At 61.8% G+C, this 57,671-nt stretch carries 49 protein-coding genes and 2 rRNA genes (2 of these 51 only partly in view); 39 read left to right on the forward strand and 12 right to left on the reverse strand.

Annotation, left to right across the window (positions count from 1 at the left end; translation table 11 throughout):
* A 23S ribosomal RNA gene (locus KP001_RS20000) occupies positions 1-2,368 on the forward strand; it begins 589 nt to the left of the window's first position.
* A gap of 134 nt (positions 2,369-2,502) precedes the next feature.
* Positions 2,503-2,619: ribosomal RNA gene (gene rrf / locus KP001_RS20005) — 5S ribosomal RNA — on the forward strand.
* A gap of 133 nt (positions 2,620-2,752) precedes the next feature.
* Here rrf and KP001_RS20010 read toward each other — a convergent pair.
* Positions 2,753-4,282, reverse strand: coding sequence for a radical SAM protein (locus tag KP001_RS20010; RefSeq protein WP_217287275.1), 1,530 nt, complete (start codon positions 4,280-4,282; stop codon positions 2,753-2,755).
* Positions 4,283-4,533: 251 nt separating this feature from the next.
* Between KP001_RS20010 and ung the strand changes: the two genes are divergently transcribed.
* Positions 4,534-5,226 carry a uracil-DNA glycosylase gene (gene ung, locus KP001_RS20015; protein ID WP_217287276.1) on the forward strand — a complete coding sequence of 231 codons (693 nt, stop codon included), beginning with the start codon at positions 4,534-4,536 and terminating at the stop codon, positions 5,224-5,226.
* A gap of 64 nt (positions 5,227-5,290) precedes the next feature.
* On the opposite strand, the gene KP001_RS20020 is transcribed toward ung, so the two are convergent.
* Entirely contained in the window at positions 5,291-6,889 is a 1,599-nt protein-coding gene (locus KP001_RS20020) for a methyl-accepting chemotaxis protein (protein ID WP_217287277.1), read from the reverse strand.
* A gap of 302 nt (positions 6,890-7,191) precedes the next feature.
* On the opposite strand from KP001_RS20020, the gene KP001_RS20025 reads away from it, so the two are divergent.
* A complete protein-coding gene (locus tag KP001_RS20025) occupies positions 7,192-7,497 on the forward strand; it encodes a hypothetical protein (protein ID WP_217287278.1) in 306 nt (101 codons plus the stop codon).
* A gap of 69 nt (positions 7,498-7,566) precedes the next feature.
* On the opposite strand, the gene KP001_RS20030 is transcribed toward KP001_RS20025, so the two are convergent.
* Genes KP001_RS20030 through KP001_RS20040 form a run of 3 tightly spaced genes read right to left on the reverse strand, consistent with a single transcriptional unit; the run spans position 7,567 to position 10,922 of the window.
* Entirely contained in the window at positions 7,567-9,735 is a 2,169-nt protein-coding gene (locus tag KP001_RS20030; protein WP_217287279.1) for an ATP-binding protein, read from the reverse strand.
* Entirely contained in the window at positions 9,722-10,597 is an 876-nt protein-coding gene (locus KP001_RS20035; RefSeq protein WP_217287280.1) for an HDOD domain-containing protein, read from the reverse strand. The genes KP001_RS20030 and KP001_RS20035 overlap by 14 nt, the downstream gene beginning before the upstream one ends.
* Positions 10,587-10,922: a hypothetical protein gene (locus tag KP001_RS20040; RefSeq protein ID WP_224963303.1), complete on the reverse strand. Its 336-nt coding sequence runs from the start codon at positions 10,920-10,922 to the stop codon at positions 10,587-10,589. Before KP001_RS20040 ends, KP001_RS20035 begins: the two co-directional genes overlap by 11 nt.
* 220 nt (positions 10,923-11,142) lie before the next feature.
* Between KP001_RS20040 and KP001_RS20045 the strand changes: the two genes are divergently transcribed.
* The 3 genes from KP001_RS20045 to KP001_RS20055 all read left to right on the forward strand — a co-directional run bounded on the left by KP001_RS20045 (position 11,143) and on the right by KP001_RS20055 (position 13,668).
* A complete protein-coding gene (locus KP001_RS20045) occupies positions 11,143-12,069 on the forward strand; it encodes a DMT family transporter (RefSeq protein ID WP_217287282.1) in 927 nt (308 codons plus the stop codon).
* A 78-nt stretch (positions 12,070-12,147) separates the two neighbouring features.
* A complete protein-coding gene (locus KP001_RS20050; protein WP_217287283.1) occupies positions 12,148-12,933 on the forward strand; it encodes an Fpg/Nei family DNA glycosylase in 786 nt (261 codons plus the stop codon).
* A gap of 207 nt (positions 12,934-13,140) precedes the next feature.
* Positions 13,141-13,668: a DUF4142 domain-containing protein gene (locus tag KP001_RS20055; RefSeq protein ID WP_217287284.1), complete on the forward strand. Its 528-nt coding sequence runs from the start codon at positions 13,141-13,143 to the stop codon at positions 13,666-13,668.
* A gap of 431 nt (positions 13,669-14,099) precedes the next feature.
* Here the strand turns inward: KP001_RS20055 and KP001_RS20060 are convergent, their stop codons facing one another.
* Complete coding sequence (locus KP001_RS20060) at positions 14,100-15,638, reverse strand: cytochrome B6 (protein ID WP_217287285.1); 1,539 nt, start codon at positions 15,636-15,638, stop codon at positions 14,100-14,102.
* Positions 15,639-15,883: 245 nt separating this feature from the next.
* Between KP001_RS20060 and KP001_RS20065 the strand changes: the two genes are divergently transcribed.
* The 5 genes from KP001_RS20065 (at position 15,884) to aroC (ending at position 21,987) form a co-directional block, all read left to right on the forward strand.
* A complete protein-coding gene (locus KP001_RS20065) occupies positions 15,884-16,429 on the forward strand; it encodes a hypothetical protein (RefSeq protein WP_217287286.1) in 546 nt (181 codons plus the stop codon).
* Between the two features lie 3 nt (positions 16,430-16,432).
* The gene (locus KP001_RS20070) at positions 16,433-16,960 is read left to right on the forward strand and encodes a YMGG-like glycine zipper-containing protein (RefSeq protein ID WP_217287287.1); all 528 of its coding nucleotides are present in this window, start codon (positions 16,433-16,435) and stop codon (positions 16,958-16,960) included.
* Between the two features lie 140 nt (positions 16,961-17,100).
* Positions 17,101-18,651 (forward strand): apolipoprotein N-acyltransferase, encoded by a 1,551-nt coding sequence (gene lnt / locus KP001_RS20075; protein WP_217287288.1) that lies wholly within the window; start codon positions 17,101-17,103, stop codon positions 18,649-18,651.
* Positions 18,652-18,761: 110 nt separating this feature from the next.
* Positions 18,762-20,888 carry a glycogen debranching protein GlgX gene (gene glgX, locus KP001_RS20080; protein ID WP_239027839.1) on the forward strand — a complete coding sequence of 709 codons (2,127 nt, stop codon included), beginning with the start codon at positions 18,762-18,764 and terminating at the stop codon, positions 20,886-20,888.
* A 16-nt stretch (positions 20,889-20,904) separates the two neighbouring features.
* Positions 20,905-21,987 carry a chorismate synthase gene (gene aroC / locus KP001_RS20085; protein WP_217287290.1) on the forward strand — a complete coding sequence of 361 codons (1,083 nt, stop codon included), beginning with the start codon at positions 20,905-20,907 and terminating at the stop codon, positions 21,985-21,987.
* 1 nt (position 21,988) lies between these two features.
* Here aroC and KP001_RS20090 read toward each other — a convergent pair whose 3' ends face one another.
* Positions 21,989-22,423, reverse strand: coding sequence for a surface-adhesin E family protein (locus tag KP001_RS20090; RefSeq protein ID WP_217287291.1), 435 nt, complete (start codon positions 22,421-22,423; stop codon positions 21,989-21,991).
* A gap of 2 nt (positions 22,424-22,425) precedes the next feature.
* Entirely contained in the window at positions 22,426-22,875 is a 450-nt protein-coding gene (locus KP001_RS20095; protein WP_217287292.1) for a DUF1857 family protein, read from the reverse strand.
* Positions 22,876-23,022: 147 nt separating this feature from the next.
* Between KP001_RS20095 and KP001_RS20100 the strand changes: the two genes are divergently transcribed.
* Together KP001_RS20100 and KP001_RS20105 are read left to right on the forward strand one after the other, a co-directional pair.
* A complete protein-coding gene (locus tag KP001_RS20100; protein ID WP_239027840.1) occupies positions 23,023-23,259 on the forward strand; it encodes a DUF1440 domain-containing protein in 237 nt (78 codons plus the stop codon).
* Positions 23,260-23,314: 55 nt separating this feature from the next.
* A complete protein-coding gene (locus KP001_RS20105; protein ID WP_217287293.1) occupies positions 23,315-24,184 on the forward strand; it encodes a sterol desaturase family protein in 870 nt (289 codons plus the stop codon).
* 77 nt (positions 24,185-24,261) lie between these two features.
* Here KP001_RS20105 and KP001_RS20110 read toward each other — a convergent pair whose 3' ends face one another.
* From KP001_RS20110 to KP001_RS20120, 3 genes are all read right to left on the reverse strand, one after another.
* Entirely contained in the window at positions 24,262-24,447 is a 186-nt protein-coding gene (locus KP001_RS20110) for a hypothetical protein (RefSeq protein WP_217287294.1), read from the reverse strand.
* A gap of 246 nt (positions 24,448-24,693) precedes the next feature.
* Positions 24,694-25,206, reverse strand: a complete 513-nt coding sequence (locus KP001_RS20115) for a M48 metallopeptidase family protein (protein WP_217287295.1) — start codon at positions 25,204-25,206, stop codon at positions 24,694-24,696.
* Positions 25,207-25,295: 89 nt separating this feature from the next.
* A complete protein-coding gene (locus KP001_RS20120; RefSeq protein WP_217287296.1) occupies positions 25,296-26,603 on the reverse strand; it encodes a 4Fe-4S dicluster domain-containing protein in 1,308 nt (435 codons plus the stop codon).
* Positions 26,604-26,874: 271 nt separating this feature from the next.
* On the opposite strand from KP001_RS20120, the gene bioF reads away from it, so the two are divergent.
* The 3 genes from bioF to bioC all read left to right on the forward strand — a co-directional run bounded on the left by bioF (position 26,875) and on the right by bioC (position 29,845).
* The gene (bioF, locus tag KP001_RS20125; protein ID WP_217287297.1) at positions 26,875-28,044 is read left to right on the forward strand and encodes an 8-amino-7-oxononanoate synthase; all 1,170 of its coding nucleotides are present in this window, start codon (positions 26,875-26,877) and stop codon (positions 28,042-28,044) included.
* 134 nt (positions 28,045-28,178) lie between these two features.
* Entirely contained in the window at positions 28,179-28,958 is a 780-nt protein-coding gene (locus KP001_RS20130; protein ID WP_217287298.1) for an alpha/beta fold hydrolase, read from the forward strand.
* Positions 28,959-29,035: 77 nt separating this feature from the next.
* Positions 29,036-29,845 (forward strand): malonyl-ACP O-methyltransferase BioC, encoded by an 810-nt coding sequence (gene bioC / locus KP001_RS20135; protein ID WP_217287299.1) that lies wholly within the window; start codon positions 29,036-29,038, stop codon positions 29,843-29,845.
* Positions 29,846-29,927: 82 nt separating this feature from the next.
* Here the strand turns inward: bioC and ettA are convergent, their stop codons facing one another.
* On the reverse strand, positions 29,928-31,613 hold the full coding sequence (ettA, locus tag KP001_RS20140; RefSeq protein ID WP_217287300.1) for an energy-dependent translational throttle protein EttA: 1,686 nt from the start codon (positions 31,611-31,613) through the stop codon (positions 29,928-29,930).
* A 172-nt stretch (positions 31,614-31,785) separates the two neighbouring features.
* Between ettA and KP001_RS20145 the strand changes: the two genes are divergently transcribed.
* The 22 genes from KP001_RS20145 to pseF form a co-directional block, all read left to right on the forward strand.
* A complete protein-coding gene (locus KP001_RS20145; RefSeq protein ID WP_217287301.1) occupies positions 31,786-33,111 on the forward strand; it encodes an RCC1 domain-containing protein in 1,326 nt (441 codons plus the stop codon).
* A gap of 144 nt (positions 33,112-33,255) precedes the next feature.
* Positions 33,256-34,734, forward strand: a complete 1,479-nt coding sequence (gene lysS / locus KP001_RS20150; RefSeq protein WP_217287302.1) for a lysine--tRNA ligase — start codon at positions 33,256-33,258, stop codon at positions 34,732-34,734.
* Entirely contained in the window at positions 34,734-35,984 is a 1,251-nt protein-coding gene (locus KP001_RS20155; RefSeq protein WP_217287303.1) for a lipoprotein-releasing ABC transporter permease subunit, read from the forward strand. The genes lysS and KP001_RS20155 overlap by 1 nt, the downstream gene beginning before the upstream one ends.
* The gene (locus tag KP001_RS20160; protein WP_217287304.1) at positions 35,977-36,657 is read left to right on the forward strand and encodes an ABC transporter ATP-binding protein; all 681 of its coding nucleotides are present in this window, start codon (positions 35,977-35,979) and stop codon (positions 36,655-36,657) included. Before KP001_RS20155 ends, KP001_RS20160 begins: the two co-directional genes overlap by 8 nt.
* Before the next feature lie 58 nt (positions 36,658-36,715).
* Positions 36,716-39,112 carry an outer membrane protein assembly factor BamA gene (bamA, locus tag KP001_RS20165; RefSeq protein WP_217287305.1) on the forward strand — a complete coding sequence of 799 codons (2,397 nt, stop codon included), beginning with the start codon at positions 36,716-36,718 and terminating at the stop codon, positions 39,110-39,112.
* 26 nt (positions 39,113-39,138) lie between these two features.
* The gene (locus tag KP001_RS20170) at positions 39,139-39,651 is read left to right on the forward strand and encodes an OmpH/Skp family outer membrane protein (RefSeq protein WP_217287306.1); all 513 of its coding nucleotides are present in this window, start codon (positions 39,139-39,141) and stop codon (positions 39,649-39,651) included.
* Between the two features lie 182 nt (positions 39,652-39,833).
* Positions 39,834-40,874: a UDP-3-O-(3-hydroxymyristoyl)glucosamine N-acyltransferase gene (gene lpxD, locus KP001_RS20175; protein ID WP_217287307.1), complete on the forward strand. Its 1,041-nt coding sequence runs from the start codon at positions 39,834-39,836 to the stop codon at positions 40,872-40,874.
* A 206-nt stretch (positions 40,875-41,080) separates the two neighbouring features.
* Positions 41,081-41,515 carry a 3-hydroxyacyl-ACP dehydratase FabZ gene (fabZ, locus tag KP001_RS20180; RefSeq protein ID WP_217287308.1) on the forward strand — a complete coding sequence of 145 codons (435 nt, stop codon included), beginning with the start codon at positions 41,081-41,083 and terminating at the stop codon, positions 41,513-41,515.
* A 127-nt stretch (positions 41,516-41,642) separates the two neighbouring features.
* A complete protein-coding gene (gene lpxA, locus KP001_RS20185) occupies positions 41,643-42,419 on the forward strand; it encodes an acyl-ACP--UDP-N-acetylglucosamine O-acyltransferase (RefSeq protein ID WP_217289666.1) in 777 nt (258 codons plus the stop codon).
* A gap of 107 nt (positions 42,420-42,526) precedes the next feature.
* A complete protein-coding gene (gene lpxB, locus KP001_RS20190; protein ID WP_217289667.1) occupies positions 42,527-43,645 on the forward strand; it encodes a lipid-A-disaccharide synthase in 1,119 nt (372 codons plus the stop codon).
* Positions 43,642-45,387, forward strand: coding sequence for a lipid A export permease/ATP-binding protein MsbA (msbA, locus tag KP001_RS20195; RefSeq protein WP_217287309.1), 1,746 nt, complete (start codon positions 43,642-43,644; stop codon positions 45,385-45,387). Before lpxB ends, msbA begins: the two co-directional genes overlap by 4 nt.
* Before the next feature lie 221 nt (positions 45,388-45,608).
* Complete coding sequence (locus KP001_RS20200) at positions 45,609-46,520, forward strand: lysophospholipid acyltransferase family protein (RefSeq protein WP_217287310.1); 912 nt, start codon at positions 45,609-45,611, stop codon at positions 46,518-46,520.
* 412 nt (positions 46,521-46,932) lie between these two features.
* The gene (locus tag KP001_RS20205) at positions 46,933-48,243 is read left to right on the forward strand and encodes a 3-deoxy-D-manno-octulosonic acid transferase (protein WP_217287311.1); all 1,311 of its coding nucleotides are present in this window, start codon (positions 46,933-46,935) and stop codon (positions 48,241-48,243) included.
* A gap of 25 nt (positions 48,244-48,268) precedes the next feature.
* Entirely contained in the window at positions 48,269-49,309 is a 1,041-nt protein-coding gene (gene lpxK / locus KP001_RS20210; RefSeq protein ID WP_437178176.1) for a tetraacyldisaccharide 4'-kinase, read from the forward strand.
* A 279-nt stretch (positions 49,310-49,588) separates the two neighbouring features.
* Positions 49,589-50,746: a glycosyltransferase family 9 protein gene (locus KP001_RS20215; protein ID WP_367620594.1), complete on the forward strand. Its 1,158-nt coding sequence runs from the start codon at positions 49,589-49,591 to the stop codon at positions 50,744-50,746.
* Complete coding sequence (locus KP001_RS20220; protein WP_217287313.1) at positions 50,743-52,365, forward strand: AMP-binding protein; 1,623 nt, start codon at positions 50,743-50,745, stop codon at positions 52,363-52,365. Before KP001_RS20215 ends, KP001_RS20220 begins: the two co-directional genes overlap by 4 nt.
* 1 nt (position 52,366) lies before the next feature.
* The gene (locus KP001_RS20225; protein ID WP_217287314.1) at positions 52,367-52,600 is read left to right on the forward strand and encodes an acyl carrier protein; all 234 of its coding nucleotides are present in this window, start codon (positions 52,367-52,369) and stop codon (positions 52,598-52,600) included.
* 7 nt (positions 52,601-52,607) lie between these two features.
* Complete coding sequence (locus KP001_RS20230) at positions 52,608-54,059, forward strand: MBOAT family O-acyltransferase (RefSeq protein ID WP_217287315.1); 1,452 nt, start codon at positions 52,608-52,610, stop codon at positions 54,057-54,059.
* A gap of 9 nt (positions 54,060-54,068) precedes the next feature.
* A complete protein-coding gene (locus KP001_RS20235) occupies positions 54,069-55,253 on the forward strand; it encodes a hypothetical protein (RefSeq protein WP_217287316.1) in 1,185 nt (394 codons plus the stop codon).
* A gap of 84 nt (positions 55,254-55,337) precedes the next feature.
* Positions 55,338-56,348 (forward strand): UDP-N-acetylglucosamine 4,6-dehydratase (inverting), encoded by a 1,011-nt coding sequence (gene pseB, locus KP001_RS20240; RefSeq protein WP_217287317.1) that lies wholly within the window; start codon positions 55,338-55,340, stop codon positions 56,346-56,348.
* Between the two features lie 10 nt (positions 56,349-56,358).
* Positions 56,359-57,528 carry a UDP-4-amino-4,6-dideoxy-N-acetyl-beta-L-altrosamine transaminase gene (gene pseC / locus KP001_RS20245; RefSeq protein WP_217287318.1) on the forward strand — a complete coding sequence of 390 codons (1,170 nt, stop codon included), beginning with the start codon at positions 56,359-56,361 and terminating at the stop codon, positions 57,526-57,528.
* A protein-coding gene (gene pseF, locus KP001_RS20250; RefSeq protein ID WP_217287319.1) for a pseudaminic acid cytidylyltransferase crosses the window boundary here: on the forward strand, positions 57,525-57,671 show its start. The gene runs 549 nt beyond the window's last position; 147 of the gene's 696 nt are visible here — the first part of the coding sequence; its start codon is at positions 57,525-57,527; its stop codon lies beyond the right edge, outside the window. The genes pseC and pseF overlap by 4 nt, the downstream gene beginning before the upstream one ends.

A 57,671-nucleotide genomic window follows, 5' to 3' on the forward strand; every position in this document is an offset into this window, starting at 1 on the left:
GAGCAATCCAGTGTGACCGCGTGCCTTTTGCATAATGAGTCAGCGAGTTACCCTTTGCAGCGAGGTTAAGTTCATGGAACGGAGCCGCAGCGAAAGCGAGTCTTAATAGGGCGAATTAGTTGCAGGGGGTAGACCCGAAACCGGGTGATCTATCCATGTCCAGGGTGAAAGGAAGGTAACACTTCGTGGAGGCCCGAACCCACTGGCGTTGAAAAGCCAGGGGATGAGGTGTGGATAGGAGTGAAAGGCTAATCAAACTCGGAGATAGCTGGTTCTCCCCGAAATATATTTAGGTATAGCCTCACAAAGTAAGTAGCGGGGGTAGAGCACTGGATGGGCTAGGGGCCTCACCAGGTTACCAAACCTAACCAAACTCCGAATACCGCTAACTGTTATTGTGGGAGTCAGACTGCGGGTGATAAGATCCGTAGTCAAAAGGGAAAGAGCCCAGACCGCCAGCTAAGGTCCCAAAATCTATGCTAAGTGGAAAACGATGTGGAAATGCCCAGACAACCAGGAGGTTGGCTTAGAAGCAGCCACCCTTTAAAGAAAGCGTAATAGCTCACTGGTCGAGTGGGTCTGCGCGGAAAATGTAACGGGGCTAAGCATAGTACCGAAGCTGCGGATTTGATCCTTAAGGATCAAGTGGTAGGGGAGCATTGTGTAAGCCTGCGAAGGTCGACCGTGAGGACGGCTGGAGGTATCACAAGAGATTATGCTGACATGAGTAGCGAAAAACAAGGTGAGAAACCTTGTCACCGAAAACCCAAGGTTTCCTACGTAAAGGTAATCTGCGTAGGGTTAGTCGGTCCCTAAGGCGAGGCCGAAAGGCGTAGTTGATGGGAAACGGGTTAATATTCCCGTACCACCTGTTGTTGCGATGGGGGGACGGAGTAGGGTAGACGATCCTGGCGCTGGTTGTCCAGGTTTAAGGTCGTAGGCGGGAAGAGGAGGCAAATCCCTTCTTCCATTCAACGCTGAGAACTGATGACGAGGGGTATCCCCGTAAAGTCGTTGATCCCATGCTTCCAAGAAAAGCCTCTAAGCTTCAGACAGCAGGTGACCGTACCGTAAACCGACTCAGGTGGGTGAGGATAAATGTCCTAAGGTGCTTGAGAGAACACTGGTTAAGGAACTCGGCAAAATGATACCGTAACTTCGGGAGAAGGTATGCCCTTTTTGGTGAAGGCGATTCGCTCGCACAGCTGAAGAGGGTCGCAGAGAAATGGCGGTAGCGACTGTTTACTAAAAACATAGGACTCTGCAAAGTCGCAAGACGACGTATAGGGTCTGACGCCTGCCCGGTGCCGGAAGGTTAAGGGGATTTGTTAGCCGCAAGGTGAAGCTTTGAACCGAAGCCCCGGTAAACGGCGGCCGTAACTATAACGGTCCTAAGGTAGCGAAATTCCTTGTCGGGTAAGTTCCGACCTGCACGAATGGCGTAACGATTTCCGCGCTGTCTCAACCAGTGGCTCAGCGAAATTGAATTCTCGGTGAAGATGCCGAGTACCCGCAGAAAGACGGAAAGACCCCGTGCACCTTTACTACAGTTTGACAGTGACATTCGAATAAGCTTGTGTAGGATAGGTGGGAGACTTTGAAGCTGGGACGCTAGTCTCGGTGGAGTCAACCTTGAAATACCACCCTGGTTTGTTTGGATGTCTAACCCAGGTCCGTCATCCGGATCGGGGACACTGTCTGATGGGTAGTTTGACTGGGGCGGTCGCCTCCCAAAGAGTAACGGAGGCGCGCGAAGGTTCCCTCAGGCTGATTGGAAACCAGCCGTAGAGTGTAAAGGCATAAGGGAGCTTGACTGCGAGACCAACAAGTCGAGCAGGTACGAAAGTAGGTCTTAGTGATCCGGCGGTTCTGTATGGAAGGGCCGTCGCTCAACGGATAAAAGGTACGCCGGGGATAACAGGCTGATCTCCCCAAGAGTTCACATCGACGGGGAGGTTTGGCACCTCGATGTCGGCTCATCGCATCCTGGGGCTGAAGTAGGTCCCAAGGGTTTGGCTGTTCGCCAATTAAAGCGGTACGCGAGCTGGGTTTAAAACGTCGTGAGACAGTTTGGTCCCTATCTTCTGTGGGCGTAGGATACTTGAGAAGAGTTGACCTTAGTACGAGAGGACCGGGTTGAACGTACCTCTGGTGTTCCAGTTGTTCCGCCAGGAGCAGTCGCTGGGTAGCTATGTACGGAAAGGATAACCGCTGAAAGCATCTAAGCGGGAAGCCTCCTTCAAGATTAGGTATCCCTGGGAGCAATCCCCTAAAGGCCCGTTGTAGACCACAACGTTGATAGGCCGGGTGTGTAAGCGCAGTAATGCGTTCAGCTTACCGGTACTAATCGGCCGTGAGGCTTGACCATAAAAAATTCTTAGAGAGGGGGTGGTCCTCCACCCCGATCATAAACTGCCGATGCTGCAACCTACATTCATGATGATGCAATTGAAGAGAAATAGACTGTAGGGGTGAATAATCATTCGCCCTTACCACGAGTTTCTCTGTGGCTATGCCGAGAGGGTCACACCCGTTCCCATCCCGAACACGGAAGTTAAGCCTCTCAGGGCCGATGGTACTGCACTGGTAACGGTGTGGGAGAGTAGGTCGCCGCAGGGAATTTAATAGAAAAAGCCCCGCCAGGTTCGTCCAGGCGGGGCTTTTTCGCGTTCTGACCCTTCAACTTCTGCTTCCTGGACCGGCTGTAAGCCCAGCACCCTTCTTCGATACCTCGCACGGTGTTGGCGTCCAGTCAGACCGTGCTTTCGCCCTGTAGCATGGGGCATTGGGCCGGCGGGACCAATACGGTCCCGGAGTTGAAGTAAGCATCCCGGAAACAATATCCAGCCTTACTCTGACACTTTGCCAAGTTCTGACAGTCGTAACACGCTGCCCCTTTGAACTGTTCGGTCTTCGGGAACGGATAATTCAAGAGAGGTTCGCTGTTCCATACATCCTGAATAGAGTTGTCGGTTACATCCCCGACGAACAGGGCTTCGTCCTCGGGTACGGTGTCATAGAGCATGACCTTTCCATCCGGTGTGATCGTCATGCTGCTTCGTGCGCCAAAGGAATGGTCCTCAGTCTTCCACCGCCTGATCTTATCGTGAATTTCAGCTTCCTCATCCGGGAGCGCTTCCAATGGTTCTGCGGTCGTCCGTCTCTGTACGCCAATCCTGTCTTCGCCAGGTTCGCATCCTATAGTCCGCAGGTCGATCTCGGGAAAATCGGCCCTGGCGCGGCGGCACTGGTCGATGATTGATTTTCTGTCTTCCTTGCCCAGGCTCAGCCTGTCGTTGCTGCCGTAGAGGCCTCTGTTGTACGCCGCCACCGAGATCTGGCGCACGCCCATGTCCTGCAGTTCATCGACCCAATCGTAGATGTGGGGAGCGGTGAGAGCCGTTGCCACAGCCTTTACCCTCACGTTAAAGCCTCTTTTAAGAAGGTTCCTGATGCTGTGTACGGCCCTGTGATAGTAACCCGGGCTGCCAGCCAGATTGTCCGCTGTCGGTTCGTCGGGATCAAGGTTCAGTTGGATCTCGCGCACGAACTGGTTAACGGGTTGCGTCATACCAATTGAGACCAGCTTGTCTGCTATGTCCTCGGTTATATAGCATTTAGTGGACAGTGCGAAGAGTATGTCGAGGTCGATCAATTCCTCGATCAGTTTCAGAGCATCCTTCCTGAAAAGCGGATCCCCGCCCGAGAGCGAGACTTGGTCAATTCCCAATGCTTTCGCCTCCCGCAGCAGCTCTTTCCAGCGCTCCGTTGACAACAGTTTGCTTTCCGGAACGCAATGCCCTTTGGCAAAGCAGTACGAGCATTTTGTGTGGCAGTCGTTGGAGAACATGAGGTTCAGCGAGATCGGGACCGCCGGTCTTTCTTGAGTCTTCCATTTCGAGGCCTTCACGGCGAAGTCGAAAGGGTCGATACGCTTGACATAAGGTTCCAGTTCAGAGGTCATGTTGACAACGGCGTCTTCCTCCCTGTTGGCTGCCATGATCACCCGCGTGACGAACTCCTCGGCCTTTTCCTGTGACTCCAGATCGAATGCGTAGTGTGTGATCATGGATAGGTGTCTGAAGGTCAACCTGCCGTCCATCAGTGCGAGTGTCGCGCCCATCTTGGGGGACAGCATGGCGTAGCGCACCTGCTCGTGCTCGTAGCGGCAAAGCAGGGCCCAGTGACCATTTCTTTTCAACCGCCAGTAAGGAGAAATTACGGGGACAGTGGTTTCTGTGATAGGTATGTCCTTGCCTAAAACAGCACATTCTAATGGCATGGTCTCCTCCCTCGAGTTACACCTCGGTTTTTCAACCACACCAGTCTACTTCAGCATTAAAAACTGTCAATGTGCGTTGCGGCGCTTGCCTTTCCTGCAACAAATGTTGCACGACGGACAGTTGATGATGACCTGGACTGGGAGGCAGTGATTGTGTGGCGGGGTTCGGAGGCATAGATTCGGCTTGGCTCACAGGTGGAGGATATGCTAACTTCTTCCGTATTCCATGGATAGTATGCGGAGCTGGTACGATGTCGACAGAAGCACAGATACGATTGGAGCCGGGGTGGAAATCCCGCTTGGAAGGCGAGTTCGAGAAACCTTACATGCGGGACCTCAAAGAGTTCCTGCGCCAGGAGATGTCGCTGCGGAAAGTCATCTATCCGAAGGGGAGTGAATACTTCAGCGCATTCAACACAACGGCTTTCGACCAGGTGAGGGTCGTCATCCTCGGTCAGGACCCGTATCACGGCCCCGACCAGGCTCATGGGCTCTGCTTCTCCGTACAGCACGGAATAGAGATTCCTCCATCCCTGGTCAATATCTTCAAGGAGATTCAGAGCGACCTGGGACTGGCACCGGCTGACTTCAAGCACGGCCACCTCCGGGCGTGGGCCGATCAGGGAGTGTTGCTGCTCAACAGCGTGCTGACCGTGGAAGCGGGCAGGGCGGCGTCACACCAGGGGAGAGGATGGGAGACCTTCACTGATCGGGTGATCGCGGTTTTGAACGAGACGAAGGAGCACGTAGTCTTCATGCTGTGGGGTGCTTACGCTCAGAAGAAAGGCGCAGTCATCGACGAAGCGCGCCATCTGGTGCTGCGCGCTCCGCATCCCTCACCGCTTTCGGCGCACCGGGGCTTCCTCGGGTGCCGGCATTTCTCCAAGGCCAACGCCTACCTGGTTCAGCACGGCCTGGACCCGGTTGACTGGCGTCTCCCCTGACCCAAAAATACGAACGGCCCGCGCATGATGCCGGGCCGTTCGTGTATCCGCCTGTGGAAATATTCTAGTAGCTGAAGCGGCTGATCTGGCCTTTCAGGTTTGCCGAGAGTGAGTTCAGCTTGTCTGCTGTGGCCATGGACTCGCGGTTGGCCCTCGCCGTCCCCTGGATGATCCCCGTTATCTGGTGCACGTTGTTGCTGATCTCACGGCTGGTCGCGCTTTGCTCTTCGGCTGCGGTCGCTATCTGTCCTATCTGCTGGGTGACCTCGCTGATCTGCTTCAGGATCCCTTCAAGGCTCTGCCCCGACTTCACAGAATCCTCGGCCCCCTTGGCAGCTTCCCTGGCGCTTTCCTGCATCACTTGAACGGCCCGCGTGGTCTCGTCCTGAATGGAGCGGATGTTCCCCTCTATTTCCTTGGTGGCGTGGGTGGTCCGCTCGGCCAGGCTGCGTACCTCATCGGCCACGACGGCAAAGCCGCGCCCCTGCTCACCGGCCCGGGCTGCCTCGATGGCTGCGTTGAGGGCCAGCAGGTTGGTCTGGTCCGCGATGTCCTGGATGGTGTTGATTATCTCCCCGATCTGCTGGGACATGGCACCCAGGCTGCTGACGCTTTCAGACGTGAGGCGCACCTTTTCGTTGATGAGTTGCATCCCGCGGATGCTCCGCTCCACGTCGGCCGAACCGATGGTGGCCATGTCGCAGGCGCGCTCCGCGCTTTCGACCGCCTGAAGGCAGTTTCTGGAAATATCGGCAGAGGTCACGGCCATTTCTTCCCCGGCGGTAGAGACGGTTTCGGTTTGTCCCGCGACTTCTTCTGTGGTGCGCGCCAACTGTTCGGTGCTGCGGTGCAGTTCGGAACTCGCCTCGGTGACGGAGTTGGCGTTGTCGGCAACGGTCTGGACGATGGCGTGCACCCGCTCAATGAAGAGGTTGAAGTACCGGCTCGCCGTCCCGATCTCGTCGTCGGACTCAGCCAGACGCCGGGTGAGATCGCCGTCCCCCTCGGCGACGTGTTTCAGGGTTGCGATCAGTGCCCGCATGGGCTCGAGCGCCCTGCGCATGACTAGGAATGCGACCAGCGCCAGAAGCCCCGCCAGCAACACGGAAATGCCGAGGCTCAGGTACTTCAGATCGTCAAAGACAGCGAGGAATTGCGATTTTTTCTCACCGACGAACAGTGCGCCGATGACTTTCCCCTGGTTGTCCAATAGCGGCAGGTACGAGGCGAAGTGGGGCGTGCCCAGTATCTTGGCCTCACCGACGTAGGCGGACGCCCGCTCGATAACCGCCTCCCTCGCGCCCCCCTGCAGGGAGGTCCCTACGGCCCGGCTGCCGTCATCCTTCTTGATCGTGGTGGCTACCCTGAGGTCGCCCCGGAAGATGGTGGCCTCACCTCCGAATATCTCCTTCATTTTATCGGTCAAATCATTGCGGCCGTCGAGGACCGCGCCGTTTGCCTGCAGCTTGCCGTCCACGACTGCGAACCCGGAGCCGTTCGGCGCGACCAGCTCGCGAAACGCCTTCGTGCGCGAGGTGAGTCCGACGGTGACCTGGCGGGTGATCTCTTTCCTGATCACATAAAGCGTGACCGCTGACGTCGTGATGGTGGCGATCAGGACGATAGCCACGTTGGCGATGAAAATCTTTTTGCTGATGTTCATTAATGCACACCTCTTGGCGCTGATGGTGGACGTAATAGTTCCGTCGGTTTGTATTACATTTCGGCTTAGCCGCTAGAATGTTTAGGTAATTTGACGCTATTTTTGTATACAGTATGCCGGATGTCATTGAAGGGGCGGGTTGTAGCTCGCAACTGGCATAGGTTCCATCGGAATCTGTATCAGGGGGGCTCCGCAGGTCCTATTCAATAGGCTGTGGATGATATGGAAAATCACTTGCAAAGTCAGAGGCGGTGCACTTATACTCATAATATGCTGAAATATAGTGTAAAAGGAGGTTCGTCGTGAAAGGCATTATCAGTAAGTTAAGTGTCCTTGCCGCGGTCACTCTCATATCCGCCCTTCCTGTAGTGGCCTCAGATACAGGCATGGGGATGAACGCGGGTGAAAGTTTTCAGAAAGACCAGTGCCTGCTGGTGGCACAGAGCTGCCGGGACAGCGTTGATTCTCTGCAGCAAAGAATCGACAGGCTTCACCGCGAGATAGCCAAAGGGACCGGCGTGTACACCCGGGACGAGCTGAGACAACTGGAGTTCCAGCTGAAAGACGCCATTCAAACCATGGAGGTCCTGACCAGGGGAGGCGGGTAAACGCGCGTTCGCTTAAAAAGAGGGATTATACGAAGATGGAGGCTGCAGTCAGGCCTCCATTTTTGTTGCTCATGATTCTTTGTGGACGGCGGTTACCGCCACAAACGCCGCGAAAGCTTCCTGCAATTGTTGTAACTGTGCGGGCAAAAGGTCGACCTCTTTGTTCTTGGCGGCCTGTTCCATCTGTGCAGCTATCTTGCGCACGCGTGCTGCGCCCATGTTGGCCGCTGTGCCGGCGATGGTGTGGGCCTTGAAGTAGCACTCTTCATGGTCCCCCCGCTGGAGCGCTTCTTGTAACTGGTGCAGGTGGCCGGTCGCTGCTTCAATGAACTTCGTGACGAACAGGCCGACCAGCTCCTCGTCGCCATCCAGCCGCTCCAGGAGATCCCCCAGGTCGAAGTCGGGTTCGTCGGGAGGCGCCTGAGCAACCTGTACCGGGGCGGCGGGTGCATCCGGAGAGGACGAGGGACGCTCCACCTCGTTGCAGATCTTTCTGATCACCGCGTTCAGTTCCTTCTCCCTTACCGGCTTCGAGATGTGGCTGTCCATACCGGCCTGGCGGCAAACCTCCACATCCTCCTTCATGGCGTTGGCGGTCATGGCGCAGATATGCACCCTTTGCCCGGTTCCTTTTTCACGGCAGCGGATGATCCTGGTCGCCTCAAGCCCGTCCATGACCGGCATCTGCACGTCCATGAAGATCAGATCGTAAGGGGACTGTCCCCACTTCTCCAGCGCTTCCTCACCGTTCGCGGCGCAGTCGACCTGGTGGTTGCCGGTCTTGGCGATGAGCTTCAAGGAGATGAGCTGGTTGATGGGCACGTCGTCAACCAGCAGAATGCTCAATGGCGTGATGGCTTCGCCTGCGGTTTCCTCCGCGTCTTCGGTCGGTATCTCTCCCGGAAGCGGTAGCCGCGCCTGCAAGGTGAAGCTGAAGACGCTCCCCTCACCAAGCCGGCTCTCGACGCCGAGTGTGCCTCCCATGAGTTCGACGAGGCTTCTGCTGATGGAGAGCCCGAGCCCGGTGCCTCCGTAGAGTCGCGTGGTGGAACTGTCCGCCTGGGAGAATTTCTCGAAGATCACGTCCAGTGCCTGCGGGGCGATACCGATCCCGGTGTCGGCGACGGCGAATTTCAGCAGCACCCCTCCCGCTGTGTGTTCCAGCAGACGGCAGCTCACCGTGATGGTTCCCTTGTGGGTGAACTTGAGCGCGTTTCCGACGAGGTTTCCCAGCACCTGGCCGATGCGCACCGAGTCCCCGACGATCAGTTGAGGCAGCCCCTGGCCCGCCTCCAGGCGGACCTGCACCCCTTTTTCCTGGCCGCGCAGTATGAAGGGCTGCAGGGAGCGCAGCAGGAACCGTTGCAGGTCGAAGACGATCTTCTCCAGCGTGATCATGCCTGCTTCCACCTTCGATATATCGAGTATCTCGTTGATGATGGTCAGCAGGCTTTCGGCGCAATCGGACAGCGACCCGAGGTAGTCCCGCTGCACCTCGTCCAGGGGAGTTTCCATGAGCAGCCTGGCAAGGCCGATCACGCCGTTCATGGGGGTGCGGATCTCGTGGCTCATGTTGGCGAGGAAGATGCTCTTTGCGGCGGTGGCGGCCTCAGCCTGCACCAGTGCGTGCTCCAGTTCCGTGGTCCGCTGTTGCACCTTGAGCTCCAGGTTCTGCATGTGCTCCTGGAGCATGTCGTAGAGCTCGGAGTTCTCCACGGCGTAGGCCGTGTTGATCAGGATGCTGCTCAGCGCGTTCAGCGTCGAGACCTCGGTGTTCACGTGGTTGCCGGGCATGATGCCGGCGAACATCCCCCTGATGCGGCTGTTGGTAGCGAGAACGTGCAAAACCAGCGTCTCCGCCCCGGAGATGGTGGGCACCACGACCGGGTGGTTCTGGTTGAGTGCCCAGGCGAAAGTGCCGTCCTGCACCTTTGCCTCGACCTCTTTCCTGACGCTCGCCTTGGCTCGCTCGGGCTCGCAGACAGTGAGGTCGAAGGAGGAGTCCTCGTCGATGCCGAACATGGAGAGGGTGATGAAAGGGATCAGCCTCCTCAACTGCCCGAAGACGGCCTTGATGACGAAGGAGGATTCCTTCAGTCTGTAGATGTCCGACTGGAAGTCGCTGCAGGCGGTGAGGACGTCGAGGGTCTTCAGGTAGTTGAGATTGGTCTCCTCGAGGAAGTTGACCCTCTCCTGGAGCCTTCGTATCTGGATGTCCCTTGGGTCACCGGGTGGCATCTTCACCCCCGAAGAGAGCGGACACGGTCTGCTCGTATGTGGCGTCCACCTGCTTCACCAGAGTCGGGAGGTAGAAGCTGGATATCTGCAGCCGTTCCCATACGCCGTGGTCCAGTTCCGGCACGAAGATTTCGCCGCTGTTTCCTATCTGCAGCGCGTGGGCGATCAGGTCGGCGAAGTGCAGGATCGCCCCCTCCCTGGGGTACTGGTCCCCCTTGCCGCAGTCGTGGTGGGTGCCTACCGGCTCGGCCACCCTGGGGGGAATCTTCCACCGCTTGAGGAGGGCGCTGCCGACCTCGGCATGGTCGAAGCCCAGTCTCTCGCGTTCGGCACGGTGCAACAGGGTCCCGGTGGCGCGACAATGCTCAAGCAGTTCCAGGCAGATCTCCGGCACCTTTACATACATCACCAGTCGCCCCACGTCGTGCAGTATGCCGGCCACGAAGAACCGTTCGAGGTTTGACTCCCGCTGGCTGGTCGCCAGCAGCCTCGCGGCGAGTCCGGTGGCGATGCTGTGCTTCCAGAACTGCTCCATGTTCACCAGGTCCTCGGGGATCCCCTTGAAGACGTCCATGACCGAGAGGGCCAGGGCCAGGTCGCGCACCTGGAGGACGCCGATGATGGTCACTGCCTGGGTGATGGTATCGATCTTGGAGAAGTAGCCGAAAAGCGGGCTGTTGGCGAGCTTGAGGATCCTGGCCGTGAGCCCCTGGTCTTCCGCGATGATCTTGGCGATGTCGCCGATGGAACTGCGGGGATGATCGATCGCCTCCGACAGCTGGGAATAGAAAAGGGGAAGAGAATGGATGGTGGAGACGTCGTCCACCATGTGCTCCACCGAAAGTTGGGGCTTACGCAGCACGGGTGGCCCTCCTCTCGGTGCAGATGCGCATCAGTTCCTTGATGGCGGGATGCTCCGGGTCGTTGTAGATGAACAGACGCTCCATCTCCGCCCGCGCTTGGGCGAGGAGCGCCGGGTCGATCTCCTGGCTCAGGGGGGGCGGCGTCTCGGTCTCCTCGACGATGGCGTCCCCGGCCACCTCGACCTCCAGGACGCCCCACATGCGGAAGATGGAGAAATGCTTCTCGGTGAGCTCGGCTCCCGCGGGAAGGAGCATACGGCCGCTGCGGTCGCAGACGTTGCGGCTTAGGACCATGCCGGGGGTGAGGTTGTCGATGTGGACCACTGCCAAGGCGAAGCCTCCTCTTCTTGGGCGCTGGCTGCAACAGAGCCAGTCTTGATAGTATCGGCCGGTGCCAGGTTCAACTTTAGTGAAGATGAAGGCCCCTCTGAACTCTGAGAAGATTGAGCCCAGCTCTCAGACGACGTTTAGAAAACTCTAAGCCATCTCCGCCCCCGCGTCACAACTGTTGACATCCGCGGTCACCCCTGTCTTTAATATGCGGATGCAAAAATCACATCACGACGATTACCGCTCATCCAAAGCGACCTTCTGGCTGATACTGACCACCGTCTTCTGGGGCGGCAGTTTCATCTTCAACAAGATCGGCTTTCGCGAAATCCCACCGGTCACCTTCCTGTTCTACCGCTTCGCCCTGGCGACGCTGCTCATGGGGATACTGTGCCTGCCGCGGCTTAAGCGCTTTAACAAGCGCACCTTGAGGACCGGGCTCATAGTCGGTCTCGCCCTCGCCGCCACGAACCTTTCCTTCGTCCTCGGGGTGAGCGGGACCAGCGTTTCCCGGGCCGGGTTCCTGAACAACCTCTTCGTGCTCCTGATCCCGCTGCTGTGCTTCGCCTTCTGGCGCGAGCGGCTGGACCGTTTGAGCGCGGCCGGGCTGATGCTGGCCCTGGCAGGCCTGTGGCTTTTGGCCCGCGGCGGCGTGGACGGCTTCAACAAGGGGGATCTTCTGTCGACCCTCTGCGCGCTGTTCATCGCGCTGCACATCATCTCCGTGTCGAAGCTTTTGCGTGACGAGGACATCTACCTGCTGAGTTTCGTCCAGTTCGCCACGGTGACCGTGGTGGGGGGGGGCCTGGACCTGCTCTTTCCCTCGCCCCCCCTCTCCGTCACCTGGGTTTCGCTTGGTTCGCTCGTCTACTGCGCCATCTTCCCGACGGTGATCTGTTTCACCCTGCAGAACACCTACCAGCGCTACACCACCCCGACCAAGGCGGGGCTCATCTACACGATGGACCCGGTCTGGAGCATGCTGGGGGGGACGCTGCTTTTGGGCGAGCGGCTTACCGCCGAGGAGTGGACCGGCTGCGCCCTTATCTTCGCGGCCGTCGTGCTCCCCTTGTCGGTGAAGCGCCTGCGCGAGCGGCAGCTTGGTATCGACTACCGCGCCGAGGGTGCCGCCGCCGACTGACCCCGCTGCCCCGGCGTTGACATCGCGCCGCTACGGGCTACGCTCACCCAGTGATCTCGTGCCGTCAAGGAGGAACGTATGCCGGAGCTCCCGGACCTCACCGTGTACGCTGAAAATCTCGCCAAGGCCCTGACCGGAAAGAGGGTCCACAAGGCGGCGTACCACCAGAGGGGAAAACTGAACGTCGCCGAGACGGAACTCTGTGACGCCGTGGCGGGAGCCGAGTTGACCGGCGTGGAGAGAGCGGGCAAGCAGGTCGCTTTCCGTTTCGGCAACGGCAACATCGTGCGGGTGCACCTGATGCTGACCGGAGGCTTCGTCCTGACCGATGCCGGCCGCCTGGACCGCCTGCGCTACCCGGTGCTCACCGTGACCTTCGACGACGGTTCCGTCCTTGGCGTCGCAGACGAAAAGGGGTGGGCCAGCGTGGCGCTCAATCCGGGCGAGGAAAAGGACGCACCCGACGCCCTCGCCGTTACCGCGGAACAGTTGGAGCAGCTGTGCCGGAAGAAACCGAAGACTCTCATCAAGGCGCTGCTGCTCGACCAGGCCCAGATCGGAGGTATCGGCAATGCCTACGCCGACGAGATACTCTGGACCGCGCGCATCTCCCCCAAGTCCCCCGCCGGAAAGCTTCCCCCCGAGGCGGTCCGGGCCCTGGCGGATGCCATCCCGCAGGTGCTCGAAGATGCCATAGCCGAACTGAGGAAGCGGCACCCGGACATGGTGTCCGGCGAGTACCGGGAGTTTTTGAAGGTGCACCGTCCCGAGCTGAAGAGCTCGCCCACCGGCGCAAGGATCATCAAGGAGAACGTGCAGTCCAAGCGTACCTACTACACGGAGGAGCAACAGCTGTTCCAGTAACGGCCCGCCTTCGCACAGTCCCCCTCCCCGTTTTCGTTTGGCCCGCCTCAAGCGCCCGCAAGGGCGCTTTTTCGTTTCCTGCACCTGTCGCCTTCCGGCTGCCGGCTCCCCGCCGGTTGACAAGAGACCGATCGCCGCTACTTTTAGATGGTTAGATTTTGCTAATCTGACACATCGTCGGCTTCGGCCACAAGAAAAGGAGGCAACATGAAGAGAAAACTGGTGTGGATGGCGGTGGTTTCCCTGTTTGCGGTCTGCAGCCTGGTGCTCCCGGCGCTGGCGGTCGAGAAGCTGACCATGGGCGAGAAATCGTTCGTGAAGGGAGCGGCCAGCGGTGGGATGATGGAGGTCGAACTGGGGCAGATGGCCAAGGAGAAGGGCAAATCTCAGGAGGTGAAGGATTTCGCCCAGCGCATGGTCACCGACCATGGCAAGGCCAACGAAGAGCTCAAAAGCGTGGTGGGCAACAGGATGAAGATGCCGACCAAGCTGGAACTGAAGCACAAGGCTACCGTCGACAAGCTTAACAAGGCTTCCGTCGACGAGTTCGACAAGAAGTACGCCGAGGCCATGCTGAAGGACCACAAGAAGGACGTGGAGAAATTCACCAAGGAAAGCAAGAAGGCGAAGGACCCGGAGCTGAAGGGATGGATCGACAAGACCCTCCCGGTGCTGGAGCAGCACCTGCAACATGCCAGGGACATGGCCCACAAACTGGGCGTGACCGAGAAATAGGAAATAAGGCGGCGGCGAGCCGCACGGGGTGCCAACAGGGAGGGGCTTCGTCCCGGGACGAAGCCCCTCTTTTTTTTCAGCGCGCCCTGCCGTACCTGACTGTCATGTCGGCCAGGCGAGCCGCAACACCCGCGAGGTCGCACGAGTGGGGCAACCGCCATTGCCAGTTCCCCTCGGTCATCCCGGGGGGGGCATCCTCGACTCCTCCCCCCCTTCCAGCAGGTCCTGCATCTGGGTGACCGCCGTCCGCGCCACCGACATCAGGGCGAGCGTGATCACCTCCCAGTTGGCGCCCTCCGGCGCCCGTCCCAGGTAGCGGGTCAGCCGCTCCCGCTCCTCGAAAGCCGCAGCATCATGTCTCCTCCGTGAAAAAGCCCCACCTCGTGGGAGTGGGGCTTTGGCTGCAAAATGATGTTGTCGCCGTGATGATGCTAGAGCACCCGCAGGAACGCGACCAGGTTGTTCTGCTCCTCCTGGCTGAGGCGCAACCCAAGAACCAGGTCGAAGAACTTCACCGTGTCCTCGAGCGTCAGGCAGCGGCCGTCGTGCAGGTACGGGGGGCTTTCCTTGATGCCGCGCAGCGTGAAGGTCTTGATGGGTCCGTCCCCCGGTTCCCTGGTGAAGCGGTCAAGCTGCAGATCGTGCATCTGCTGGTCCAGGTAGAACGGGGCCGGGTGGCACACACCGCATCTCCCTTTGCCGAAAAACACCTTCTGTCCGGCAAGCTCCGCCTGGGTCGCCCGCTCGGGCGCAAGATAACCGGCCGGGTCGAGCTTGGGAGCAGGCGGCACGTCGAACATGTTCTGCATCTGGGCCATGTGGGCCATCTGGACGCGGCTGATCACATTCATCCCCTTCTTGGCGGCGTGGATCTCGTCGCCGTTGAAGTAGGCGGTGCGCTGCTCGAACTCGGAGAAGTCCTCCACCGAGCGGAGGCTCCGCTTGGAGGCGTGGATCTGCTGGTTGAAAAGCCCCCTGAGGCTCACCGTGTCGAGCCGGAAGCGCCGCTCCTGGGGACGGATGTCGGGGCTTAGGTGAAACTGCGCTGTGGTGTGGCCGTTGACATGGCAATCAAGGCAGGCGACGCCAAGGCTCGGGTTTTCGCTTTTCCTGTCGTCGGTGGGGTTGAACTCCTCCTGCGGGAACGGGGTCACCAGCATGCGCAGACCGTCGAGCTGGACCGGGGTGAGCAGGTCCTTGAACAGGCGGTAGTAATTGCTGATGGAAACCACCTCGCCGCGCGAGACGTCGCCCAGTTCCGGCCTGTTCTGCAGGAAGATGGCCGGGGGGAATTCGGGGAGGAAGGCGTCGGGAAGGTCGAAATCGACGTCGAAGCGCTGCAGCCTCGGGAACATGTCGATCTGCATCTGGGGGAAGACCTGGCCGCCGTTCACCTGTTTCGGGTGGGGAAGCGGCGGGTAGGGGAACAGGTTCTTCGACCTGATCTCGCCGGGGGGCGTCGCCGCCAGTCTCTCCCACGAGGTTCCCTGGGAAAGCCGCGCCGTCGGGCCGACCGCGATGGGCTTGCCGCGTGACATCTTCACGTCCGGTGACAGCCTGGGGCGCAGATCGTAGCGCGATTCCAGGAGGCGCCGCTGGGTCTCCATCACCTTGGGCTTTTCCGCCACGTCCTTCTGGTATACCTCCTGGAAGGTCGTCATCGGCTTCTTGGCGTCCAGCGGGTCGCGGTAGAAGTCGAAGCCGAGGGTCTTCCCTTCGTCGGGCTGGTTCTTGAAAGCGGTCGACGACGGTTCGGCTTTGGTCGCGCTGAAGAGGTCGGAGTTGTCATGGTTTCCCTTTTGCTGCTCGGGCCGGTTTTGCGGTACCTCCCTCGGCGTCTGGGCTTCCATGACGGCGTCCGGTGGCGCCTTTCGGGGAGCGTGCCCCTCGGCGGTCCAGGAGTTGACGGCGGGGAGAATCAGGGCTGCTGCAAGAAAGAGTGACGATACCAGCGTTGCATCTTTTCTCATACGTGAGCTCCCTTTGTGTCTGGAATGTTGGAACCCGCTAATTTTTACATAGCCGCCAGTGAAGTCAAACGATCTGTGGGGAGGGGGCGGTGGCCGGTCTGTATCTATGTCGTTGTCGCGCTGCCAGCTTCGCATTGACAGGGTTCACGCCTGCGGGTATGTTCTCTCAGGTTAGTTTTTGCAGATATTTGAGGCCAGTAGTATACTGAAATCGTTGAAAACGCCCCTTAAAGGAGGGCTCGGCAATGAAGAAGATCCGGACTGGTATCCTTTTGATTCCCTTGTTCCTGATCGCTGTGTCAGTGACGGGTGTCCCCACCATGAGCCGCGCCGATTCGGGCGCGCGCGGTGAAGCTTTGACCCGCGTCACTAGTCGAGGCGGCGGTGAAGTTCAAGCCCGGGCTGGCGGGCGCGGCGGGACCAGCTATTCCCGGGGCTACAGTCGCGGCGGCTATGGCTACGGCGGCCACAGTCACAGCGGCGGGTACTTCTCCGGGAGCGTCTATATCGGCCCGGGGTGGGGCTACTGGGATCCTTTCTTCTATCCCTACTACTACACCTACCCCGCGTACCCCTACTACTATACGCCCCCTGCGGTCGTGGCGCCGCAGGAGCCGCAGGAGTACATCTCCCCCGACACGACGACTGGCGACGAGCAAACCGGGTACTGGTACTACTGCCGCAAGCCTGAGGGTTACTACCCGTACGTGGATCGTTGCCCCAGTGGCTGGATGAAGGTGGTGCCCAATACGACGCCCCCCGCTCAGTCAGAGGAAGATAAGGAGGATTGACAGATGATGAAGACCAGGACGACAGTTTGGTCGTTGCTCGCCTTGCTGGTGCTTGGTGGCTGCGCCACCATGCCCACGGGGCCTAGCGTCAGGGTGTTGCCGACCCCGGGGAAATCCTTCGAGCAGTTCATGGCTGAGGACGCCCTCTGCCGCAGGTATGCCGAACAGCAGCTCGGCATGAGCCCGCAGGACACGGCGAATCAGAACACCGCCACCAGCGCCGTGGTCGGCGGGGCGATCGGCGCCGGCGTGGGCGCCATGCTGGGCGCGGCCAGCGGCAACGCGGGCGCGGGGGCCGCGATCGGCGGCGGCACCGGCCTTCTCTTCGGCGCGGCGAGCGGCTCCGAATCCGGCCGGGTCTACGGCTACGAGGCCCAGCGGCGCTACGACAACACCTACGTGCAGTGCATGTACGCCAAGGGGAACCAGATCCCGGGATCGGTGCGCAAGGTGCGCCGGGCACGGCCGTACACCCCGCCTCCTCCCCCAGATATGTACTCGGTTCCGCCGGATTACTATCCGGAACGTTGAAAGAAGTGGGGGCGCCTTCCCGGGCGCCCTTTCATTTGGGCGACGGTTACGCCCGTCCCGTGCGTTCCAGTCAGTTTGTGATTATTAACCGGTTGTGCTATCGTGCCACCCTGCAGTTATCCAGAACCAGAGGTTCATCCTTGACCGATTCCAAAGACTTCAAGTTCCTGTTGCCGTGGGGGGGCGCCATTGCGAGCGGAATCCTCATGTTCGTGGGCTATGCCGGCTTCGACCAGTTCTACCTGGAGTGGTTCTTCCTGCTCCCCCTGCTTTGGGCGCTGCGGGGGCAGCGTCCAAAGCGCGCCTTTATCCTTGGATGGCTGGCCGGAATCGTCGGACACGGTGGCGGCTTCTACTGGATCATCCAGATGTTCCAGCAGTTCGCCGGCGCCCCCTGGATCGCCGGCGTCTTCGGCCTGTTGCTGCTTGCCGCCGCCAACGGCATCGTGCTGGCGGTCTGGGCCTGGGGGACCACGCTTGTGACGCGCGACCGGCAGTGGCAGGTGCTCTGGGCCGCGCCGGTGATCTGGACCGCCATGGAGAAGCTCTGGCCCGAGGTCTTCCCCAACTACCTGGGGGCGAGCCAGTACCGCATCTCGCACCTCACCCAGATCGCCGACTTCGCCGGCATCCTCGGAGTGTCGTTCCTGGTGATCTACATCAACGCCACCCTCTACTGGGCGACGGTTTGCTGGCGCGAGCAAAGGACCATGGCATGGCGCGCAATCGCCGCGCTCGCTGTGACGCTTCTGCTGGTAACAGGGTACGGGGAACTGCGCATCAGGGAGGTGGAACGCAAGGTCGCTTCGGCGCAAAGGCTCACGGTCGGCCTGGTTCAGACCAACAGGGGCGCGGCGGACAACCACCTGGCCGTGGATCTCATGCAGAAGGAACACCGCGACCTGTCCCGGGAGCTGGTGGCGGTGCAAAAGCCGGACCTGGTGGTCTGGCCCGAGGGGGTGTTGAGCGTGAGCCTCGCCTCCCGCGAGGGGAGCCTCCCCACCTGGGCGCTGGGTGATCTGCAAACTCCGCTGCTCTTTGGAGCCTGCCTGCAGATCAAGGAGGAGGGGGAAACCCGCTTTTGCAACAGCGCCCTTTTGGCCGACGGCTCGGGACGCATCCTGGGGAACTACGACAAGACGGTGCTGGTTCCCTTCGGGGAGTACATCCCCTTCGGGGACATCTTCCCGCAGCTCTACGCGTGGTCACCGTACAGCGCCAAGTTCTTTTCCGGCAGAAGCACGCAGCCCCTCAAACTGGGGAGCCACCTGTTGTCGGTGAGCATCTGTTACGAGGACATTTTCCCCACCCACATCAGGAAGCTGATGCGCGGCGGGGGCGAAGGGCGCAAAGCCGATGTCATGTTCAACCTGACCAACGACTCCTGGTACGGCAATTCGGTCGAGCCGGTGGAGCACCTGGCTCTGGCCAGCTTTCGTTCCATCGAGAACCGTCGCTCCCTGGTGCGGGTCACCAACACCGGCATCTCTGCCTTCGTCGATCCCGTGGGGCGCATCGTGAGCCGCACCGGGGTGTGGACCCGGGAGGTCCTGGTGGACCGGGTGCCGCTTCTGGATGGGGGGACGCTGTACGGGGCGGCTGGCGACTGGATCGGCTGGCTCTGCGCTGCCATCTCGCTCTTCGTGATCGCCCGTTCGACTCTGTCTAAAAAAGCACGCGCTTCAGTTTGACTGAAAAACCTGATGGTTTATAGTCTCACAGGGTAAAAAGCGAACTGACAGCATCACCCTCACAGAGTGCGCCCTCAGGCTGTGTGATCGGTCCTAAGGAAACGATGGCGATGACGACTGGAAGAACAGGCAGGAAAAACGGTGAACTTCCCAAGGGAAATACCTCGCCCCTGGGCGCCACCGTGACCCGCGGCGGGGTGAACTTCAGCGTCTTCGCCAGGGATTGCACGGGGGTGGAGCTGCTCCTCTTCGATCGCGCCGGCGACGCCACCCCCTCCCGCGTCATCGCCCTGGACCCCACGCGCAACCGCACCTACCACTACTGGCACATCTTCGTCCCCGGTATCGGCGCCGGCCAGCTTTACGGCTACCGCGTCGCCGGCCCCTTCGAGCCGCAGCGGGGGCGACGGTTCGACCCGGGCAAGGTGCTCATCGATCCCTACGGCCGCGCCGTGGCCGTCCCCGAAGGATACCGCCGCGGCGATGCCTGCCTCCCCGGCGACAACGCGGCGAGCGCCATGAAGAGCGTCGTCGCCGACCCGCGCGGCTACGACTGGGAAGGGGACCTCCCGCTCAAGCGCCCCTACTCGAAGACGGTCATTTACGAGATGCACGTGGCCGGCTTCACCAAGCATCCCTCCTCAGGCGTCGCCGAGGAAAAGCGCGGCACCTACGCCGGCCTGGTGGAGAAGATCCCCTACCTGAAGGACCTGGGCGTCACCGCCGTGGAACTCCTCCCGGTATTCCAGTTCGACCCGCTCGACGCTCCCCTGGGGCTGCGCAACTTCTGGGGGTACAGCCCCGTCTCCTTCTTCGCGCCCCATGCCGCTTTCAGTTCCAAGCAGGGGCCGCTAGGGCCGCTGGACGAGTTCCGGGACATGGTCAAGGCGCTGCACAAGGCCGGCATCGAGGTGATCCTCGACGTGGTCTACAACCACACCTCCGAGGGGGATCACAACGGCCCCACCTTCTGTTTCCGCGGCTTCGCCAACGACGTCTACTACTCGCTCCACGCCGACGGCAGCTACATCAACCACACCGGCTGCGGCAACACCCTGAACGCCAACCACCACGTGGTGCGCCGGCTGATCATCGACTCCCTGCACTACTGGGTAAAGGAGATGCACGTCGACGGTTTCCGCTTCGACCTCGCCTCGATCCTCTCCCGCGACGGACAGGGACGGCCGCTCAAGAACCCTCCCATTCTCTGGGACATCGAGTCCGACCCCGCCCTGGCCGGGATCAAGCTGATCGCCGAGGCGTGGGACGCCGGCGGGCTGTACCAGGTGGGGAGCTTCATCGGCGACAGCTGGAAGGAGTGGAACGGCGAGTTCCGCGACGACGTGCGCCGCTTCCTGAAGGGGGACGAAGGGGTCGTGTCGCGCTTCGCGGCGAGGATGCTGGCGAGTCCGGACATCTACGGCCACCAGGAGCGCGAGCCCGAGCAGAGCATCAACTTCGTCACCTGCCACGACGGCTTCACCTTGAATGACCTGGTTTCCTACAACGACAAGCACAACGAGGCCAATGGCGAAAATAACCGGGACGGCTCCGACACCAACCTGAGCTGGAACTGCGGCGTCGAGGGGGCGACGGGCGACGTCGGGATCGAGGCGCTGCGCAACCGCCAGGTGAAGAACTTCATGGCGGTCACCCTGCTCGCGCTGGGGACACCGATGATCCTGATGGGTGACGAGATGCGCCGCACGCAGCGCGGCAACAACAACGCCTACTGCCAGGATAACGAACTGGGGTGGTTCGACTGGGACAGGCTCGCGCTCCACCAGGATGTCTACCGCTTCACCAAAGAGCTGATCAGGGCGCGGCTGTGGCAAAGCGACACCCCGGCGGAGACGCTGACGCTCAACCAGCTCCTCGGGCAGGCGCGACTGGAGTGGCACGGCGTGCACCTCGGCAGCCCGGACTGGAGCTACCAGTCCCACAGCATCGCCCTCACCGTCTGGAGCGCGTCGAAACACCTCGTGTTCCATTACATGGTCAACGCCTACTGGGAGCCGCTCAGCTTCACGCTCCCCCCGCCGAGAAGGCTTCCCGGCGGCGCCTGGCACCGCTGGATCGACACGTCGCTTGAGTCCCCGGAAGATATCACCCCGTGGGAGGTGATGCCGGTGGTCGCCTGCGACAGCTACCGCCTGCCGCCGCGCAGCCTCGTGGTGCTGGTGGCCAGGCGGAGCCCGAGAAATTCCTCACGGCCGGCTGCCCCGGCCACCCCGTGAGGGGAAGGAGCTGAATATGTCCTCCGTGTTTGGGACCCTCTTCAGAGTTTCCACCTTCGGCGAGAGCCACTGCCCCGCGGTCGGCGCCATCGTGGACGGAGCGCCGGCGGGGATGCGCCTCTCCGAGTCCGACATCCAGCCGCAACTGGACCGCCGCCGTCCCGGCCAGAGCGAATTGAGCACCCCGCGCGAGGAGGAGGACCTCGTCACCATCCTCTCCGGCGTGGAGGGGGACGTAACCCTTGGCACTCCCATCGGGCTCATGGTGCATAACCGCGACCAGCGCCCCGGCGACTACCAGGAGATGTCCCAGGTCCCCCGCCCTTCGCACGCGGACTACACCTACCAAGTGAAATACGGGGTGCGGGCGTCCAGCGGGGGCGGGCGATCCTCCGCCCGGGAGACCATCGCCCGGGTGGCGGCCGGCGCCATCGCGGAAAAATTCCTGGCGCAGCGCTATGGCATCGAGATCGTGGCCTGGGTGGATGGCGTGGGGGCGCTTGAGGCGGGTGCCGTCGACCTGGAACGGGTCTCCCGTCAGCAGGTGGACCGGCACCCGGTCCGCTGCGGCAATCCGGCCATGAGCCAGGCCATGGCCGACCTGATCGCGCAGGTGAGGAGCCGGGACGATTCCGTCGGAGGGACGGTCTGCTGCGTCTGCCGCAACCTCCCCGCCGGGCTGGGAGAACCGGTCTTCGACAAACTCGAGGCCCTGTTGGCCCATGCCATGCTCTCCATTCCCGCGAGCAAGGGGTTCGAGATAGGCTCCGGCTTCAGCGGCAGCCGCATGCTCGGAAGCGCCCACAACGATCCGTTCGTGGCCAAGGGGGGGCGGCTGGGGACGGCGACCAATTACTCGGGAGGCGTCCAGGGTGGGATTTCCAACGGGGAGCCGGTCTACTTCCGCGTCGCCTTCAAGCCGCCGGCGACGGTTGCCCTGCCGCAGAAAACGGCGCGCTTCGACGGCAGCGATGCGGTCCTGGAGGCGAAGGGGCGCCACGACCCGTGCATCGTGCCCCGGGCGGTGCCGGTGGTCGAGTCGATGGCGGCGCTGGTATTGATGGATCTATTGCTGCGGCAGGAGTACCGCACGCGGTAGGCTAGTGCGGGCAGGCCTGCTGCAGGACCAGCCCCATGCGCGTGTCCGGCGGCAGGTATTCCCACTGTGTCGCTGCATCAAGGTCGCTGGACTTCAGCAGCCCGCCCCCTTTGTCGAAGTGGCTGGCCGCCAGGAGGTGCCCCTCCCGTTCCACGCAGTTGATCTCATAGCTGTAAAGCGTTTCGTACAGGGCAGCAGGCGACTGCAGTCCCTTCAGGATCTTGGCCGCCTCCTTCTTCCCCTGGTCACTGTAGACCACCCTCGTTCTTACCTGAATTACCCCTTCACGCACCCGGTTGATGCCGCTTCTGTCCACAAAGAAGCTGGAATCCCGGTTCTCATCGAGGAGATACCAGTCGGCGGGTGCGCAGCAGGCTTGCGCTGTCCAGAGCAGGCTGATCGCGCACAGCGTCAGGTGGAACGTGTTCCAGCGCATACTCACCCCCTCGAATCCACTTCTTCAGCCCGCAGCTTCACCTTCTGCATCTCCGTCTCCAGGTCCGTGAGGATCTCCTCTTCCCCCCTCACCACGCCCTGCACCTTCAGCGATTTGCGCAGCAGGTCGAGGTCGTACTCCAGGTAGAGCGGGGCTACCGGGCTCTGTCGCGCCGATTTGACGATCTTTCTCACGATGAAGCCTGTGAACTGTGGGTGCTCAAGCAGCTCATGGCGAAGTTCGCCGTCGTAGGGACGCGCCACCACCCTCTCCCTGACCGTCTCGCCGTGCAGGGTCATCTCGGAGATGAATACGTCCCGGGATTCCTCGGTGACGCGCGCGTCCGCGACCCCCAGCATGTACCGGTCGGGGTGCTGCATCCTGTCCATGAGCATGTCCCAGAGCGTCTTGTGCTCGCAATGTACCACCACTTGCAGGGTGCGGACCAGCATGGGAGCCTCCTGATTTCGTTGCGCTGCTGTCTGGAAAGGCAGACCAATTATAAAACGCTCTGTTACGCGGTCAAGCTGCCGGGGCTCGCTGGCGGCCGCTATTTCCGGGGAGCCGGGCGAATTGACAGCAGAACCGCGGGGACTACAATGTGGGAATTGTCCGGGCCGGCAGTAAAAATCAAACAAGCCCTTACCCGTTGGGGCGGGCTTCCCTTCGCACTCCCCTTTTTCTGCGCCTGTGACGGTTTCATTGCGCCCCTCTTCGGGGTCTCGCCCGGCCTGCGTCGCATTCCGTGGCAGCCGAGCGCGAAGGAGCTTGGGAACCACGCCGTCTGGACCGCCGCCGCCGAGCTGGTGCACCGGGCGGCCGGTGGGAGGGGTTGAACGTTGACGGCTGGATTCCTGCAGAGGGGAGACGGCGTGAAAGGGGAGTGAAACCATGTACCGTCGAAGAGATCACATGAGGGGGGAACTCCCCACCTGGCTGAACGCGACGCTCATCGTCGGCACCTTCGCCGTCGTCGCGGTCATGGAACTCAGACGCCCGCTTAGAACGGACAAGGACGACAAGCTGAGACGCAACGCGCGCAATGCCGCTTTCTCCGCCTTGGCCGCCGCGACCGTCGCCGTCGCCGAGAAGCCGGTGGTGGGGCCGCTCGCCCTGCGGGTGCAGTCAAAACAGCTGGGACTTCTCAAGCTTTTCGGTCTCCCCCCCTGGGCGGAGCTGGCGCTCTCCTTGCTGCTCCTCGACTATACGCTCTTCATCTGGCACGTCCTGACCCACAAGATCCCGCTACTGTGGCGCTTCCACAAGCCGCACCACGCCGACCTCGACCTCGACGCCAGTACCGCGCTCCGCTTCCACTTCGGCGAACTGCTCCTTTCGGTCCCATGGCGGGCGGCCCAGGTTCGGCTGATCGGGGTGTCCCCCCTCGGGCTTGCCCTTTGGCAGACACTCAGCCTGGTGGCGATCATGTTTCACCACAGTAACATGAGGCTGCCTCACCGCATCGAGCGCCGCCTCTGCCGTTTGGTCGTCACGCCGCGCATGCACGGCATCCACCATTCGGTCGTGCGGGAGGAAACCGACTCCAACTGGTCCACCATCTTTTCCTGGCCCGACTACCTGCATGGCACCATCCGGCTCAACGTCCTGCAGGATGGGGTCACCATCGGCGTTCCCGGGTTCCAGGATCCGCAGCAGGTGACCATCGGCAAGGCGCTTCTGATGCCTTTCGGGCCGCAGGTCGAGGTGGAAGGGCCCACGCGCGAGCGGCTGCCGGTACCGCGAACCGTCCTTGCCGTCTAGACTGCCTTTTTTCGAAGCTAAAGAGGCCCGCCGGGATTTCCTGGCGGGCCTCTTCATTTCAGAGATGTGGTGTGGATTTACGCGAGCGGCCCCCGGGGCGGGTCCTTCGGGCGGGTATGGACCACCCCGGTCAGGATGCCGATCCCCAGCAGGATGATGCAGGCGATCGCAATCTTGAACATGGCCACCCCAGCGCTGACCAGGGCCCAGGCGATACCGGCGATGACCAAAATGAACCCAATGATGTAGAGCGCGAATGACATGGACTCCTCCTTGGGTCGTGGCGGTGGGAGGGGGACGACCTGGTTGGTGTGCTTTAATTTTTTCGGCAGAGTAAATGCTAGCGGGAGCCTTTGAGTTGTCAATGGCGGGGGGAGAGCCGATTGATCGGCGGAGCAGCGAGGCGGAGGAGGATCAGAACCTGGTTGCGCCCGCTACGCGGGGCGTGCGCCGGTTGGGGAGGAGCGCCCGCCCGTTCCAGGCGCAGCGGATCGAAAGTTGGGGAGGGATCAACCTTCCTGGTAGAGCGGACCGGAAGTTTCGAGGTGGGTCAGGTACAGCCTGGCGTCGAACTCGAGCTGGTGATAGGAGGGCTCCATGTATTCACAGAGCTGGTAGAACGCCTTGTTGTGCTCCTTCTCCTTGAGGTGGGCCAGCTCGTGCACCACGATCATGCGCAGGAACTCGACCGGGGCGGTCCTGAACACGGTGGCGATCCTGATTTCGTGCTTCGCGGTGAGCTTGGCCCCCTGCACGCGCGATACGAAGGAGTGCAGGCCGAGGGCGTGGTTGATGACGCTGATCTTCGGGTCGTAGCTCACCTTGCTGAGCGGCTGGGATTTGCGCAGGTATTCGTTCTTGAGAGCGATGGTGAAATCGTAGAGCGCCCGGTCTGTTCTGACCTGGTGCGGGGTAGGGTACTTGGCCAGCAACACGCCCCCCAGTTCGTTGTTCGCCAGGAGACGCTCCACCTTCGAGGTGACTTGTTCGGAATATCCTGCCAGGTATTTCAATCCGCGCATTGCTTTTTCTTCCCGGGATGGTGTGTGCGACCGGGCATGAAGGTAGCACATCGTCCCGGGAAGTGCAAACGGTGCCGCAGCGAGATCGGTCAGAGCCGCAACGGCATCCTGCTGGCGCGCTCGGCCAGCCGCTGCATGAGAGCGCCGAGATAGCGGGATCCCAGTTCACTCGCCGCCAGCTTCTGCTTCACCGCCGGAAGCCTGAGGATCGCCCCCACGATGGCGGCCATGGCACGGTGGTTGAACATGGCGCGGTTGTCCCAGATCAGGTGCTGCAGCTTGCCGCGTTCCAGCGCCATCAGCACCAGCCGGTGCACGTTGTCGACGGGGGTCACCACCCGCTCCGCCTTGGGGACAAGGGAGAGGGCACTGGTGCGGCAGACCCTCACGCAGACGCCGCAGCCAAGGCAGCGTTCGCGGTCCTGCACGCACCTGCGCTGCCAGGGATGCTGCGGGTCGTTTGCCGACACCAGCCGCATCGCTTCTGCGGGACAGGCATCGATGCAGCGGCCGCAACCGATGCACCGTTCCGGCCTGAGCTCCGCGATGTAGTTGGTGCTGCTCACCGGCTGAAGGTTGCAGAACTTGCGGGCCCGAACCAGCGTCTCGCAGCAGCAGCTGCAGCAGTTACAGATGGAGGTGACGCCAGACTGCGCGTTGTCCGCCACCTGGATCAGGTTCTGCTCCCGGCTTTGCTGCAGGAGCTCGAGGCATCGCTGGGTGTCCGTCTCCCGGGCATGGCCGTGCCGGATCAGGGAGTCGGCCAGGTCGTCGAAGACCATGCAGGTTTCCAAGGGGGCGGAGCAGCCCCTGCCGACGTGACGCATCTTTTGGCGGCAGCTGCAGGTGCCGACGCCAATGCGCCTGGCCCCCCGCACCACCTCGGTGGCACGCTCGTAGTTGAACAGCCGTGCCAGGTTGGAGGAGGGCACCTGGTCCTCGTCGACCATGATTCTGGTGCTGGGGGTGCTGGTACCGGTGTAAAGGTCGCGGATGTACTCCTCTTCCTGGTTCAGGTACTGGTCGAGCAGCCGGCTCAGGGCGGGCTGGTCCACGTCCTTTCTGACCCGCATCAGCACGAAGTCGAGAAACCCCGCCATGGGGGGGGGCAGGACGTAAAGCTTCTCCCCTTCCTGCTCGGTGTCCAGCAGCAAGCCCCGCTCCGCCAGCCCTTCCAGGGTGCGGTACGCCTCGACCTCCCTCACCCCCCAGGCGTGGGCCGCCCGTGCCGCAGAGAACGGGTGCATGGGAAGCTGTCCCACGAGTTTTGCCTCCTGTTCGGTGAAGAGCAGGGCGAGGATCTTGGCGAACAGTTCGGAGGGAGGAGCTCCCTGGGGGAACCTTTCCAGGCGCTCCATCAACGAGCTGTATCCGTTGCGGTTTTGGAGATGCGACATGAGGGCTCTCCTGATGGTCGTGTGCGGCACGCGTATCGGCTACGAGGATTTACGTTAAAAAACTTTAAGAGTATATCCCTGTTCGAGGGGGGCGCAATTCCGGCCCAGGGGACTGCTTAGGGAGTGCCGGCCTCAAATTTACTTTGCAGATCAATTGTATGCGCAAATGGCTATATAAATGTCAACCGCAGATGGTTGCCAGGTTGACGAATGGGGGCGCCTGTGCTAATAACAAGGCTCCATTGTTTAGCTGGCATGGAAAGGAGAAACTGTGCAGACATTCGCGGAAGAACTGGATCAGTTGCGCTCCGAAGGGCTGTACCGCAGCATGAGGGTTATCAAGGGGGCGCAGGGAAGTCACGTCGACCTGGACGGTAAGAGAGTGCTCCTGCTGTGCTCCAACAACTACCTCGGGCTGGCGGATCATGCCGCGCTGCGCAGGGCCGCGGTCATGGGGGTCGCCTTCGGGGTCGGAAGCGGCGCATCACGCCTCGTTTCGGGCACCATGGACCTGCACGAGGAGCTGGAGCGTCGCATCGCCCGGTTCAAGGGGACCGAAAGGGCGCTGGTCTTCAACTCCGGTTACGCCGCCAATACCGGGATCATTTCCGCACTGGTCGGGCGCGGCGATACCATCTTCTCCGACAAGCTGAACCACGCGAGCATCGTGGACGGCGCCCTGCTGTCGCGGGCGAATGTCCACCGTTACCCGCATCGCGACATGGCGGCCCTGGAGCGGCTGCTGCGCGAAAAGCCAGGCACCGGGCGGCGCCTCATCGTCACGGACGGGGTGTTCAGTATGGACGGCGACCTCGCTCCGTTAAGGAAGATGGTGCAATTAGCCAGGGAGTACGATGCCCTGCTCATGGTCGACGATGCCCACGGCACCGGCGTCCTGGGGGCGACCGGACGCGGCACCGCAGAACTTTTAGGGGTTATGGACGGCGTGGACATCCATATGGGGACGCTGGGGAAGGGGCTGGGGAGTTTCGGCGCCTACGCGGCGGCCTCGGAAACCATCTGCGACTACCTGGTGAACAGGGCGCGCAGCTTCATCTTTTCCACTTCGCTCCCCCCGGCAGTTTTGGCCCCCTCGATAGCGGCTCTGGACCTGGTGGATTCCCGCGAGGGGAAGGAGCTGAGGGACAGGCTGGCGGCGAATGTCGCGCTCTTCAAGAAGAGCCTGGCGGGTGCCGGCTTCGACACCATGGGGAGCGAAACGCAGATCGTCCCGATCTTCGTGGGGCCGGCCGAGACCACCATGCAGTTCAGCAAGGAGCTGTTGGAGCAGGGGATCTTCGTGCAGGGGATCAGGCCCCCGACCGTCCCTGCCGGGAGCTGCCGTCTGCGTTGCACCATCATGGCGACCCACGACCCCGCCGATCTTGAAGCCGCCGCCCACACCATCGCCCGGATGGGGAAAAAACTCGGGGTAATTTAAACCGGAAGCCCGAACAGAGAGGGCACAGGGAAAAGCCGGAGCGGAACACAGAGGAAAAACCTTTTTGTGATTTTTTCTCTGTGTTCTCTATGGACCTCTGAGATCTCTGCGTAGAGCTTTTGATTGGGACTCTTATGACGCTGCATTTTCAGGAAACAGGTGCGGGCAGGCCGGTGGTTTTCGTTCACGGCTGGGCCATGTCCGGGAGGGCCTGGCGTTTCCAGCAGGAACTCGGTGACGCGGGGCGCCTCATCTTTTTGGACCTGCGCGGGCACGGTCACTCGCCCCCCGCCGGTTCCTACACCATAGAGGATTACGCCTCCGACCTCGCCGGCTTCTTCGAAGAACTGGCGTTGCGGGACGCGGTCCTCGTGGGGTGGTCAATGGGGGTGCAGGTGGCGCTTCAGGCCTTCCCGGCGCTGCGGACGCGTCTGGCCGGGATGGTGCTGGTGGGCGGCAACGCCAGGTACTCGAGCTGTGACGATTACCCGCACGGTAAGGCGCCGGTCGAGGTGAAGGGAATGGGGCTGCGCCTTCGGCGCGACCACCAGAAAACCATGGGCGATTTCTTCAAGGGAATGTTCGCTGAAGGGGAGTTGGACCACACGCTCTACCAGCGCATCGTGCACGAGATCGTGATGGGGGGGCGCTCTGCCGACCGCGAGGCCGTCATGCAGTCGCTGAACATCCTTTCCACGGCGGACCTGCGGGAGCAACTGCCGCAGGTGGACCGGCCGGTGCTGGTCATCCACGGCGAACAGGATACCGTTTGCACCGCCGCAGCCTCGACATACTTGGCGCAGCACCTCCCGATGGCGCGGCTGGAGATTTTTGAGGGATGTGGCCACGCGCCTTTCATGAGCAGGCCGGAGCGCTTCAACGAGGTGGTCCGCGAGTTCATCGCAGGGCTTTAACTTTAGTACTCGGGGCAAGGGCATCCTTTCCCCCTCCCTAGCCTCCCCCTCCGGGGGAGGGGATTCAGAAGGTATCGATGGCGGCAGAGATAGACAGAGACAAGGTGCGGGCGTCGTTCCACCGGCAGGCGACGGATTACGACCGGCACGCGGTGGTCCAGGGGCGGGTGGTGGAGAAGCTGCTCGTGTTGCTGCAGGCGGAAGGCGTGAGTCCGGCTCGTCTGCTGGACATCGGTGCGGGGACCGGGAGGCTATTGGCGCGGCTAACCGAGCTGTACCCCGACGCGGATACCGTTGGCGTGGATCTTGCGCCTGGCATGTGCGAGACCGCAGCCAGAAATCTCGCGGGCAGGCGCGTTCGCATGTTGAACGCCGACGCCGAGTCGCTCCCCTTCGATGCGGAGAGCTTCGACGTGGTCGTTTCCACCTCGACCTATCAGTGGCTTGCTACGCTGGACCAGGCATTCGACGAGGCGCAACGCGTGCTGGCGCCCGGCGGGGTCTTCTGCTTCGCCCTTTTCGGTGAGCGCACCCTGTTCGAATTGAGGGAGTCCTACCGCGCCGTGCTGGATGGCGGTGCCGACCGCACGCACAGCTTTTTTTCCTGTAATGAGGTGTCGGCCGCTTTGGAGCGCGCCGGGTTTGATAACGCCAGGGTCAGCTCGGAGCTGGAGGTGGAACTCCACCCGGACGTGCCGGAGTTGCTGCGCTCTTTGAAGCGGATAGGGGCCGGCAGCACGGCGCCCGCCAGCCGCAGGGGGCTTTCGGAGCGGCGGATGATGCTGGAGATGATGGAGAGCTACCGCAGGCGGTTCGGCCGCGAGGACGGCGTGCCGGCCACGTACGACGTGGTCTACGGCGTGGCGAGGAAGGCGGAGGGCGAATAATTATTCGCCCCTACAGGTGCACACAAAAAGGGGGAGCTGCCGTAATGGTCGCCCCCCTTGTCGTTGAACGCTCGTTTTTCGCCTACGCCCTGGTGAGCTGGCGGTACCGGATGCGGTGCGGCTGGTCCGCGGCGGTCCCCAGGCGGGCGTGGCGGTCTTCCTCGTACTCGGAGTAGTTCCCCTCGAACCAGACCACCTTGCTGTCACCCTCGAAGGCGAGGATGTGGGTGGCGATTCTGTCCAGGAACCAGCGGTCGTGGGAGATGACCACGGCGCAGCCTGCGAAGTTCTCCAGCGCTTCCTCAAGAGCACGCATGGTGTTGACGTCGAGATCGTTGGTCGGCTCGTCCAGCAGGATCACGTTGCCGCCTTCCTTGAGCATCTTGGCGAGATGCACGCGGTTGCGCTCACCGCCGGAAAGCATGCCGACCTTCTTCTGCTGGTCGGCGCCGGAGAAGTTGAAACGGGCCACGTAGGCGCGGGAGTTGACCAGCTGCTTGCCGAGCTGGAGCTGCTCCTGCCCCTCCGAGATCACTTCCCAGATCGTCTTGTCCGGATCGAGCGCGTCCCTGCTCTGGTCCACGTAGGCGAGCTTCACGGTCTCGCCGGTCTTGAAGCTGCCGGAATCCGGCTTCTCCTCGCCGGTGATCATGCGGAAGAGGGTGGTCTTGCCCGCGCCGTTGGGGCCGATCACGCCGACGATGCCGCCCGGCGGGAGCCTGAACTCCATCCCTTCGATGAGGAGCTTGTCGCCGTACCCCTTGCTGACGTTCTCCGCCTCGACCACCACTCCGCCCAGACGCGGCCCCGGCGGAATGAATATCTCGAGGTCCTTCGCGCGCTGCTCGCTCTCGGTGTTGAGAAGGTCCTCGTAGGAATTGATGCGCGCCTTACCCTTGGCGTGACGCCCCTTGGGGGACATCCTGATCCACTCCAGTTCGCGCTTCAAGGTCTTCTGGCGCTCGCTCTCGCTCTTCTCCTCCTGGGCGAGGCGCTTCTCCTTCTGCTCCAGCCAGGAGGAGTAGTTCCCCTGCCACGGGATCCCCTGGCCGCGGTCCAGCTCCAGTATCCAGCCGGCCACGTTGTCCAGGAAGTAGCGGTCGTGGGTCACTGCGATGACGGTGCCGGCGTAGCGCTGCAGGTGCTGCTCCAGCCAGGCGACGCTCTCGGCGTCAAGGTGGTTGGTCGGCTCGTCCAAAAGCAGGATGTCCGGCTTTTGCAGCAGCAGGCGGCACAGGGCCACGCGGCGCTTCTCGCCGCCGGAGAGGTTGGCGACGTTGGTATCGGCGGGGGGGCAGCGCAGCGCGTCCATGGCGAGCTCGAGGCGGCTGTCCAGGTCCCACGCGTCCAGGTGGTCCAGCTTCTCCTGCACCTTGGCCTGGCGGTCGCAGAGTTTCTCCATCTCGGCGTCGGTCATCTCCTCGCCGAACTTCATGTTTATCTCGTTGAACTCGTTGACCAGGTCGACCACTTCCTGCACGCCTTCCTCGACGCACTGGCGCACGGTCTTGCTGGGGTCGAGGGTCGGCTCCTGCTCCAGGAACCCGACCGTGTGCCCCGGGGTGAGGATGGTCTTGCCGTTGAACTCCTTGTCCACGCCGGCCAGTATCTTCAGAAGGGAGCTCTTGCCGGAGCCGTTCAGACCGAGCACGCCGATCTTGGCGCCGTAGAAGTAGGAGAGGTAGATGTCCTTCAGCACCGGTTTCTTATCGTAAAACTTGCTCACACCGATCATCGAGTAGATGACCTTGTTCGGCTCGATCGCCATGCCTGCCTCCGTATTGTTTTTATTGAACTTTGTCCCGTTTTGTAAAGTCGCCATTATTACATGCAACTACCGCGACGTGTCAACTGCCATAACCGGGGAGTCCGTCCTTGACATTCCCCTTTATGTATAGTTAAATCCGCCGGATCGAATTAACGAGCAAGGGGTCTCTCATATGCAAACTCGCAGGCGTTGCAGGCTTTTTATCTGCGCCGGGCTTCTTACTGCCGCACTCTCCGGTTGCGGCGGTTCCTCCTCCAACGAACACATCCCCTCCACGGTCTCCATTTTCTACGAGCACAGCGTCCTGTTGAAGAACGGCTCCACCTACACCATGGGGTACAACGGTTTCGGCCAGTTGGGGGATGGGACCCTCACCCAGCGGGAGATCGCGGTTCCGGTGCCGGGAATGGAGCAGATGCTGCAAGCCACCGCGGGCAATGCGCACACCATGGTTACCAACGGAAGCGACCTGTATTCGTGGGGCTACAACCTCTACGGGCAGTTGGGCAACAAGGACGCCTCGACCACCTACCCCGATTCCTATAAAAGCTCCCCGGTCAAGGTGACCTTTGATCCTGCGGTTGCCGCGGTTACCGATATCGCCGCAGGCGGGTACCACTCCCTCGCCATCGCCGACGGCAAGCTCTATGCCTGGGGTTACAATTTCTACCGCCAGCTCGGCAACAGCCTGGGCACCAATTCCAAGGTTCCCCTCCAGATCACCACCGGCCACGAAGGCGAGGACCTCACCGCGCTGGCCCCCAAGAAGGTGGCTGCGGGCGGCCTGTTCTCCATGGCGCTTTTCGGCAACGGCGACGTTTACGTCTGGGGGAACAACAGGAATATCACCAAGTCGGACCGCATCAACGAGCTCGTTTCCTTCAGCACCTACTCGTCCGTCTGCTCCAGCCCCAAGAAGGTGATCTTCCCAGGCACGGACAAGATAGAGCAGATAGCCGCCCTCGCCAGCGCCGGGCTCGCGCTCCAGGTACAGCGGGACGGATCAGGGAAAACCACTAAACAGATTCTGTGGGGGTGGGGACACAACGATCGGGGCGAGTTGGGCCCGAACATCGAAATAGGAAAGAGCAGCACAACGCCGGTGCAGGTATGGAGTGTCGATGTCGCCGATGACTTGTCCGTCGAGATCAAGAAGATAGTGACCGGGACCAACCACATCCTGCTGCTCATGGGGTCGCGTGGGAGCCTGCAGAACGACGGCAACTGGTATGTCAACGCCATCGGCCTCAACTCCGCCGGCCAGCTGGGCAACGGCACCACCACCAGCAGCTCGGAAATGATCCGCACCCTGAACTCCGTCGGCGCTCCGATGGCCGACGTTTCAGACATCGCCGCCTTCGGCAAGACCTCTTTCGCCTTGGTCGCCGGCGCCTGGTACGGCTGGGGCAACAACACCATGGGGCAGCTCGGCAACACGGTCGACACCAAGACGGGAATCCCCTTCTTCAAGACGCCGGTCACGGTCAAGTTCAAGTAGCACAATTGTCAGAAGGGATACGGCTTTAGCCTTGTGTCACAGGGCGAAGCCGTACCCCCTTTTCCCTTGACTTGGCTGGCGCAAATAGTTTAGTTTGACGGATTGTTTCACAGCCCAACGCGGTAAAGAAAGGTTGCAGATAACATGGAAGAGTTGAGCGAACTGCTGTTGCAGAGAAGACGCAAGGTAGATGCATTGTGGGAGGCGGGGATCAACCCGTACCCGAACGATTATAAACCTCAGCATACCTCGGCCGACGTGCGCGACGCCTACGGCGACAAGGAAGTGATCGAGGACGACCCGCAGACCTTCGTGGTCGCCGGCCGCATCATCATGCGCCGCTCTTTCGGCAAGGCGGCCTTCGTGCAGGTGCAGGACCGCAAGGGTCGCATGCAGCTTTACCTGAAGAAGGACACCCTGGGCGAGGAGCTCTTCGCCGAGTTCGAAAACTACGATATCGGCGACATCATCGGCGCCACCGGCACCCCGTTCCGCACCAAGACCGGCGAGCTTTCCCTGGCCGTTTCCACCGTCCGCCTGCTTACCAAGTCGCTTCTGCCGCTGCCCGAGAAGTTCCACGGCTTGACCGACGTGGAGACACGTTACCGCCAGCGTTACGTTGACCTGATCGTATCCCCCGAGGTGCGCGAGGTCTTCTACAAGCGCTCCAGGGTCGTGCAGCTGATCCGCGAGTTCATGACCAACAAGGACTTCCTTGAGGTCGAGACCCCGATGATGCACCCGATCCCCGGCGGCGCCACCGCGAAGCCGTTTGTCACCCATCACAACGCCCTGGACATGGAACTGTTCCTGCGCATCGCCCCGGAACTCTACCTGAAGCGCCTGGTGGTGGGCGGTTTCGAGCGCGTCTTCGAGATCAACCGCAACTTCCGTAACGAAGGGATCTCGGTGCGCCACAACCCCGAGTTCACCATGATGGAGTTCTACCAGGCCTACGCGACCTTCGAGGACCTGATGAACTTCACCGAGGAGCTTCTCTGCCACGTGACCCAGGAACTCCTGGGGACCCTGGACTTCACCTACGGCGACGAGGCGATCAGCTTCCAGCGCCCCTGGAAGAGGTTCACCGTGAAGGAAGCGATCCTCGAGTACGGCGACATCGACGCGAAGAGCCTCGAGGACCGCGACCTCGCCTACGCCTATGCCCAGAAGATCGGGCTGGAGCTCCCCGAAGACATCGGTTACGGGAAACTGATCACCGAGATCTTCGAGGAGGTCGCCGAGACCAAGCTGATCCAGCCGACCTTCATCACCAACTACCCGACCGAGGTCTCCCCCCTTTCCAGGAAGAACGACCACGACCCCGATTACGTGGACCGCTTCGAATTCTTCTGCGCCGGCCGCGAGATGGCCAACGCCTTTTCCGAGCTGAACGACCCGCGCGACCAGAAGGAGCGCTTCCTGGCCCAGGTGGCCGCCAAGGACAAGGGCGACGAAGAGGCACACTACATGGACGAGGACTACATCCGCGCCCTGGAGTATGGCCTGCCGCCGACCGCTGGCGAGGGGATCGGCATCGACCGTCTGGTCATGCTCCTCACCGACTCGCCGTCGATCCGCGACGTGATCCTGTTCCCGCAGCTGCGCAAAGAGGGGAAATAATGCCCTTTGAGCTCTTCATAGGGCTGCGCTACCTGAAGGCGAAGCGCAAATCGACCTTCATCTCGCTGATCACCCTCATCTCGGTGGCCGGCGTGGCACTCGGCGTCATGGCGCTGATCATCGTGCTGGCCGTCATGACCGGTTTCGAGGAGGACCTGAAGGAGAAGATCCTTGGGACCAACGCGCACATCGTGGTGTTAAACGGCCTGGGCGCGGTGCAGGACTACCCGCAGGTGATGAAGAAGCTTGAGGGGATGGACGGCGTGGTCGCCGCCACCCCGTTCATCTACAACCAGGTCATGCTCTCCACCGGCAAGAACGTCTCCGGTGTCGTCCTGCGCGGCATCGACGTCGCCACCGACGCGAAGGTGACCAACCTGCACAAGTCCATGGTCGAAGGTGACCTGAAGTCGCTGGAAGCCGAGGTGGGGAAAACGCCGGGGGTGGTGATCGGCAAGGAACTCGCCAAGAACCTGGGGCTGTTTCTGGGTGACACGGTGGACGTGATCTCCCCGATGGGGAACATCACGCCGCTTGGCATGATGCCCAAGCTGAACCGCTTCCGCATCACCGGCATCTTCAACACCGGCATGTTCGAGTACGACTCGACGCTCGCCTACGTCTCCTTGAAGGAGGCGCAGCAGTTCCTGGGGCTGGGCGACGTGGTGACCGGGGTCCAGCTGAAGGTGCGCGACGTCTACAAGGCGGGCGAACTGGCGCGCCGGATCGACCGTGAACTGGGCCCCCCCTACCATGCCCGCGACTGGATGCAGATGAACAAGAACATCCTCTTCGCGCTCAAGACCGAGAAGAGCGTCATGTTCATCATCCTGACCCTGATCGTGCTGGTGGCCGCCTTCGGCATCGCCTCCACGCTGTTCATGGTGGTCATGGAGAAGACGCGCGACATCGCGATACTGAAGTCCATGGGGGCGACCAGCCGCAGCATCATGCGCATCTTCGTCTTCGAGGGGCTCATCATCGGCGTGCTGGGCACCATCCTCGGTGTCCTCGGCGGGCTTCTCGTCGCCCTCAACCTGGAGCCGATCGTCTCGGTGATCCAGAAGCTGACCGGCTTCGAGCTTTTCAGCAAGGACATCTACTATCTGGACCACTTCCCGTCCCAGGTGGTGGCCTCCGACGTGGTGCTGATCAGCGTCACCGCCGTGCTCATCTCCTTCGCCGCGACGCTGTACCCTTCCTGGGCCGCCTCGCGCATGGCCCCCGCCGAGGCGCTGCGCTATGAGTAGCCTGCTCGAGGTAAAGAACCTGTTCAAGTCCTACGGGACCGGCGAGGCCAAGGTCGAGGTGCTGAAGGGGATCGATCTCTCCGTGGCGGCGGGCGACACCATCGCGCTGGTGGGCCCCTCCGGTGCCGGCAAGAGCACGCTTTTGCACGTGATGGGGACCATCGACCGCCCCACCTCCGGGGAGGTCCTCTTCGACGGCGAGAAGATCTTCAACCTGGCGGACCAGCCGCTGGCCGCCTTCCGCAACCGGTCCATCGGCTTCGTGTTCCAGTTCCACCACCTGCTGCCGGAGTTTTCGGCGCTGGAAAACGTGATGATGCCGCTTCTGATCGGCGGGGAGAAGCGCTCCCGCTGCGAGGGACGGGCGCTCAAGCTTTTGCAGGACGTGGGGCTCTCCCACCGCGTGACCCATCGGCCGGGGGAACTCTCCGGCGGCGAGCAGCAGAGGGTGGCCATCGCGCGCGCCCTGGTGCGTGAGCCGAAGCTTTTGCTGGCGGACGAGCCCACCGGCAACCTGGACATGAAGACCAGCGAGGAGGTGCATGCGCTCTTGTACGAGATCCAGCGCAAGACCGGCATCTCACTGGTCATCGTGACCCACAACGAGCACCTGGCCGCCGGCATGGCGCGCACCGTCCGGATGGTCGACGGCAAGGTGGTCGAGGCGGCCTGAACCAAGCCGCCCCTTTTTCATTGATTGATTATTTTCTTTGGCTTTTTCGGGGGACCCTTTGCTGCGTAAATCGTTATCTACCCTGCTTGCCGCTCAGCTGATCTGTTTGACGGTTGCCTCCGCCCAGGCCGAGCAAGCCGCTGCCGGGAAGGCCGCCGATACCGCCTCCGCGGACAAGGGCGCTGCCGACAAGGGTGCCGGCGAACTGGCTGCGGGCGACAAGATCGTGGCGGTGAAGATCGGCGGCAACCACCGCATCGAGACCGCGGCCATCCTCCAGGCGGTCCGCCTCAAGGCCGGCGATGTCGTCACCCCCGACAAGGTCGACGCCGACATCCGCGCCATCTACAAGCTCGGGCACTTTACCGACGTGAAGGCGCAGAGCGAGCCCAAGGACGGCGGCGTAGCCGTCGAGTACGTGGTTACCGAAAAGCCGATCGTGCGCGAGGTGAAGATCGAGGGGGCCAAGGAACTCTCCGCCGACAAGGTCCGCGAGGCGATCGAGATCAAGCCCAACAGCGTCTTCTCCGCCAAGGACCTGCAAAAGAGCGTCAAGAAGGTGAAGAAGCTGTACTCCGACGAGGGGTACTACCTCGCCGAGGTTTCCGGCGACCTGAGCATCCGCTCCGATACCGAGGTTCACGTCATCTTCCGCATCAAGGAAGGGGACAAGGTCCTGATCCAGCAGATCGAGTTCGAGGGGAACCACGCCTTTTCGGACAAGAAGCTGAAGAAGACCATGGAAACCGGCGAGAAGTGGTTCCTTTCCTGGTTGACCGGCGCGGGGACCTACAAGGAAGAGGTGATGAAGAACGACGTCAACCTCCTCACCGAACACTACATGAACAACGGCTACGTCAACGTGAAGATCGGCGAGCCGAAGCTGGAGCTGCTCCCGGACCGCAAGGGGCTCAAGGTGACCATCGGCATCACCGAAGGTGAGCAGTACCGCGTCGGCAAGCTCGGCTTCAAGGGAGAGCTCCTCGAGAGCGAGACCGTGCTGAACGCCAAGCTCAAGGAGAAGGGGGGGCAGCTTTTCAGCCGCGCCGACCTGCGCGCCGACGTCTTCGCCCTGACCGACCTCTACGCCGACAAGGGGTACGCATTCGCCAATGCCTCTCCGCTCACCAAGCTGAACCCGGAGAGCCACACCATCGACATCACCTTCGACATGGAGAAGGGGCAAAAGGTCACCATCGACCGGATCAACATCACCGGCAACGTGAAAAGCCGCGACAAGGTGGTGCGCCGCGAACTGAGGCTCGACGAGGGGGACCTGTACAGCTCCACCGCGCTTAAAAGGAGCAAGCAGAACCTGATGAACACCGGCTTCTTCGAGGAGGCTAACCTGGCCACGGCCAAGGGGAGCGCCGCCGACAAGCTCGACCTCAACGTCGAGGTCAAGGAGAAGCCGACCGGGACCTTCAGCATCGGGGCGGGCTACAGCTCGCTGGACGGGATCATCGGCCAGGGCTCCGTACAGCAGGCGAACTTCCTGGGGCTGGGGCTCAAGATGACGGCGGCCGCATCGCTTGGGAGCAAGTCGCAGACCTACAACCTCGGCCTCACCGACCCCTACTTCATGGACACCAAGTGGACCCTGGGCGCCGACATCTACCGCAACGAGCGGCAGTATCTCGACTACACCCGCAGGGCCACCGGCGGCGACATCAAGGCGGGCTACCCCCTCTCCGACACCGTCAGCACCTTCTGGCTCTACAAGTACGAGGTGAAGGAGATCTTCGACGAGTCGGCCGACCTGTTGAAGAACATCAGCAACGGGACGGTGCTGGCCCCGGAGACCAACTCCACCACCAGCGCCATCGTCGCCAGCATCTCCAGGAACACCACCGATTACCGGCTGGACCCTTCCACGGGTATGCTGAACTCCCTCTCCCTCGAGTTCGCAGGCGTTGGGGGGAGCAACCGGTACATCAAATACCTCACCGAGCACACCCTGTTCCATCCGCTGTTCTACGGCGTGGGCTCGGTGCGCGGCACGGTGGGGTATGTCCAGTCCTACGGCGGCAAAGAGATCCCCATCGACGAGAAGTTCTACCTGGGTGGCATCAGCTCTCTGCGCGGTTATGCCTCCAGGACGGTGAGCCCCTTCAAGACCACGCCCGCCGACAACGACGGCATCACCGGCGCCAACGGCACCACGGACAACCGCGTCTACCTGGGGGGTGCCGTCGAGGCCGTCGCCAACGTGGAATGGTCCTTCCCGCTGTTGAAGGAAGCGGGGGTGAAAGGGGTGCTCTTCTTCGATGCCGGCAACTGCGACAACTCCTTCAGCAAGACCTTCGGCAACGTGCTGACCAGTTACGGCGGCGGTATCCGGTGGTACTCCCCGATCGGCCCGCTGCGGCTCGAGTACGGGGTTCCCCTCAACCCCAGAGAGGGAATCGACAGCAAAAGCGGCAAACTGGAGTTCTCAATCGGCAGCATTTTCTAAAATCCATGTACTGCAAGGAGCAAGTCATGAAACGTTTGATCATCGCAATTTCGCTGGTTCTGGCACTTCCGTTGTCGGTAATGGCTGCCGACTCCAAGGTTGGTTCCGTGGACATCCAGAAGGTGCTCTCGCAGTCCGACGCCGGCAAGGAGGCGAAGGACCAGCTGATGCAGAAGGCTTCCAAGTACGAGGCCGAGAAGGCGGCCAAGGAGGCCGAACTGCTCAAGCTGAAGGGTGAGCTGGAGAGCCAGGGTACCGCGCTTCTCAACGAGACCGCCCGTGGCGCCAAGGATCGTGACTACCAGAAGGGGATGAAGGATTACCAGCGTTTCCTGAAGGACGCCCAGGACGACCTGCAGCTGAAGAACGCCGAGTACACCAACAAGATCCTCGACGAGATCGGCAAGGTGGTCCAGGAGTTCGGCCGCAAGAGCGGCTACACCGCGATCTTCAGCAGGGAGACCATGGTGTACGTCGATCCGGCCGCCGATGTCACCGATGCCGTCCTGAAGGCATTCAACGAGAGCAGAAAGAAATAAGACCCTAACTGCCGTTCCACGTTATACGTTCTACGTTAGGAAGCACGTCTGAAGGTGCGGATAACTCCTTCCTTAACAGCTGCCGGATCATTTCGATAAGCCCCCTTTGCACGAAGGGGGACTTGTCGTTTTTAACGTAGAACTTAGAACTTAGAACGTAGAACGGTTTCAAGGACGTTTCCATGAAAAAGACACTTCGTGAGATTGCAGAGTACCTGGGAGGCACCGTAGCCGGTGACGGCGAAACCCTGATCGGCGGGTTGGCCACGCTGGACGACGCAGGGGGGGGGCAGCTCACCTTCCTCGCCAACCCCAAGTACGCCGGCAAGGTGGCCACCACCAACGCTTCGGCGGTACTGATGGGCATGGGGGGGAACACCCACGGCAAGAACGCCATCTTCCACGCCAACCCCTACCTCGCCTTCGCCAAGCTTTTGACCCTGTTCTACACGGCGCCGCCGCCGCGCCTGGGCGTGCTCCCCGGCTCCTTCGTGGCTCCGGGCGCGCAGATCGGCAAAGACGTCACCATCTATCCCGGCGCCAGCGTGGGCCCCGGCGTCACCGTCGGCGACCGCGTCACCCTTTATCCCGGCGTGGTGCTCTACCCGGGGGCGAGCGTGGGCGACGACGTGACCCTCTATGCCAACGTCAGCATCCGCGAACGCTGCCGCATCGGCAACCGGGTCACCATCCACGACGGCACCGTGGTCGGGTCCGACGGCTTCGGCTACGCGCCCGACGGCAGCGCCTGGTACAAGATCCCGCAAATCGGCATCGTGGTCATAGAGGACGACGTCGAGATCGGTTCCAACGCGGTGATCGACCGGGCGGCGCTGGAAGTCACCCGTATCAAGCGCGGCACCAAGATCGACAACCTGGTCCAGATCGCTCACAACTGCGTGATCGGCGAGGACTGCATGATCGTGTCGCAGGTCGGGATCTCCGGCAGTACCCAGCTTGGCAACCACGTCATTCTCGGCGGCCAGGTCGGGGTCGCCGGCCATCTGAAGATCGGCGACAACGTGATGATCGGCGCCCAGTCCGGTGTGCCGGGGAACGTGGAACCGAACCAGGTCCTCTCGGGGACCCCGGTTATGCCGCACCGCGAGTGGCTGAAGAGCTCCACCCTGGTCCCCAAGCTGCCGGAGTTCAGAAAGACCCTCTCCGCGCTCGAGAAGCGGATAGCCGAACTGGAAGAGAAGCTGGCGCAGAAAGGCGCGTAGCCGCGAAGAACCTCTCCCCCTCCCTTGACGGGAGGGGGCAGGGGGGTGGGTGAAGCCGCTATCGGCATCCGAAGTGGCACCTATCCCCACCCCCTAACCCCCTCCCGCAAGGGGAGGGGGGACTCCCATTGTGGGAGGAGTACTGAAATGCAATTACTTCGGCTCAAGCCTGACCGGCACATGCCGATGCAAGGAGAGAAATCAGCATGCTCGACATAGTCCAGATTATGGAAATCCTGCCCCACCGCTACCCGTTCCTGTTGATCGACAAGGTGCTCGAACTCGAGCCGGGCAAGCGGGTGGTGGCGATCAAGAACGTCACCATGAACGAGCCCTTCTTCCAGGGTCACTTCCCGGGCTTCCCGGTCATGCCGGGGGTCCTGATCATCGAGGCCATGGCCCAGTCCGCCGCCATCCTCGCCTACACCGCCATGGGCGATGACGCGAAGGAGAAGGTGAGCTACTTCATGGCCATCGACAACGCACGTTTCAGAAAGCCGGTGAAGCCGGGCGACACCCTGAGGATCGAGGTGGAGACCCTGTTCAGCAAACGCGGCATCTGGAGCTGCGCCGCCAAGGCCTACGTCGGCGACACCCTGATGACCGAGGCGGAACTGAAGGCAACGCTGGGCGACAAATAAAGAACCCTCCCCCTCCTTGACCGGAGGGGGGCCGGGGGTGGGTGAGGCTGCCATCGGGCAGAGTGTGGCACCTACCCCCACCCCCTAACCCCCTCCCGCAAGGGGAGGGGGAACAATGGAGAGCAAAATGATCCACAGCACCGCAATAATCCACCCCGGCGCCAAGATCGCCGAGGGGGTCGAGATCGGTCCGTACGCCGTGATCGGCGAGAACGTGAGCATCGGCAAGGGGACCAAGATCGGTCCGCACGCGGTCGTCGACGGCTGGACCGAGATCGGCGAGGCGAACACCATCTTCCACATGGCTTCGGTGGGGGCCGTTCCGCAGGATCTCAAGTACCGGGGCGAGAAGACCTGGCTCAGGATCGGCAACGGCAACACCATCCGCGAGTTCGCCAGCCTGCACCTGGGCACCGTCACCGGCGACGGCGAGACCACCGTGGGAGACGGCAACCTCTTCATGGCCTACTCCCACGTGGCGCACGACTGCCACATCGGCAACAACGTGATCATGGCCAACTCCGCGACGCTTGCCGGCCATGTCACCGTCGAGGATTACGCCATCCTGGGGGGGCTCTGCGCCGTGCTCCAGTTCATGCGCATCGGGGCTCACGTCATGGTGGGTGGGATGACCTCCGTCCCGATGGACGTCCCCCCCTACACGATCATCACCGGCGACCGTTCCGAGAGCCGCCTGCGCGGCCTGAACCTGATCGGCCTGAAGCGCCGCGGCTTCTCCGACGAGACCATCTCCAGCCTGAAGAAGGCGTACAAGCTTCTCTCCATGTCCGGGCTGAAGCTTGCAGAGGCGGTCGAGAAGATGAAGAGCGACGTTCCCAGCTGCCCCGAAGTGGACCACTTCATCGAGTTCATCGAGAGCTCGAAGCGTGGCGTCGCCAGGTAGAAAAGCAGGCCACGTCGAGGTTGGGGTTGCGAGAGGCTTCTTCTCTCCCCGGCCTCAACCTTGACCTGTTGTTAGAGGTTCTTTTGCAAGAAAAGAAACAGTCAGTGATGATCGTCGCCGGGGAGGCTTCCGGCGAGATGTACGGCGCGCAGATAGCGACCGCCATTGGCGCGCTCGCCCCCCGGACCCGCTTCTTCGGTATGGGGGGCAACTGCATGCGCGAGGCCGGGGTCGAAACGCTGGTCGACGCCAACGTGATGGCCGTGATGGGGCTGGTCGAGGTGGTGGCGCACCTGCCGACCATCGTCCGCGGCTTCACCACCCTGAAAAGAAAACTCCTCACCGATCCCCCTGATCTGCTGATCCTGATCGATTACCCCGACTTCAACCTGCGGCTGGCCAAGATCGCGAAGAAGGCCGGCATCAAGGTGCTCTACTTCATCTCGCCCCAGGTCTGGGCCTGGAGGAGCCACCGCGTGCACGGTATCGGACGCGTGGTGGACATGATGGCGGTGCTCTTCCCGTTCGAGGTCCCCTTCTACCAGAAGGCAGGGGTCCCGGTCACCTTCGTGGGGCATCCCCTTTTGGACCTGGTCAAGCCGACCATGAAGCGGGACGAGGCGCTCGCCTCGCTCGGGCTCGACCCGCAGCGTCGCTGCGTCGGGCTCTTCCCGGGAAGCCGTCGTTCGGAGATCAAGAAGCTGCTTCCCATCATCCTGGAGTCGGCCCGCATCCTGAAAGAGCGGATGCCGGACCTGCAGTTCGTGCTGCCGCGCGCCACCTCGCTCAAAGACGAGGATCTGGCGCCGTACCTGTCGGGGTGCGGGATGGAGGTGAAGGTGGTCGCCGGGAGAAACCACGACGTCATGAGCGGCTGCGACGCGGTCATCGCCGCCTCGGGTACCGTGGTCATGGAGCTCGCCCTGGTGGGGGTCCCCCACGTGATCATCTACAAGATGTCCACCCTCACCTACGAGGTGGGCAAGAGGGTGATCAACGTGCCGCACATCGGCATCAGCAATATCGTCGCGGAAAAGCGGATGGTCCAGGAACTGATCCAGCACGAGGCGGAGCCGGTTCCGATCGCCGACGAGGTAGACGCCCTTTTGAACCGGCCGGGGTACGCGGCGCAGATGCGCGAGGATTTCGCGGCGATGAGAGTGAAGCTTGGTAACGGCGGGGCCCTGGGTCGTGTGGCCCGACTCGCCTTGGAGATGATTCGATGAGCAGTGCAGTACCCCCGCAGAAAACTAGTGTGTTCAATCGCCTACTTGGCTACAGCCGTCCCTACGGGTGGCGCATCGCGCTGGCCGCGCTCGGCTCGGTCGGCGTCGGCGGCATGGACGGCGCCATGGCCTACCTGGTGGAACCGGTCCTGAGAAGGATCTTCTCGGGCAAGGAGACGGCGATCTTCGTCCTGCTCCCGCTGGGGATCGTCCTTCTCTATGCACTGCGCGGCATATGCCGCTACACCAACGACTACTTCATCAGGAGTGCGGGGCAGCTCGCCGTCCAGGACGTGCGCAACGACCTGTACGCGAAGAACATGAGCTTGAGCATCGGCTACTTCCACCGTCACGAGACCGGAACCCTCATGTCGCGCGTCCTCTCGGACGTCAGCATGATGCAGGAAGGGGTGGGGCAGGTGATCACCGGCCTGTTCCGCGACGGCCTCTCCGCCGTGGCCCTTCTGGGGGTCATCTTTTACCGGGACTGGCAGCTGGCACTCATCTCCTTCGTGGTGATCCCGCTCACCGTGGTTCCCGCGCGGAAGATCGGCAAGAGGATCAAGCGGGTGGCGCGGCAGGGGCAGGAGAAGATGGGGGATCTCGCCAGCATCCTGCAGGAGACCTATTCCGGGATCAAGGTGGTCAAGGCCTTCGGCCTGGAGAACCGCGAGATCGAGCGCTTCCGGGCGCGCAACCGCGACTTCTACCACTTCACCCGCAAGAACATCAAGTACGAGGGGCTCTCCACTCCGATCATGGAGTTCATCACCTCCTTCGGCATCGCGGCGGTGATCTGGGTCGGCGGCAGCAACGTCATGCACGGCACTCGCAGCGCCTCGGAGTTCTTCTCCTTCATCACCGCCATGGTGCTGGTGTTCAACCCGATCAAGCGGCTCTTGACCGCCTTCAACAACCTGCAGCGTTCCATGGGGGCCGCCGAGCGGGTCTTCGAGGTCATGGACGAAAAGCCGGAGATCGTGGACGCACCGAACGCCCGCGATCTGGGCAAGGCGCGCGGCGAGGTGGAGTTCCGCGAGGTCCGCTTCAAGTACGAGGACGACTACGTGCTGCAGGGGGTGAACCTGACCGCGAAAAGGGGCGAGGTGATCGCCCTGGTAGGCCCATCGGGCGGCGGCAAGACCACGCTGGTCTCCCTGATCACCCGCTTCTACGACCCGACCGGCGGGCAGGTCCTCATGGACGGCGTCGATATCCGCGAGCGCACCATGAAGAGCCTTCTGGAGCAGATCGCGCTGGTCGACCAGGAAACCATCCTCTTCAACGACACCATCGCCAACAACATCCGCTACGGCAGGATGACCGCGACCGACGCCGAGGTCGAGGCGGCGGCGCGGGCGGCGTTCGCCCACGACTTCATCCAGGAGCTTCCCGAGGGATACCTGACCAACATCGGCGACCGCGGCGTGCGCCTTTCCGGCGGTCAGCGCCAGAGGCTTTGCATCGCCCGCGCGATACTAAAGGACGCGCCTATCCTGATCCTCGACGAGGCCACCAGCGCGCTCGACACCGAGAGCGAACAGATGGTCCAGCAGGCGCTTAACAACCTGATGAAGAACCGCACCACCTTCGTCATCGCCCACCGGCTCTCCACCATCACCCATGCCGACCGGATCGTGGTGCTGGAGAAGGGGGTGGTGGCCGAGATGGGAAGCCACGATGAACTGCTGCAGGCCGAAGGCATCTACAGCCGCCTGCACGGCATGCAGTTCAGGGCGTGAGACAGGCAAAGCCCCTCACCCGGCCTTCGGCAACCCTCTCCCATAGGGCGAGGGGATGGACGCCTTCTCTCTGAGGGAAGGGGGGTGAGCTTTCTACGCGAGGGAAGAGTGATGTGATCCCTTCTCCCTCCGGGAGAAGGTGCCCCGCAGGGGCGGATGAGGGCGTTGCCACGCAGACCAGGACGGGGACTTTATTGCCCCGTTTTCTTCTGAGGTTTTTTATGTTTAAGCAGCTGCGCTGGTATCTCGAGATGGTGTTCTTCGTGGTGATCTCCTCCACCATTGCGCTGCTCCCCAACAGCGTCGCCCTCTCGGCTGGGAGGTTGCTCGGCAGGACGGCCTTCCTCTTTTTTGGGAGGAGGCGCCGCATCGCCATCGCCAACCTGGAAGCGAGCCTCCCCTTTCTGGAGCGCCAGCCGGGGTGGCGGGGGGGGACGGCCAGGGAGCTGGCCCGTGGGGTTTTCGAGAACCTGGGGTGCTGCATCGTCGAGGTCTGCAAGATCTACCGCGGGAGCGGGCAGGAGCTGATCGACAACGTCGAGTTCCGCGGGGTGGAACACTTCGATGCCGCCTTTGCCAAGGGGAAGGGGCTCATCTTCATCACGGCCCACAGCGGTAATTGGGAGCTCCTGGCGCTCGCCTTCGGGGTGCGCAGGCATGAGCTGTCCGTGGTTGCCAGGCGCCAGGACAATCCGCACCTGAACCGCATGGTCGAGCGGATCCGCAAAAGCTACGGCAACGGGCTCATCTACAAGGACGGGGCGCTCAGGGCCATGTTCTCCGCGCTTAGAAAGCGCGAGGTGGTCGGGCTCCTGATCGACCAGGCGGTGCAGTCGGAGTGGGGCATCCTGGCCAACTTCCTGGGGCGGCCGGCCTGGACCATGCGGATGCCCTCCCTCATCGCGAGAAAGAGCGGGGCTCCGCTGCTCCCCGCCTTCATCCACCGCGAGGGGAACAAAAGCGTCATCACCATTCATCCCGAGTACCAGCTCTCCGCCGCCGAGGACCCGGAGGTCGCCGCCGCCGAGGATGCCAACGGCCTGAACCGCTACATTGAGGAATACGTGGTGCAGCACCCCGGGCAGTGGTACTGGGTGCACAAGCGCTGGAAGAACGCGCCGCCGGCGGCGTAAGTCGAATGGCCCGTCTCCTCCGGTGCCCGCTGTAGGGGCAAATAATCATTTGCCCAGCCGCCGGTGCCCTGATCGCCATCGCTGCAGGAGAGCAGGCGTGCCTAAAGGCGGGCGAATGATTATTCGCCCCTACAGGAGCTGTGTGCTGGTGCTTAAGTGGATTTGCCCAGCCTCCTCCGGTGCCCGCTGTAGGGGCAAATAACATTTGCCCAGCCGCCGGGGCCCTGATCGCCATCGCTTCAGGAGTGAGCAGGCGTGCCCAAAGGCGGGCGAATGATTATTCGCCCCTACAGGTGTGTGCCGGTGCAAAGTGCATTTGCCCAGCCGCCGGTGCCCCGGCCGCCGTCATTGCGGGAGAGGTCGCGCGCACAAGGGGACGCATGACGATCCGCCCCTACGAGGTCTTTGTATCATGATCAACCTTATCTACAACCTTCTCCTGTGGCTCATCCTGCCGCTTTTGGTCCCCTATCACGCCTACCGCTCGCTCTCCCGCGGGCGTCGCACCGCATTCCTGGAACGCTTCGGCCGCATCCCCGCTGAGGAACTCGACCTGATCGGCGGCGGGGGAGGGACCATCCTGGTCCATGCCGTCTCCGTTGGCGAGACCAACGCCGCGCTGCCGCTCTTGAAAGGGATTCGCACCCGCTTCCCCGGAAAGAAAATCGTCATCTCCAACGTCACCGAGACCGGCCGCAGCGTCGCGCAAAAGAGTAAGGCCGCTGACCTCTGCATCTACTTCCCCTTCGACTACCCCTTTGCCGTCCGCTCGGTGCTGGAGAGCCTCCGCCCGGACATGGTCGTCATCATGGAAACCGAGATCTGGCCCAATTTCATCGGTGTGGCCCGCGAGATGGGGATCCCGGTGCTCCTGGCCAACGGCCGCATCTCCGACCGCTCCTTCGGCCGCTATCTGCGCCTGTCCTGGTTCTTCCGTCCGGTGCTTGAGCGCCTCTCCGCGCTCTGCATGCAGACGCCGGTGGACGCCGAACGCATCGCGGCGATCGGGGCTCCCTCCGCGGCGGTGCACGTCGGCGGCAACCTGAAGTACGACATCCCGGTTGTCAAGGCGCCGCCTGAGCAGGTGGCCGGGATCAAGTCGACGTACCGGATCCCGGCGGACTGCTTCGTCTTCGCCGCGGCGAGCACCCACGAGGGGGAGGAAGCACAGGTGCTGTCCGCCTACCGCGAGCTGCTGGCGCACGATCCGCAAAGTTTCCTGATCCTCGCTCCGCGCCACCCTGAGCGCGCTCCGGGGGTCGCGGAGCTGATCAAAAAAGAAGGGTTCCCCTTCCAGTCCCGCTCGACGCTCGATGGTTCCCCCCCGCTTCCCGCGGGTGGCATCATGCTGCTGGATACAGTGGGCGAGCTGGCGGGTCTTTACCGCGCCTCCGACCTCGTCTTCGTCGGGGGAACGCTGGTCGCGACCGGCGGCCACAACCCGCTGGAGCCGGCCGCCTGCCAGGTGCCGGTGCTGTTCGGGCCGCACATGGAGAACTTCCGCGAGATCGCCGCGCTGTTCGTTACGCATTGCGGCGCCGAGGTGCAGCCCGCCGACCTGGCCGCGCTCACGAGCGAGCTGCTGCGCCTTGCCGCCGATCCCGCACTTCGGGCAGAACTCGGCCGCCGCGGCGCCGGCATCCTCCTGGAGAGCGCCGGCGCCACCTCACGCCACCTCGACGTGATGGATTCCCTGCTGGAAGGGAGAGCAAACCGTGGCTGATCTGGAAACCTATTACCGCGACCTCATGGAGGGTAAGCGCAGCGGCCTGGGGGACAAGGCGCTGCTCGGCCTTTTGCGGCTCTCCTCCCGTCCCTACGCGGCGATCCTCCGGCTGAGGGCGCTCGGGTACCGGCTCGGGCTCATCCCGTCGCACCGGCTGCCGCGCCCGGTGATCTCGGTAGGGAACCTGGTCCTCGGCGGCACCGGCAAGACCCCGACGGTGGCCTGGCTCGCGGCGCACCTGATGAACAAGGGCAAGCGGGTCTGCGTGCTGTCCCGCGGCTACGGCGGGAGCGCCGAGGGGGAGATCCGGATAGTCTGCGACGGCGAAAAGCTGCTGCTCACTCCCGGGGAGGCTGGCGACGAGCCGTGCCAGCTGGCCGGGATGCTCCCGGGGCTCATGGTGGTTATCGGCTCCAACCGCTACCGCGCCGGCCTGCATGCCCTGGAAAAACTCGACCCGGACGTCTTCATCCTGGACGACGGCTACCAGCACCTCAAGCTGGAAAGGGACCTGAACCTCCTGCTGCTGGACGCGACCACGCCGTTCGACAACGGGCTGACCCTGCCGGGGGGCTTCCTGCGCGAGGCGCCTGCGGCGGCCGGCCGGGCGGACCTCGTCATCTGCACCCGGAGCCCGGAGGCAAAGGAGAGGACCGCCCCTGTTGCCGGCAAGCCGACCTGCTGGACAAAGCACCGTCTTTCTGGCATGATCCCGCTCGGCGGCGGCCCGGCCGCCGGTTTCGAAGCGGCGCAGGGGCCCCGGGTCATGGCCTTTTCCGGGATAGCCAATCCCGGTGCCTTCTTCGACGGGCTGGAAGCGGTCGGGGTGAGGCCGGTGACGACGCTCTCCTTCCCCGACCACGTGAGCTACGGCGAGCCCGAGCTCGCCGCGATTCTCCGGCTGAAGACCGCTTCACGTTCCACGGTGCTCCTCACCACCCAAAAGGATGCCGTTAAACTGCTCCCCCATGCCGACCAGCTCTCCGGCTGCTTTGCCGTGGTGCTTGAAGTGGAGTTCGAGGACTCGCGGCCGTTAGAAGCCGCCCTGGCGAGGCTGCGCTGACCCTTTTCACCTCCCTCTCCCTGGACAAGGGGGAAAGAACGCCCCCACCTCCCTCTCCCTCAGGAAGAGGGACAAGAGGGAAAGCATTCACCTCCCTCTCCCTTTGGGAGAGGGGCGGGGTGAGGGCGCTGCAACTGGCACGATCTTGCTCCTGCCATCGCCCTCACCCGGCCTCCGGCCACCCTCTCCCAAGGGGAGAGGGATAAAAGGCCCACCTCCATCTCCCAGGGGGGGAGAGGGATAAAAGGTAAAAAAACTTTGCAGCGAGTGAAAACTTAGATGCGCGTACTGATCATCAAACCATCCTCCCTGGGAGACGTGATCCAGGCCCTGCCGGTGCTCGACTACCTGCACCAGGCGGTGCCCGGCATCGAGGTCGACTGGGTGATCGAGGAAAGCCTCCAGGGCGTGCTGGCCGGGCATCCGCAGGTGAGCCAGGTGCACTCCGTCCCTGCGGCCCGGTGGCGCAAACAGCGCTTCTCCGCGAAGACCTGGCGCGGCGTGTCGGCCCTGCGCAAGACCCTGTGTGAACGGGCCTACGACCTGGTTTTCGACCTGCAGGGCGACCTGATCAGCGGGGTGATCTCACGGTACTCCGGTTGCGCGGACCGGCTCGGGTTCGAGCGGGACGCCGTCGTGGAGCCGCTGAACACCTGGTGCAACACCCGCCTGATCCCGGTCCGCCGGCAGGAGTACCACAACACCGACCGCTGCCTGCGCCTGGTGAGCATCCCTTTCGCCAAGGATTTCCGCTCCATGGAGCTTGCCGCCCACCTGGCCAGCTCGCCCGGTGACGAGGCCAACGCCGAGGCGCTGCTCGCCACGCTGGCGGACGGACTGGTTTTTCTGTTCCACCACGGCACGGCGCAGCCGACCGGGGCCTGGAGCGAAAAGGGGTGGACCGAGTTGGGGAGAGAGGTGCTGGACCGCTTCCACGACGCCACCATCCTGCTCCCCTGGGAGAGCGAGACCGAGCGCCAGGCGGCCTTCTCCATCGCCGCCGCCATCGGCCCTGGGTGCCGGGTGCTGGACCGCCTGTCCCTGAAGGGGATGGCCGCTCTTTTGAAGAAGGTGGATCTGGTGGTCGGGGGGATGCCGGGGGGGTGCAGATGGCAGCGGCCCTCGGCACGCCGACGGTGTCGTTCTACCGCGGCACGCTCGCCAGGAGGAGTGCGCCGCGCGGTGACGCCCACGTGGCCCTGCAGTCGCCCATGCACTGCGCGGGCTGCCAGAGGGCGTACTGCGACAAGGACGCCAAGTGCCGCGACAGCATCAAGGTGGAGGCGGTTCTGGCAGGAATCAACCGTCTCCTGCATCCTCACGAAGGGCGTTGAGTCCGGACGCGAGGGAGCGTCTATTGCTGGCCTTTTTGCTGCAGTTCTGCTATTGTTGGCCGCATTTTGCGTGAGCATCTGTAGGGGAGGAGAGTCTCGTTGAACGTCATTAGTAACGAGCAGTACAACATCGGTCATATCTGTACGCGTCAACAGTGCGACTCGGGTTTCGGCGGCAAGACCGCTTTCCGCTGGATCTCCGCGCACCACGAGCGGACCGATTACAGCTTCGACGACCTCGACCGCGAATCGAACAAGTTTGCCAATGCCTTAAAAGGGCTGGGGTTCAACCAGGGCGACATACTGTTCACCTTTCTTCCCAAGGCCCCGGAGCAGTTCTTCAGCTTCCTGGGGGGCTTGAAGCTGCAGGTCATCTGCGGCACGCTCTTCTCGAGTTTCGGTGAGGATGCCATCCTGGACCGCTTGGGCGATGCCGGGGCCAAAGGCGTCGTCACCAAGAAGAGCCTGATGAAGAAGATCCTCCGGGTGCGCGACCAGCTCCCGAAGTTGCAGTACATCATCGTGACCGACCTTGATGAGCATCAATCGGCTGACATCCTGAGTTACTGGCAGCTCGTACGCGAGGCTTCGGGTGATTTCGTCGCGCCGCAGACCGCGGCCGACACCCCCTCGGTGCTGCATTACACCTCCGGCTCGACCGGAAAGCCGAAGGGGGTGCTGCATGTCCACGGCAGCATTCTGCATCAAAGCGGCACGGCAGCCCGGGTACTGACACTTACCGGCAGCGACATCTACTGGTGTACGGCAGATCAGGGGTGGGTGACGGGGACTTCCTACGGCATCATCGGCCCCTGGAGCCTCGGAGTAACGCAGGTACACTACGGCGGCGGCTATGACGCCAAGACCTGGTTCGACTTGCTGGAGCAGGAAGGGGTAACCATCTGGTACTCCGCGCCTACCGCCCTGCGCATGCTGCTGCAGGAGGAGGACGACGTCTTCAGTGGACGCGACCTGTCGCGGCTGCGTCATATCTTCAGCGTCGGCGAACCGCTCAACCCCGAAGTCATCACCTGGGCGGAGCGGGTCCTGGGACGGCCGGTTTACGACACCTGGTTTCAGACCGAAACCGGCGGCATCATGATCAGCAACCGCCCCGGTGTCGCCGTTCGCCCCGGCTCGATGGGTATCCCCGTGGCGGGGATCGAGGCCGCCATTATAGCTGACGATGGTACGGTACTGGGGACCGGCGAACAGGGCAACCTGTGCCTGAAGCCGGGATGGCCGTCGATGTTCGTCACCTATCTCAACAACGCTACCGCTTACGGCCAAAAGTTCCGCTCCGGATTTTATTTCACCGGTGACACTGCTTTGCGTGATGAGGAGGGGTATTACTGGTTCAAAGGGCGCAGTGACGATGTCATCAATACTGCCGGGCATCTCATCAGCCCGTTTGAAGTGGAAAGCGCCCTTCTCGAGATAGAAGAGGTCGCAGAATCCGGAGTCATCGGGGCACCCGACGACCTTCTGTACGAGAAGGTCGTTGCTTTTGTCTGCCTACACTCCCGCTTCGAGTACTCGAAGCAGCTGGAAGTCAAGATAAGGCTGCACGTCAGCAACAAGGCGTCATCCATCGCCACGCCGCAAGAAATCATCATCGTAGAGAGCATCCCCAAAAACAAAAGCGGTAAGATAATGCGCCGCGTCCTGAAGGCCCGCTATCTCGGCGAGGACGAAGGTGATATTTCCACTCTGGAGACATGAAATGGAATTACAAGAGCAATTGAACGAAGTTTTCTGCCAGGTTTTTGACGACGAAGACATCCGCATTACCCCGGCGACGACCGCTGATGACATCGACGGCTGGGATTCCCTGTCCCATGTGAACCTCATAGTCGCAGTCGAAAGCACCTTCGGTATCAGGTTTTCCCAGAAAGAGGTGCTGACCTTCAAGAACGTCGGCGACCTGCTGGCATGCATCGCGAGCAAGGTGCAGTAAGGGTCCCATGGTATTCAATTCTCTGCACTACCTGATTTTTTTGCCTGTCGTCTATCTGATGTTCTACCTGGCTGGCGACCGGGCACGCTGGGGTGTGTTGCTGGCCGCAAGTTTCGCGTTTTACTCGGCGCTGAAAGTCCCTTACCTGCTTGTGGTACTGGTGATGGTGGCTTTGAACACCTATTTTTTTGGCATGTGGCTGGACCGGGCGCAGGGCGCCCGGGCAAAGCGCCTGGTTCTTTACGGCGGCATCCTGACCAACGTCCTTGTGCTGGTCGTGTTGAAGTATCTGCCGTTTCTTTCGGAAAACCTGAGGCAACTCTCCGCTTTCCTGTCGCTGGATTACCAGGTGCCGGCGGTCAAGGCCTTTGTGGCCATCGGCGTTTCCTACTACGTCTTCCAGGCGATTTCCTACCTCTTCGACATCTACCTGGAAATCGAGCAGCCTGAGCGGCACTTCGGGTACTTTCTCCTTTACATGGCCTTTTTCCCCAAGCTCATGCAGGGGCCCATCGAGCGCGCGGGGGACTTGCTGCCGCAGCTCAAGGAGAAATACACCTTCCATTACGACAACGTGCGCTACGGCTTGTTACTTTTTGCGTGGGGGCTTTTCAAGAAGGTGGTCATCGCCGACCGGTTCGGCATCTACGCCGACTCGGTGTACAATGACGTCCACGCCTACCACGGGGTGCAACTGTTACTCGGCACCTACGCCTACGCCTTCCAGATCTACATGGATTTTTCAGGCTACACGGACATGGCGCTGGGATCTGCCCGGCTCTTCAACATAAGCCTCACGCAGAACTTCAACAGCCCCTACCTCGCCACGTCGGTCGCCGACTTCTGGCGCAGGTGGCATATCAGTTTCTCGCGCTGGATACTGGACTACATATTCAAGCCGCTTCAGATGCAGTGGCGCAACTGGAAAAACTGGGGCACGGCCTTAGCCCTGGTCGTTGCTTTCATCGTTTCCGGGATATGGCATGGCGCCAGCTGGGGGTTTGTCATCTGGGGCGGGCTGCATGGACTGTATATGGCCTGTTCCGTCTTTTACAAGCCGTATCAGAAAAAGCTGTACAAGGCGCTGGGGGTCCAGAAGAGCCCGTACCTCAAGGTCTGGCAAGCCCTGGTTACCTTTCACCTTGTCTGCTTCGCGTGGATCTTTTTCAGAGCGAACAGCCTGGGGGATGCCTTGTACATCTGCAAGGCCGCGTTCACGGGTCCCCTGCCGGCCTTTCGTGCGTTGCTGGTCCCTGCCTTTGACAGGGCAAATGCCTACCTTCTCCTCGCTGCAGTCGTCGTGTACTGGGTGGGGGTGCGCTATTCCACAGAGGAAAAGGTGGTATCTCTGTGGAACCGGTCTTCGGCTCTCAGGTGGTGTTGCTACAATGCTTTGATACTCGGGCTCATCTTCATGCGCGTCCGGGTCGATGCAGGTTTCATTTACTTCAACTTCTAAAAGAGAAAAATGGACAAGCTTTTTAAAAAGGTTCTGCTGCTTGCACTGCCGTATGTTCTTTATCTGTCTATCCCCGTCTGGCTGCTGGTAGGTACAAAGGAGCTTGGTGGCAACATCAACCAGATAATAGACAATGCCTCCAAAGGGAACCCGCAGCTGGTCGGCTTTGGCTTCAACGAGTCATGTTACAGATACATGAAGCTCAAGATACTTGCGGCTTTGCCCCGGCGCGATGTCGTTGCTTTGGGTTCTTCGCGCGTGCTGCAGTTCCGCGACAAGATGTTTGCTCCAAACCGGTTTTACAATGCCGGTTATACGATAAAAAGCATCCCGGAGTTCATGACGTTCGTTTCGCTGCTGCCTGAGGACAAGCTGCCCCGTACCCTGATCATCGGTTTGGATCACTGGATGTTCAACGCACGGTACGATCACCTCAATGCCGCCCCTAACAAACAGGAGTGGCTAAAGTACGATGACATGGATGTCACCTCCGTGTTCAAAGCTTCCAAGAAGGTTTACAAGAGAACCTTCAGCGGCGTGGTCTCGCTTGACGACGTCCTGTTTCCGGACAAGGCCATGGCCCGTTCACAGAAAGACGCCGCCCTTGCCTCGGTGCCGAAGTTTGGCTTCAATGCCTGCGTGAACAAGACCGGTTTCAGAAATGATGGCAGCATGTACTATGGCATCCAGATAGAAAAGCTGATGGCAAATGCCTCTGACGCCAACGACTTCAAGTTCAAGGACACGCTGCACAAAGTTGCCAAAGGCCAGGACCGGTTCAAGCAGGGGGGGGAAATCAACGAGGAGGCAGTACGCCAGCTGAGGCTTTTCCTCGCATACTGCCAGAAGAAAAACATCCACGTGGTTGCTTTTCTTCCACCTTTTACCGATACCGTCTGGAACAAGATGGTTGCCTCAGGAAAGTTCCACTACCTGGATGGGCTGAATGCGCGGCTTCAACACGAGCTGGACGGTTACGGCTATGAATTTTACGATTTCAGCACCTTCAGTTCCGCCGGGGCCACGGACCTCGAAGCGATCGACGGATTTCATGGCGGGGAGTCGGTGTATCTCGGTATGCTGATCAGGATGCTCGACAGGGGCTCCAAGCTCAATGAATTCTGCAATGTCAACAAGCTGCGTGAAGACGCAGCGCGGAAGTTCAACAGGTACACGGTTTATCAGAGTTTTTAGCTTTCACCCTGTAAGCGGGACACGGGGCGGTAGCAACAACTTCCATCATACAATAACTTACTAAGAGATAAGCGGGGGACGAACGTGTTAAAAAATCGCAGCATTCTGGTCACCGGTGGCACCGGGTCGTTTGGCAAGAAATTCGTGGAAACCATTCTCACGGCATATCCGGAGATCGAGCGGGTGGTGGTCTATTCCCGCGACGAACTGAAGCAGTTCGAGATGTCGCAGCAGTTTTCCCACGACAAGTACAAGCAGATCCGCTACTTCATCGGCGACGTGCGTGACCGCGAGCGTCTCTCCAAGGCCATGGAAGGGATCGACATCGTCATCCACGCGGCGGCGCTCAAACAGGTTCCGGCCTGCGAGTACAACCCGTTCGAGGCGATCAAGACCAACATCCACGGCGCGCAGAACGTGGTCGAGGCGGCCATCGAGCGCGGCGTGAAGCAGGTCGTCGCCCTTTCCACCGACAAGGCCGCCGCCCCCATCAACCTCTACGGCGCCACCAAGCTCTGCTCCGACAAGCTCTTCGTCGCGGCCAACAACTTCAAGGGGAAGCACGACATCAAGTTCTCCGTGGTGCGCTACGGCAACGTCATGGGTAGCCGCGGCTCGGTCATCCCCTTCTTCATGAACAAGAGGAGCTCCGGCGTCCTCCCCATCACCGACGAGCGCATGACCCGCTTCAACATCACCCTCGAGGACGGCGTCAAGCTCGTGCTCTTCGCGCTCGAGAACATGTGGGGTGGCGAGATCTTCGTCCCCAAGATCCCGAGCTACCGGATCAACGACATCGCCGAGGCGATCGGCCCCAACTGCAAGCGCGAAGTCGTCGGCATCCGCCCGGGGGAGAAGCTGCACGAAGAGATGATCACCATGACCGACGCCATCTCCACCGTCGAGTTCGAGAAGTACTTCGTCATCCTCCCCTCCATCCCGCTTTGGGACGTGGACAAGTTCGCCGCCGCCTTCAACGGCAAGCTCTGCCAGGACGGCTTCTGCTACAACTCCGGCACCAACAGCGAGTGGCTGAACGTCGAGGAGCTGCGCGAGCTGATCAAGGAACACGTCGATCCGAACTTCACCTACTAGGAGGCAGGGCGTGAAACAGGCACCGATTCCCTACGGCCGGCAGTCCATCTCCGAGGCCGACATCCAGGCGGTTGTCGACGTTCTTCGTTCCGACTGGCTGACGCAAGGGCCGTCCATCGAGCGCTTCGAGCAGGCCGTCGCTGAGTACTGCGGCGCGAAGTACGCCGTCGCGGTGAACAGCGCCACCTCGGCGCTGCACATCGCCTGCCTCGCCGCGGAGCTGGGGGAGGGGGACACCCTCTGGACCTCCCCCAACACCTTCGTCGCCTCGGCCAACTGCGGCCTGTACTGCGGCGCCGGTGTCGACTTCGTGGACATCGACCCGCGCACCTACAACCTGTCGGCGGCCGAGCTGGAAAAGAAGCTGGTCCAGGCCAAGGCGGAGGGGAAACTCCCCAAGGTGGTGATCCCGGTGCACTTCTCCGGGCAGCCCTGCGAGATGGAAAAGATCGCCGCGCTCTCCCGCGAGTACGGCTTCTCCGTCATCGAGGACGCCTCCCACGCCATCGGCGGCAGGTATAAGGGGGAGGCGATCGGCGGCTGCCGCTTCTCCGACATGACCGTGTTCAGCTTCCACCCGGTGAAGATCATCACCACGGCGGAAGGGGGGATGGTGCTCACCAACCGCAAGGAGCTCTACGACCGCCTGATCCGCCTGAGAAGTCACGGCATCACCCGCGACCCCGCCTTCATGCAGTGGGAGAGCGACGGCCCGTGGTACTACCAGCAGATCGAGCTCGGCTTCAACTACCGCATCACCGACCTCCAGGCCGCCCTGGGGCTCTCCCAGATGACCCGCCTGGACGAGTTCGTGGCCGCGAGGCACCGCCTGGCCGCGCGCTACGACGACCTGCTGGCGGAGCTCCCGGTGGTCACCCCGTACCAGCACCCGGACAGCTATTCCGGTCTGCACCTCTACGTGATCCGGCTCAAGCTGGACCAGATCTCGAAGAGCCACCGCGAGGTATTCGAGGCGCTCCGTGCGCAGGGGATCCTGGTCAACCTGCACTACATCCCGGTGCACACCCAGCCCTACTACCGGCGCCTGGGCTTCAAGCCGGGCGACTTCCCCGAATCGGAGCGCTACTACGCCGAGGCCATCAGCCTCCCGATGTTCTCCAGCCTCTCCGACGAGCAGCAGGACCGCGTGGCCGCGGCGCTCAAAGAGGCGCTGTCGTGAACGTAGCCATCATCCCGGCCCGCGGCGGCAGCAAGCGCATCCCCCGCAAGAACATCAAGGAGTTCTGCGGCAAGCCGATGATCGCCTGGTCGATCGAGGCGGCGCTTGAAAGCGGCTGCTTCAGCCGGGTGCTGGTTTCCACC

It is taken from the genome of Geomonas subterranea (assembly GCF_019063845.1).
Lineage (GTDB): Bacteria > Desulfobacterota > Desulfuromonadia > Geobacterales > Geobacteraceae > Geomonas > Geomonas subterranea.

Bases quoted from the DNA above. Each gene is read 5' to 3' on its own strand.
- KP001_RS20010 (WP_217287275.1), bottom strand. From the start codon at position 4,282: ATGCCATTAGAATGTGCTGTTTTAGGCAAGGACATACCTATCACAGAA.
- ung (WP_217287276.1), top strand. From the start codon at position 4,534: ATGTCGACAGAAGCACAGATACGATTGGAGCCGGGGTGGAAATCCCGC.
- KP001_RS20020 (WP_217287277.1), bottom strand. From the start codon at position 6,889: ATGAACATCAGCAAAAAGATTTTCATCGCCAACGTGGCTATCGTCCTG.
- KP001_RS20030 (WP_217287279.1), bottom strand. From the start codon at position 9,735: ATGCCACCCGGTGACCCAAGGGACATCCAGATACGAAGGCTCCAGGAG.
- KP001_RS20045 (WP_217287282.1), top strand. From the start codon at position 11,143: ATGCAAAAATCACATCACGACGATTACCGCTCATCCAAAGCGACCTTC.
- KP001_RS20050 (WP_217287283.1), top strand. From the start codon at position 12,148: ATGCCGGAGCTCCCGGACCTCACCGTGTACGCTGAAAATCTCGCCAAG.
- KP001_RS20055 (WP_217287284.1), top strand. From the start codon at position 13,141: ATGAAGAGAAAACTGGTGTGGATGGCGGTGGTTTCCCTGTTTGCGGTC.
- KP001_RS20060 (WP_217287285.1), bottom strand. From the start codon at position 15,638: ATGAGAAAAGATGCAACGCTGGTATCGTCACTCTTTCTTGCAGCAGCC.
- KP001_RS20065 (WP_217287286.1), top strand. From the start codon at position 15,884: ATGAAGAAGATCCGGACTGGTATCCTTTTGATTCCCTTGTTCCTGATC.
- KP001_RS20070 (WP_217287287.1), top strand. From the start codon at position 16,433: ATGATGAAGACCAGGACGACAGTTTGGTCGTTGCTCGCCTTGCTGGTG.
- glgX (WP_239027839.1), top strand. From the start codon at position 18,762: ATGACGACTGGAAGAACAGGCAGGAAAAACGGTGAACTTCCCAAGGGA.
- aroC (WP_217287290.1), top strand. From the start codon at position 20,905: ATGTCCTCCGTGTTTGGGACCCTCTTCAGAGTTTCCACCTTCGGCGAG.
- KP001_RS20090 (WP_217287291.1), bottom strand. From the start codon at position 22,423: ATGCGCTGGAACACGTTCCACCTGACGCTGTGCGCGATCAGCCTGCTC.
- KP001_RS20095 (WP_217287292.1), bottom strand. From the start codon at position 22,875: ATGCTGGTCCGCACCCTGCAAGTGGTGGTACATTGCGAGCACAAGACG.
- KP001_RS20100 (WP_239027840.1), top strand. From the start codon at position 23,023: ATGTGGGAATTGTCCGGGCCGGCAGTAAAAATCAAACAAGCCCTTACC.
- KP001_RS20105 (WP_217287293.1), top strand. From the start codon at position 23,315: ATGTACCGTCGAAGAGATCACATGAGGGGGGAACTCCCCACCTGGCTG.
- KP001_RS20110 (WP_217287294.1), bottom strand. From the start codon at position 24,447: ATGTCATTCGCGCTCTACATCATTGGGTTCATTTTGGTCATCGCCGGT.
- KP001_RS20115 (WP_217287295.1), bottom strand. From the start codon at position 25,206: ATGCGCGGATTGAAATACCTGGCAGGATATTCCGAACAAGTCACCTCG.
- KP001_RS20120 (WP_217287296.1), bottom strand. From the start codon at position 26,603: ATGTCGCATCTCCAAAACCGCAACGGATACAGCTCGTTGATGGAGCGC.
- KP001_RS20130 (WP_217287298.1), top strand. From the start codon at position 28,179: ATGACGCTGCATTTTCAGGAAACAGGTGCGGGCAGGCCGGTGGTTTTC.
- bioC (WP_217287299.1), top strand. From the start codon at position 29,036: ATGGCGGCAGAGATAGACAGAGACAAGGTGCGGGCGTCGTTCCACCGG.
- ettA (WP_217287300.1), bottom strand. From the start codon at position 31,613: ATGGCGATCGAGCCGAACAAGGTCATCTACTCGATGATCGGTGTGAGC.
- KP001_RS20145 (WP_217287301.1), top strand. From the start codon at position 31,786: ATGCAAACTCGCAGGCGTTGCAGGCTTTTTATCTGCGCCGGGCTTCTT.
- lysS (WP_217287302.1), top strand. From the start codon at position 33,256: ATGGAAGAGTTGAGCGAACTGCTGTTGCAGAGAAGACGCAAGGTAGAT.
- KP001_RS20155 (WP_217287303.1), top strand. From the start codon at position 34,734: ATGCCCTTTGAGCTCTTCATAGGGCTGCGCTACCTGAAGGCGAAGCGC.
- KP001_RS20160 (WP_217287304.1), top strand. From the start codon at position 35,977: ATGAGTAGCCTGCTCGAGGTAAAGAACCTGTTCAAGTCCTACGGGACC.
- KP001_RS20170 (WP_217287306.1), top strand. From the start codon at position 39,139: ATGAAACGTTTGATCATCGCAATTTCGCTGGTTCTGGCACTTCCGTTG.
- lpxD (WP_217287307.1), top strand. From the start codon at position 39,834: ATGAAAAAGACACTTCGTGAGATTGCAGAGTACCTGGGAGGCACCGTA.
- fabZ (WP_217287308.1), top strand. From the start codon at position 41,081: ATGCTCGACATAGTCCAGATTATGGAAATCCTGCCCCACCGCTACCCG.
- lpxA (WP_217289666.1), top strand. From the start codon at position 41,643: ATGATCCACAGCACCGCAATAATCCACCCCGGCGCCAAGATCGCCGAG.
- lpxB (WP_217289667.1), top strand. From the start codon at position 42,527: ATGATCGTCGCCGGGGAGGCTTCCGGCGAGATGTACGGCGCGCAGATA.
- msbA (WP_217287309.1), top strand. From the start codon at position 43,642: ATGAGCAGTGCAGTACCCCCGCAGAAAACTAGTGTGTTCAATCGCCTA.
- KP001_RS20200 (WP_217287310.1), top strand. From the start codon at position 45,609: ATGTTTAAGCAGCTGCGCTGGTATCTCGAGATGGTGTTCTTCGTGGTG.
- KP001_RS20205 (WP_217287311.1), top strand. From the start codon at position 46,933: ATGATCAACCTTATCTACAACCTTCTCCTGTGGCTCATCCTGCCGCTT.
- lpxK (WP_437178176.1), top strand. From the start codon at position 48,269: ATGGAGGGTAAGCGCAGCGGCCTGGGGGACAAGGCGCTGCTCGGCCTT.
- KP001_RS20215 (WP_367620594.1), top strand. From the start codon at position 49,589: ATGCGCGTACTGATCATCAAACCATCCTCCCTGGGAGACGTGATCCAG.
- KP001_RS20225 (WP_217287314.1), top strand. From the start codon at position 52,367: ATGGAATTACAAGAGCAATTGAACGAAGTTTTCTGCCAGGTTTTTGAC.
- KP001_RS20230 (WP_217287315.1), top strand. From the start codon at position 52,608: ATGGTATTCAATTCTCTGCACTACCTGATTTTTTTGCCTGTCGTCTAT.
- KP001_RS20235 (WP_217287316.1), top strand. From the start codon at position 54,069: ATGGACAAGCTTTTTAAAAAGGTTCTGCTGCTTGCACTGCCGTATGTT.